This is a genomic window from Niallia circulans, from assembly GCF_007273535.1.
Lineage (GTDB): Bacteria > Bacillota > Bacilli > Bacillales > Cytobacillaceae > Niallia > Niallia circulans_B.
Map to the genome: position 1 here is coordinate 3,736,332 of NZ_RIBP01000004.1, position 57,671 is coordinate 3,794,002.

At 39.0% G+C, this 57,671-nt stretch carries 54 protein-coding genes and 1 riboswitch (2 of these 55 cut by a window edge); of the genes, 14 read left to right on the forward strand and 40 right to left on the reverse strand.

Going from position 1 to position 57,671, the window contains the following annotated elements; genetic code table 11:
- The 3 genes from CEQ21_RS26595 to CEQ21_RS26605 all read right to left on the reverse strand — a co-directional run.
- Positions 1-658 carry the beginning of a BglG family transcription antiterminator gene (locus CEQ21_RS26595; RefSeq protein WP_185767129.1) on the reverse strand. It extends 1,274 nt beyond the left edge of the window, so 658 of the gene's 1,932 nt are visible here — the first part of the coding sequence; it begins with the start codon at positions 656-658; the stop codon falls past the left edge of the window.
- Between the two features lie 214 nt (positions 659-872).
- Entirely contained in the window at positions 873-1,589 is a 717-nt protein-coding gene (locus CEQ21_RS26600) for a gamma-glutamyl-gamma-aminobutyrate hydrolase family protein (RefSeq protein WP_185767130.1), read from the reverse strand.
- Between the two features lie 174 nt (positions 1,590-1,763).
- Positions 1,764-3,323 carry a bifunctional metallophosphatase/5'-nucleotidase gene (locus CEQ21_RS26605; RefSeq protein ID WP_185767131.1) on the reverse strand — a complete coding sequence of 520 codons (1,560 nt, stop codon included), beginning with the start codon at positions 3,321-3,323 and terminating at the stop codon, positions 1,764-1,766.
- Between the two features lie 334 nt (positions 3,324-3,657).
- Between CEQ21_RS26605 and CEQ21_RS26610 the strand changes: the two genes are divergently transcribed.
- The 5 genes from CEQ21_RS26610 (at position 3,658) to CEQ21_RS26630 (ending at position 8,285) form a co-directional block, all read left to right on the forward strand.
- Positions 3,658-4,587 (forward strand): phosphate/phosphite/phosphonate ABC transporter substrate-binding protein, encoded by a 930-nt coding sequence (locus tag CEQ21_RS26610; RefSeq protein WP_185767132.1) that lies wholly within the window; start codon positions 3,658-3,660, stop codon positions 4,585-4,587.
- A gap of 239 nt (positions 4,588-4,826) precedes the next feature.
- A complete protein-coding gene (phnC, locus tag CEQ21_RS26615) occupies positions 4,827-5,597 on the forward strand; it encodes a phosphonate ABC transporter ATP-binding protein (RefSeq protein WP_185767133.1) in 771 nt (256 codons plus the stop codon).
- Positions 5,598-5,599: 2 nt separating this feature from the next.
- Positions 5,600-6,412, forward strand: coding sequence for a phosphonate ABC transporter, permease protein PhnE (gene phnE / locus CEQ21_RS26620; RefSeq protein WP_419181629.1), 813 nt, complete (start codon positions 5,600-5,602; stop codon positions 6,410-6,412).
- Positions 6,409-7,212, forward strand: coding sequence for a phosphonate ABC transporter, permease protein PhnE (gene phnE, locus CEQ21_RS26625; RefSeq protein WP_185767134.1), 804 nt, complete (start codon positions 6,409-6,411; stop codon positions 7,210-7,212). The genes phnE (CEQ21_RS26620) and phnE (CEQ21_RS26625) overlap by 4 nt, the downstream gene beginning before the upstream one ends.
- 113 nt (positions 7,213-7,325) lie before the next feature.
- A complete protein-coding gene (locus CEQ21_RS26630; protein WP_185767135.1) occupies positions 7,326-8,285 on the forward strand; it encodes a D-2-hydroxyacid dehydrogenase in 960 nt (319 codons plus the stop codon).
- Positions 8,286-8,326: 41 nt separating this feature from the next.
- Here CEQ21_RS26630 and CEQ21_RS26635 read toward each other — a convergent pair whose 3' ends face one another.
- The 4 genes from CEQ21_RS26635 to CEQ21_RS26650 form a co-directional block, all read right to left on the reverse strand.
- Positions 8,327-9,178, reverse strand: a complete 852-nt coding sequence (locus tag CEQ21_RS26635; RefSeq protein WP_185767136.1) for a metal ABC transporter permease — start codon at positions 9,176-9,178, stop codon at positions 8,327-8,329.
- Complete coding sequence (locus CEQ21_RS26640) at positions 9,124-9,831, reverse strand: metal ABC transporter ATP-binding protein (protein ID WP_127735176.1); 708 nt, start codon at positions 9,829-9,831, stop codon at positions 9,124-9,126. The genes CEQ21_RS26635 and CEQ21_RS26640 overlap by 55 nt, the downstream gene beginning before the upstream one ends.
- Positions 9,832-9,947: 116 nt before the next feature.
- Positions 9,948-10,898: a metal ABC transporter substrate-binding protein gene (locus CEQ21_RS26645; RefSeq protein WP_185767137.1), complete on the reverse strand. Its 951-nt coding sequence runs from the start codon at positions 10,896-10,898 to the stop codon at positions 9,948-9,950.
- Between the two features lie 352 nt (positions 10,899-11,250).
- On the reverse strand, positions 11,251-12,567 hold the full coding sequence (locus CEQ21_RS26650; RefSeq protein ID WP_185767138.1) for a coiled-coil domain-containing protein: 1,317 nt from the start codon (positions 12,565-12,567) through the stop codon (positions 11,251-11,253).
- A gap of 441 nt (positions 12,568-13,008) precedes the next feature.
- Here CEQ21_RS26650 and CEQ21_RS26655 point away from each other — a divergent pair, with 441 nt between their 5' ends.
- Entirely contained in the window at positions 13,009-14,130 is a 1,122-nt protein-coding gene (locus tag CEQ21_RS26655; RefSeq protein ID WP_185767139.1) for an NAD(P)/FAD-dependent oxidoreductase, read from the forward strand.
- A gap of 33 nt (positions 14,131-14,163) precedes the next feature.
- On the opposite strand, the gene CEQ21_RS26660 is transcribed toward CEQ21_RS26655, so the two are convergent.
- The 3 genes from CEQ21_RS26660 to CEQ21_RS26670 form a co-directional block, all read right to left on the reverse strand.
- Complete coding sequence (locus CEQ21_RS26660) at positions 14,164-17,151, reverse strand: SH3 domain-containing protein (RefSeq protein WP_185767140.1); 2,988 nt, start codon at positions 17,149-17,151, stop codon at positions 14,164-14,166.
- A 318-nt stretch (positions 17,152-17,469) separates the two neighbouring features.
- Positions 17,470-18,357: a YitT family protein gene (locus CEQ21_RS26665; protein WP_185767141.1), complete on the reverse strand. Its 888-nt coding sequence runs from the start codon at positions 18,355-18,357 to the stop codon at positions 17,470-17,472.
- Positions 18,327-19,325, reverse strand: coding sequence for an asparaginase (locus CEQ21_RS26670; RefSeq protein ID WP_185767142.1), 999 nt, complete (start codon positions 19,323-19,325; stop codon positions 18,327-18,329). The genes CEQ21_RS26665 and CEQ21_RS26670 overlap by 31 nt, the downstream gene beginning before the upstream one ends.
- Before the next feature lie 180 nt (positions 19,326-19,505).
- On the opposite strand from CEQ21_RS26670, the gene CEQ21_RS26675 reads away from it, so the two are divergent.
- Positions 19,506-19,832, forward strand: a complete 327-nt coding sequence (locus tag CEQ21_RS26675) for a helix-turn-helix domain-containing protein (protein WP_185767143.1) — start codon at positions 19,506-19,508, stop codon at positions 19,830-19,832.
- Positions 19,833-19,889: 57 nt separating this feature from the next.
- On the opposite strand, the gene CEQ21_RS26680 is transcribed toward CEQ21_RS26675, so the two are convergent.
- A complete protein-coding gene (locus tag CEQ21_RS26680; RefSeq protein ID WP_144452247.1) occupies positions 19,890-20,375 on the reverse strand; it encodes a nitroreductase family protein in 486 nt (161 codons plus the stop codon).
- 179 nt (positions 20,376-20,554) lie between these two features.
- On the opposite strand from CEQ21_RS26680, the gene CEQ21_RS26685 reads away from it, so the two are divergent.
- Positions 20,555-21,334, forward strand: coding sequence for an acetoin reductase (locus CEQ21_RS26685; protein WP_185767144.1), 780 nt, complete (start codon positions 20,555-20,557; stop codon positions 21,332-21,334).
- A gap of 62 nt (positions 21,335-21,396) precedes the next feature.
- Here the strand turns inward: CEQ21_RS26685 and CEQ21_RS26690 are convergent, their stop codons facing one another.
- From CEQ21_RS26690 to CEQ21_RS26705, 4 genes are all read right to left on the reverse strand, one after another.
- Positions 21,397-23,223 carry an APC family permease gene (locus CEQ21_RS26690; protein WP_185767145.1) on the reverse strand — a complete coding sequence of 609 codons (1,827 nt, stop codon included), beginning with the start codon at positions 23,221-23,223 and terminating at the stop codon, positions 21,397-21,399.
- A 117-nt stretch (positions 23,224-23,340) separates the two neighbouring features.
- Positions 23,341-23,491, reverse strand: a riboswitch (cyclic di-AMP (ydaO/yuaA leader).
- A gap of 238 nt (positions 23,492-23,729) precedes the next feature.
- The gene (locus tag CEQ21_RS26695; protein ID WP_185767146.1) at positions 23,730-24,914 is read right to left on the reverse strand and encodes an NAD(P)/FAD-dependent oxidoreductase; all 1,185 of its coding nucleotides are present in this window, start codon (positions 24,912-24,914) and stop codon (positions 23,730-23,732) included.
- Between the two features lie 39 nt (positions 24,915-24,953).
- Positions 24,954-25,385, reverse strand: coding sequence for a helical membrane plugin domain-containing protein (locus tag CEQ21_RS26700; protein WP_127735207.1), 432 nt, complete (start codon positions 25,383-25,385; stop codon positions 24,954-24,956).
- 490 nt (positions 25,386-25,875) lie between these two features.
- Positions 25,876-26,169, reverse strand: a complete 294-nt coding sequence (locus tag CEQ21_RS26705) for a Dabb family protein (protein WP_185767147.1) — start codon at positions 26,167-26,169, stop codon at positions 25,876-25,878.
- Between the two features lie 246 nt (positions 26,170-26,415).
- Here CEQ21_RS26705 and CEQ21_RS26710 point away from each other — a divergent pair, with 246 nt between their 5' ends.
- Positions 26,416-27,774, forward strand: coding sequence for an amino acid permease (locus tag CEQ21_RS26710; protein ID WP_185767148.1), 1,359 nt, complete (start codon positions 26,416-26,418; stop codon positions 27,772-27,774).
- A gap of 132 nt (positions 27,775-27,906) precedes the next feature.
- Here CEQ21_RS26710 and CEQ21_RS27330 read toward each other — a convergent pair whose 3' ends face one another.
- The 8 genes from CEQ21_RS27330 to CEQ21_RS26745 all read right to left on the reverse strand — a co-directional run bounded on the left by CEQ21_RS27330 (position 27,907) and on the right by CEQ21_RS26745 (position 34,162).
- Positions 27,907-28,041, reverse strand: coding sequence for a hypothetical protein (locus CEQ21_RS27330; RefSeq protein WP_268879004.1), 135 nt, complete (start codon positions 28,039-28,041; stop codon positions 27,907-27,909).
- 101 nt (positions 28,042-28,142) lie between these two features.
- Complete coding sequence (locus CEQ21_RS26715; RefSeq protein WP_185767149.1) at positions 28,143-29,027, reverse strand: NAD-dependent epimerase/dehydratase family protein; 885 nt, start codon at positions 29,025-29,027, stop codon at positions 28,143-28,145.
- A 115-nt stretch (positions 29,028-29,142) separates the two neighbouring features.
- The gene (locus CEQ21_RS26720) at positions 29,143-30,171 is read right to left on the reverse strand and encodes an NADH:flavin oxidoreductase/NADH oxidase (protein ID WP_185767150.1); all 1,029 of its coding nucleotides are present in this window, start codon (positions 30,169-30,171) and stop codon (positions 29,143-29,145) included.
- A gap of 150 nt (positions 30,172-30,321) precedes the next feature.
- Entirely contained in the window at positions 30,322-30,723 is a 402-nt protein-coding gene (locus tag CEQ21_RS26725; protein WP_185767151.1) for a hypothetical protein, read from the reverse strand.
- 187 nt (positions 30,724-30,910) lie between these two features.
- Positions 30,911-31,351: a MarR family winged helix-turn-helix transcriptional regulator gene (locus CEQ21_RS26730; RefSeq protein ID WP_185767440.1), complete on the reverse strand. Its 441-nt coding sequence runs from the start codon at positions 31,349-31,351 to the stop codon at positions 30,911-30,913.
- Between the two features lie 109 nt (positions 31,352-31,460).
- Entirely contained in the window at positions 31,461-32,246 is a 786-nt protein-coding gene (gene gdh / locus CEQ21_RS26735) for a glucose 1-dehydrogenase (protein ID WP_185767152.1), read from the reverse strand.
- A gap of 15 nt (positions 32,247-32,261) precedes the next feature.
- Positions 32,262-33,113 carry a GRP family sugar transporter gene (locus tag CEQ21_RS26740; protein ID WP_185767153.1) on the reverse strand — a complete coding sequence of 284 codons (852 nt, stop codon included), beginning with the start codon at positions 33,111-33,113 and terminating at the stop codon, positions 32,262-32,264.
- 152 nt (positions 33,114-33,265) lie between these two features.
- Positions 33,266-34,162 (reverse strand): TetR/AcrR family transcriptional regulator, encoded by an 897-nt coding sequence (locus tag CEQ21_RS26745; protein WP_185767154.1) that lies wholly within the window; start codon positions 34,160-34,162, stop codon positions 33,266-33,268.
- 264 nt (positions 34,163-34,426) lie between these two features.
- Here CEQ21_RS26745 and CEQ21_RS26750 point away from each other — a divergent pair, with 264 nt between their 5' ends.
- Together CEQ21_RS26750 and CEQ21_RS26755 are read left to right on the forward strand one after the other, a co-directional pair.
- Entirely contained in the window at positions 34,427-35,974 is a 1,548-nt protein-coding gene (locus CEQ21_RS26750) for a DHA2 family efflux MFS transporter permease subunit (protein WP_185767155.1), read from the forward strand.
- 322 nt (positions 35,975-36,296) lie between these two features.
- The gene (locus CEQ21_RS26755) at positions 36,297-37,064 is read left to right on the forward strand and encodes a DeoR/GlpR family DNA-binding transcription regulator (RefSeq protein ID WP_185767441.1); all 768 of its coding nucleotides are present in this window, start codon (positions 36,297-36,299) and stop codon (positions 37,062-37,064) included.
- Positions 37,065-37,080: 16 nt separating this feature from the next.
- Here CEQ21_RS26755 and CEQ21_RS26760 read toward each other — a convergent pair whose 3' ends face one another.
- From CEQ21_RS26760 to CEQ21_RS26825, 14 genes are all read right to left on the reverse strand, one after another.
- Positions 37,081-38,361, reverse strand: coding sequence for an MDR family MFS transporter (locus CEQ21_RS26760; protein ID WP_185767442.1), 1,281 nt, complete (start codon positions 38,359-38,361; stop codon positions 37,081-37,083).
- 123 nt (positions 38,362-38,484) lie between these two features.
- Positions 38,485-39,120 (reverse strand): HlyD family secretion protein, encoded by a 636-nt coding sequence (locus CEQ21_RS26765; protein WP_185767156.1) that lies wholly within the window; start codon positions 39,118-39,120, stop codon positions 38,485-38,487.
- Positions 39,121-39,157: 37 nt separating this feature from the next.
- On the reverse strand, positions 39,158-40,759 hold the full coding sequence (locus tag CEQ21_RS26770) for an MFS transporter (protein ID WP_185767157.1): 1,602 nt from the start codon (positions 40,757-40,759) through the stop codon (positions 39,158-39,160).
- A 127-nt stretch (positions 40,760-40,886) separates the two neighbouring features.
- Complete coding sequence (locus CEQ21_RS26775; protein WP_185767158.1) at positions 40,887-41,315, reverse strand: MarR family winged helix-turn-helix transcriptional regulator; 429 nt, start codon at positions 41,313-41,315, stop codon at positions 40,887-40,889.
- A 39-nt stretch (positions 41,316-41,354) separates the two neighbouring features.
- Positions 41,355-41,756 carry a phosphate-starvation-inducible protein PsiE gene (gene psiE / locus CEQ21_RS26780; protein ID WP_268879010.1) on the reverse strand — a complete coding sequence of 134 codons (402 nt, stop codon included), beginning with the start codon at positions 41,754-41,756 and terminating at the stop codon, positions 41,355-41,357.
- Positions 41,757-41,994: 238 nt separating this feature from the next.
- On the reverse strand, positions 41,995-43,221 hold the full coding sequence (locus CEQ21_RS26785) for a sugar efflux transporter (RefSeq protein ID WP_185767159.1): 1,227 nt from the start codon (positions 43,219-43,221) through the stop codon (positions 41,995-41,997).
- Positions 43,222-43,309: 88 nt separating this feature from the next.
- On the reverse strand, positions 43,310-44,308 hold the full coding sequence (mgrA, locus tag CEQ21_RS26790) for an L-glyceraldehyde 3-phosphate reductase (RefSeq protein ID WP_185767160.1): 999 nt from the start codon (positions 44,306-44,308) through the stop codon (positions 43,310-43,312).
- A 12-nt stretch (positions 44,309-44,320) separates the two neighbouring features.
- Complete coding sequence (locus CEQ21_RS26795) at positions 44,321-44,944, reverse strand: SGNH/GDSL hydrolase family protein (protein WP_185767161.1); 624 nt, start codon at positions 44,942-44,944, stop codon at positions 44,321-44,323.
- Between the two features lie 232 nt (positions 44,945-45,176).
- Positions 45,177-46,133, reverse strand: a complete 957-nt coding sequence (locus CEQ21_RS26800) for a metal ABC transporter substrate-binding protein (protein ID WP_185767162.1) — start codon at positions 46,131-46,133, stop codon at positions 45,177-45,179.
- Positions 46,134-46,207: 74 nt separating this feature from the next.
- On the reverse strand, positions 46,208-47,386 hold the full coding sequence (locus tag CEQ21_RS26805) for a GTP-binding protein (protein ID WP_185767163.1): 1,179 nt from the start codon (positions 47,384-47,386) through the stop codon (positions 46,208-46,210).
- A 167-nt stretch (positions 47,387-47,553) separates the two neighbouring features.
- The gene (locus CEQ21_RS26810) at positions 47,554-48,609 is read right to left on the reverse strand and encodes a Gfo/Idh/MocA family protein (protein ID WP_185767164.1); all 1,056 of its coding nucleotides are present in this window, start codon (positions 48,607-48,609) and stop codon (positions 47,554-47,556) included.
- 18 nt (positions 48,610-48,627) lie between these two features.
- Positions 48,628-49,596 (reverse strand): sugar phosphate isomerase/epimerase family protein, encoded by a 969-nt coding sequence (locus tag CEQ21_RS26815; protein WP_185767165.1) that lies wholly within the window; start codon positions 49,594-49,596, stop codon positions 48,628-48,630.
- Between the two features lie 30 nt (positions 49,597-49,626).
- Positions 49,627-50,658, reverse strand: coding sequence for a Gfo/Idh/MocA family protein (locus CEQ21_RS26820; RefSeq protein ID WP_185767166.1), 1,032 nt, complete (start codon positions 50,656-50,658; stop codon positions 49,627-49,629).
- 23 nt (positions 50,659-50,681) lie between these two features.
- Positions 50,682-51,398, reverse strand: a complete 717-nt coding sequence (locus tag CEQ21_RS26825; RefSeq protein ID WP_419181609.1) for a ThuA domain-containing protein — start codon at positions 51,396-51,398, stop codon at positions 50,682-50,684.
- 170 nt (positions 51,399-51,568) lie between these two features.
- Between CEQ21_RS26825 and CEQ21_RS26830 the strand changes: the two genes are divergently transcribed.
- The 3 genes from CEQ21_RS26830 to CEQ21_RS26840 all read left to right on the forward strand — a co-directional run bounded on the left by CEQ21_RS26830 (position 51,569) and on the right by CEQ21_RS26840 (position 55,576).
- Positions 51,569-52,474 carry a helix-turn-helix domain-containing protein gene (locus tag CEQ21_RS26830; RefSeq protein ID WP_185767168.1) on the forward strand — a complete coding sequence of 302 codons (906 nt, stop codon included), beginning with the start codon at positions 51,569-51,571 and terminating at the stop codon, positions 52,472-52,474.
- Positions 52,475-52,576: 102 nt separating this feature from the next.
- A complete protein-coding gene (locus CEQ21_RS26835; RefSeq protein ID WP_185767169.1) occupies positions 52,577-53,449 on the forward strand; it encodes a hypothetical protein in 873 nt (290 codons plus the stop codon).
- A gap of 117 nt (positions 53,450-53,566) precedes the next feature.
- On the forward strand, positions 53,567-55,576 hold the full coding sequence (locus CEQ21_RS26840; RefSeq protein ID WP_185767170.1) for a metallophosphoesterase family protein: 2,010 nt from the start codon (positions 53,567-53,569) through the stop codon (positions 55,574-55,576).
- Here the strand turns inward: CEQ21_RS26840 and nadE are convergent, their stop codons facing one another.
- The 3 genes in view from nadE to CEQ21_RS26855 are tightly spaced (at most 20 nt apart) and all read right to left on the reverse strand, a layout consistent with a single transcriptional unit that may run on beyond the window.
- Entirely contained in the window at positions 55,577-56,401 is an 825-nt protein-coding gene (gene nadE, locus CEQ21_RS26845; protein ID WP_185767171.1) for an ammonia-dependent NAD(+) synthetase, read from the reverse strand.
- Positions 56,402-56,421: 20 nt separating this feature from the next.
- The gene (gene nadD / locus CEQ21_RS26850; protein WP_185767172.1) at positions 56,422-57,036 is read right to left on the reverse strand and encodes a nicotinate (nicotinamide) nucleotide adenylyltransferase; all 615 of its coding nucleotides are present in this window, start codon (positions 57,034-57,036) and stop codon (positions 56,422-56,424) included.
- A 6-nt stretch (positions 57,037-57,042) separates the two neighbouring features.
- Positions 57,043-57,671, reverse strand: the 3' portion of a protein-coding gene (locus CEQ21_RS26855) for a nicotinate phosphoribosyltransferase (RefSeq protein ID WP_185767173.1). The gene runs 832 nt beyond the window's last position; the window shows 629 of its 1,461 coding nt (coding positions 833-1,461); its start codon lies beyond the right edge, outside the window — the gene reads right to left on this strand; it ends in the stop codon at positions 57,043-57,045.

The window sequence follows — 57,671 nt, forward strand, 5'->3', positions numbered from 1 at the left end:
CAACGAGATTATTCAAGCTTATATCTGACAGCGTAATCGCAGCGATCCTGATTTGTTCAAGGATAATCGTTCGGATTGCCGTCAATTCTTCGTTTAACAGGAGTGCTGCCGGATCATAGGTAAGCTCCGTATGGTCGAGTTTTCTGTTAAATAAATACTCTGACATACAAAAACGGAGGTTTACTTCCTCCCCCTTTAGCCTCATTCCTGAGTTCCCTGTCTTCTCCACCTTTAAGTCATAGCTTTTGAGAAGCTCTTTCACTTCTTTTAAATCATTCTGAATGGTTGACTTGCTTATGAACAATTCATCTGCTAAATCCTCTAGCTTTAAATTTTTATCTGTAAGCAAAAGGCGATTAATGATGTAATGGACTCTTCCACCTTTTAGTGTCGGTATGATCTCGTCTTTTCCTTCATGGAAGCTTTCTTTTAGAAAATTTCGGAAAAGCTGATCGCTTTCGATCATTAATTGATAACCTTGACCTCTGACAGACTTTATTTTCGCTCCGTTAGCAGCAAGCAATGACTCAAGTTCCTTCATATCATTTCGGACAGTTCTTGAAGTAACATGAAGCACTTTTGATAATTGTTCGCTTGTTATAAGGTCTTCGGCAGCCATAAGCTGCTTCAATAAGTTTCCTGTGCGGTTCTCTAACATTTCTTTCACCCCAGTTTATTCTTTTCAATCGCTGTGGGTTTACAATCATTTCAATATATAAAAAAACATCACGTGCTTGCCTGAAACACAAAATAGCAGAAGTTCCTACTACTATACATACTAGCACTTTTTGCATATGTTCACTATAAAAACGAAAAATTTACTTCCTCTTTGTATAAAAAAAAGAGGGCTGGCCTTAACCTGCCCTTACCATTTATTTTGCTGCCGCGACAAACTGAGCAAAAATCTCGTTCATTCTTTCTGAAGTGGCAGCCATAGACTCTGGATGCCACTGAATTCCAAGCAAAAATGCTGGATAGCTTTTATGCTCAACAGCTTCAATAATGCCGTCAGAGCTTTTGGCAACAGCTTTCAGCTCCTCTGCCAGCCCGTCAATTGCCTGATGATGAAGGCTGTTAACTCTTTCCTTCTCTACACCTAATATTTCATAAATGCGGCTGTTTTTATCAATTGTCGCCCAATGGGTATCCCTGCTTCTGTCCACTGTTTGGGTATGCTGAATACTTTCACGAACTTGGCTTGGAATGTCTTGAAACAAGGTACCGCCTAAAGCAACATTTAATATTTGCACACCTCGGCAAATAGCTAAAATTGGTTTTTGCTTCTCCATGGCAACCTTTAGAATAGCTAATTCAACAGTATCCCGAAGCGGAATTGTACTGCCTAATTTTTGATGTGGATCTTGTCCATAAAACTGCGGATCAACATCCTCCCCGCCGCTTAACAGTATCGCATCACAATGGTCCACCATATCTTCTGCCAGCTCCTCGCTCACATAAGGCAAAATAACCGGCAGCCCACCATTTGCATATATAGCCTTTTGGTAATCGTGATGAACATATGTACCATCCATAAATTTATTATGAAATACATATGCACCTGTTATCCCTATTACAGGTCTAGTTGACAATGCTCCTCATCCCTTCTCCACTGAAACAAAATATTTTTTTAATATTAAGACTATATTAGCGAAAAAGGAATGTCAATAAATGTTTATAAGGCATTACCGCATAGTAAAAAGGAGCATTGCATGTAAATGCTCCTTTTATAGTTTAGTAATTTATTTTATGGATAATTCCCAGCTTTACCAGATGACCTTCCAGTTGTGGTCACATGTTGCTGTTACTGTTTTTCTTTCCAGAATATAGTTGGCGATAAGCTCTGACATATCAAACTGGATTTCCCGCAGTACAGGTTTATTTTGATACATGAAGTAATTACCGCCGCCGCCAGCTCGATAATTGTTCATGACAACTTCAAACTGTTCGTCTTCTTTCATGTCACTTCCTTCATATTGAAGTTTTGTGACTCTATTGCCAACTGGTTTAGAAATGTCCAGCACATAGTCGATCCCTTCCCACATGTCATAATTATAATGCTGCGGTTTTGGATATAAATAGGATTTATTTACAGTTGGATTACCGTTTTCATCGACTTCAAAGTATCTCGCACTTTGCTCTAATGCATCCTTAATATCCTTTCCGGATATGGAAAGAACCTTCAATGTATTTGGATAAATATAATTTGACACAATATCTCTCATTGTGACATTCGGCTTGAATCCAGGTGAATCGTTGTTAAACAATGCCGTATTGGCAATTTTCACTCCTGCAGCCTCCATTTGGACTTTATTAATGAATTCTATTAATGGAGTGTCAGACAAGCGTGTTTCCATCGGATCACATACCGTCATATCACCATCAATAAAGCCGATAGGTGTATCTAGCCAGTGTTGTGTGCTCTGTTCATATTCAGACGCAAGATTTAAAATACTTGCATCTGCTGTTACACCTTCTGTTGATAGAAGCTCCGCTTTTTTAGCTGTCAATTCTCCATTATCATTAAATGTTAAGGTTACTTTTCCGACAAGCTGGCCATTATTACTTGCTTGAATGATTTCTACTCCATTTATATTTCCACTCAAGGTTCTATGCTGATGTCCTGTTAAGAGAACGTCTATGTTTTCTATTTGTTCACACATGCTGTACCCTTGGTTTTCTCCAGTAAGTGCTTCCGTCGGCTCACCTGTGTCAATATCTCTTTCAAACCCGCCATGATAGGAAACTACTATACATTCAGGCTGTTCCTCTGCTTTTATCTTTTCAACCCAATGTTTTGTCGCTTCCAGTGCATCACAGAAGGCAAGTCCGCTTATATTGCTTGGATTTTCCCAATTAGGTATGTAATGTGTTGTAATTCCAAGGATTGCTATTTTAATTTCCCCAATTTTTTTGATTATGTATGGCTTACCTAAAAACGGCTCATTTGTATCTTCCTTTACAATGTTTGCACAGAGCCATGGAAAGTCTGATTCATTAACTGCTTTTTGAAGAATATTAAGTCCATAATTAAATTCATGGTTGCCAATTACCGCCCCATCATACTGAAGCGTATTTAATATTTGGATCATCGGATTGTTTTTGTCTGCCAATGATTGCACATAATGATATGTTAATGGTGTACCTTGAATTAAATCGCCATTGTCAATAACAATTGTATGCTCAGATTTTGAACGTTCTTCTGCCAATATGGTCGCCACTTTTCCGAGACCAACATTTGCCGGCTGATTATTGCCATAAAGAAGAGGATAAATATTTCCATGTACATCGCTTGTAAATAATATCGTTACATTTGTATCTGCCAAATTACTCCACTCCTATATCTTCGTCGACTCGCTTGCATGCTTTATTATAGTAGAAGAGCATCGTTTTTTCTTTCTTTTTTTCAAAAAATGAAGATGTTTCAAATCTAGTGAGATATTTCACAATAATTTTTTCTGGAAAATAATAAACATTTGTCCATTCACTAATCTCTCAAAAACACCGACACTACTAGTTTTACACTAATTATCAGAATATTGCAATCTATTATATTTACAAAAAAATAATAATTTTTTTATACAAAATTTTCACTATTTTACAATTTTATATGCTATATTTTTACATGTAATAACACATAACATCTTTCGGAGGTAAAATATGTTCAAAAAACTTGCAACATTCGGTCTATCTTTGTCGTTAGCAGCAGGTGTTCTTGCTGGCTGTGGATCTTCAGCTGATGAAACTGGCTCTGATGCGTCAAAGGGATATGAACCAAAAGAATTAACCGTTCAATTTGTTCCTTCTCAAAGCGCAGCTACACTTGAAGCAAAAGCAAAACCACTTGAAGAGTTATTATCTGATGAATTAGGCATTCCAGTGAAAGTAAGTGTTTCTACAAACTACAACACAATTATTGAAGCGATGGCTTCTAAACAAGTTGATGTTGGCTTCTTGCCTCCAACAGCTTATGTATTAGCTAAAGAAAAAGGTGCTGCAGATGTTATTCTTCAAGCACAGCGTAAAGGTGTTAATGATGATGGTTCTGAGAAAGATGAATTAGTAGATTTCTATAAATCTATTTTCGTAGTGAAGAAGGATTCTGGTATCGATTCAGTTGCTGATCTTAAAGGCAAAAAAATCGCATTCCAAGATGTGACTTCTTCTGCTGGTTACGTATGGCCTGCGGCTACATTAATGGATAATGATCTTGACCCGATTAAAGATGTACAAGGTACTACAGTAAAAGGTCATGACCAAGCAATCATCTCACTATTAAATGGTGATGTTGATGCTGCAGCTGTTTTCCAAGATGCTCGTAATATCGTGAAAGCAGATTACCCAACTGTGTTTGAAGATACAAAAGTCGTTTCCTTCACAGAAGAAATTCCTAACGACACAGTTTCTGTCCGCTCTGACATGACTGACGATTGGAAGAAGAAATTGCAGGATGCATTCATTGCAATCGGCAAAAGCGATGAAGGCCATGAAATTATAAGAGATATTTACACACATGAAGGATATGTTGTTTCAGATGACAGCAACTTTGATGTTGTGCGTGAATATGCAGAAAAAGTGAAGACTGAATAGTATCTTTTTTATGACAAAAGCAGATGGATTTCTGAATGGTAAAAGAATTTTTTACATAACGCAGTTCAGCTCTTTTGATCACTATTAATCTATTCACCCAACCATCTAGTAAAAATACTAGGTGGTTGGACTTATTTTCTCTACTAAGCAACAGAGTTATTGGATTCGGTTGTTTAGTAGAAAAAAGAAGCTTGTTGTTTAGATTCTTTTTCTAAAATTAAGAGAAAGTTGGTAGGCAATTGATACAGTTTAAAAATGTTACGAAAATTTATCCGAATGGCACAAAGGGTTTGAATAACATTAACATCACCATTGAAAAAGGTGAATTCGTTGTAATTGTAGGGCTTTCTGGTGCCGGAAAATCAACATTCCTCCGTTCCATAAATCGTCTCCATGAAATTTCAGAAGGTGAGATTTTAATTGACGGTAATTCGATTACAGCAGCAAAAGGCTCTGGTCTTCGGAAAATCCGCCGTGATATCGGTATGATCTTCCAAAGCTTTAATCTAGTTAAACGCTCTACCGTAATAAAAAATGTATTATCTGGTCGTGTTGGCTATCATAATACGTTTCGGACAATTCTTGGACTCTTCCCTAAGGAAGATGTGGAGCTTTCCTTAACCGCCTTAAACAGGGTGAATATTTTAGAAAAGGCCTATTCTAGGGCGGACGAGCTTTCAGGCGGTCAGCAGCAGCGGGTATCAATCGCTCGTGCATTGGCACAAGAAGCACAAGTCATTTTAGCAGATGAGCCTGTCGCTTCCCTCGATCCATTAACTACAAAGCAGGTTATGGATGACTTAAAGCGTATTAATGAAGAAGATGGCATCACTACGGTCGTCAACCTTCACTTCATTGATCTTGCTCGTGATTATGCTACAAGAATTATTGGGTTGAGAGCAGGTGAAGTAGTCTTTGACGGTCCTGTAGAAGCGGCAACAGACGAAGTGTTTTCAGAAATATACGGCAGACCAATTAAAAAAGACGAGCTATTAGGTGAACCGGTATGAGCATGAATGAACCAAACATCAATGATCCGAAAGTAAACGTAAGGAATGCACCTAAACCGCCTGCTAAGACAAAGATGATTTTCACTATTCTTTTAGTAGTGGCTTTGCTGTGGTGGAGCTCCTTTAAAACAGAATCCTCCATTGCTGACTTAACAATTGGATTCCCGAATATGTTTGATTTACTTGTGCAAATGTGGCCGCCAAACTGGCATTACTTTGAAGTTATTTTGGAACCACTGCTTGAAACGATCCGCATGGCTGTTATTGGCACTACCTTTGGGGCGATAATTGCTGTTCCGCTCGCATTGCTGTGTGCAAGCAATATCATTCGCACACCGTGGCTTGTTTATCCGTTCCGATTTATCCTTAACTTAATTCGGACAATTCCTGATTTGCTTCTAGCAAGTATATTTGTTGCTATATTCGGGCTTGGCTCCCTTCCTGGGATTATTGCACTATCCATCTTTTCCATTGGTTTAGTTGCAAAGCTGCTATACGAAGCAATTGAATCCATTGATCCAGGTCCCCTTGAAGCAATGACAGCAGTTGGTGCGAACAAAGTGCAATGGGTGTTCTTTGGGGTTATCCCCCAAGTTACGGCTCATTTTACATCCTATGTATTATATACATTTGAGGTAAATGTCCGCGCTGCAGCCATTCTTGGATTGGTCGGAGCTGGGGGAATCGGGGAATATTATGATAAAACGCTCGGTTTCCTTGAGTACGATAAGACTGCTTCTATTATCATTCTGACATTGGCTGTTGTATTAGTGATTGATTATATTAGCACGAAATTACGGGAGAAATTATTATGAGCCAATTATCAACGAAAGTAAATAAACCGAAGAAAAAATTTGCGTTTCGAACAATCATTGTTGTTTTGCTGGCACTGCTGTATATTTGGGCTTTTTCCGGTATGCCTATCAATGATATTAAAGAAACTGCAGGACAAATTTCCAAAGCAATATTCTCTGGGATTTTCCATCCTGATTGGGACTATGTTTATTTGCCGGATGGCGAGGATTTATTACGCGGACTTCTGGATACATTGGCAATTGCCATTCTAGGAACATTCATCTCTGGTATTCTCTGTATTCCCTTCGCCTTCTGGGCTGCAAATAATATGAGTAAAGGCAAGACAATTACTTCTACAGGAAAGTTCATGTTAAGCTTTATCCGCACATTTCCTGAGATCGTTATGGCTATCCTGTTTATTAAGGCGGTTGGACCTGGTTCCTTTGCCGGTGTACTTGCATTAGGGCTTCACTCAATTGGAATGCTAGGAAAGCTGTTTTCAGAGGAAATCGAAAGCTTAGATAAGGGGCCAACTGAGGCTTTAACTGCAACTGGCGCCAACCGTCTCCAAGTTTTGTGGTTTGCTGTACTGCCGCAAGTATTGCCAGGATTCCTGTCATATACGCTATATCGTTTTGAGATTAATATCCGTGCTGCTGCCATACTCGGTGTTATTGGAGCAGGTGGAATTGGTACGCCGTTAATTTTCGCCTTAAGCTCAAGGGATTGGGACAGGGTCGGCATTATTCTGTTAGGAATTATTGTGATGGTTACCATTATTGATGCTATTTCTGGCTTTTTACGCAGAAGAATCATTTAAATTATGAACCAGCAGTGCCTCGGGCTGCTGGTTTTTCTTTCAATCTTGAATCATGCTAAATTTTCAGTATATTGTTAGAATAGTTATATTACTAATTAAAGGAGTGTTACTTGATGAATAAACGCAAATTGCTTATCACCCGTCCATTAGAGGATCACTTGTTAAAACAAATTCAAGAAATGGCCCAAGATTGGGATGTAGTTATCACAGATGAAGCAGAACAATGGAAGCATCACGCAAAGGACACAGATGTGATTCTTGGCTGGAGAAAGTTTTTTGACGAAGATTTAGACTCCCTTAACAGCTTGAAGTGGATTCAAACATGGAGTGCTGGTGTTAACACACTACCTTTAAAGGAATTAGCAAATAATAATGTCAGTGTAACAAGTGCAAACGGGGTTCATAGCTACCCCATTTCTGAAACTATTTTCGCACTTATGCTATCACTAACGCGTAATATCCATACATATATTAAAAACCAAACAAAGAAAAAATGGGATGGAGAAGACATCAAACTTGAAATGCACGGTAAAACAGTTGGTATTATCGGCGTCGGTGCAATCGGAAAAGAAACAGCAAAGCTTGCAAAAGCATTTGGAATGAAAGTAATCGGCATCCGTCACTCAGGCAAGAAAGAAGATTATGTAGATGAAATGCACACAACGGATAAGCTTGATGACATTCTTCCTGAATGTGACTATGTTGTTATCACCCTTCCTCTAACAGAGGAAACGAATCAGCTATTTAAGCGCGAGCAATTCCAGAAAATGAAGGAAAGTGCCTTCCTGATTAATATTGGACGAGGCGAAATTATAAAAGAAGCTGACTTAGTAGCTGCCCTTTCTGCAGGAGAAATACTAGGTGCTGGCTTGGATGTATTTGAAAAGGAACCTTTAGACGAATCGAGCCCATTATGGGAAATGGACAATTGTATCATAACTCCACATACTTCTGGATCAACCGAGCATTATGACAAACGAGTAGTGGAGGATATCTTCCTCCCAAATTTCAAAAAGTTTATAGAAGGCCAAAAATTAAATATTAACTTAGTAGATTACCATAAAGGATATTAAGCATAAGAAAAGGAGCTTTCTGTAGAAAGCTCCTTTTTTTATCAGCCAAGGTTTCTTCGATATTCTTTTTGCTTATGGTATCGCATGAAGTGCAGGGTAATCTTCTGAATAAGGAATCCGATTGCCAATAGGATAACAAGCAGCAATGTAATTGTCGCTCCTGGCGGTGTTCCTAATTGGTAGGAAGAAAACAGACCTGTAAAGATGCTGAAGACAGCGAGCAAAATGGCAACAACAAAGACCATCTTGAACCCCTTTGCAAGCTTTATTGCAAATGCTGCTGGAAGTACTAATAATGCTGAAACTAACAATACACCGATTGTAGGAATAATTACTGAAATGGCGATACCTGTTAAAAGGCTGAATGCTATGGATAACAGATTCGTGTTCACGCCACTTGCTGTCGCTGTATCCTGATCAAATGTCATTAAGTACATAGATCTTTTAAAGACAAGGAAGAATAACAATATAATGACAGTAACTACAGCCAAAACAATAACTTGCTGCTGACTAATTGTGATGATGCTTCCGAACAAATATTGATCCATGCTCGTTGACATTCCACCGCTTGAAACACTCATTAAAAAGAGCGCAAACGATAATCCTGCCGCCATTAAAATAGCAATGGAAACCTCTGAATAGGAATGATACGCACGGCGCATATATTCAATTCCCAATGCACCAATCATAACAACAAGCATACTAGAAAATGTTAAGTTAGTATGAAAGAAATAGCCGATAGCGACACCAGCCAAAGAGATATGGGACAGAGTGTCTGCCATTAGGGCTTGTCTGCGCAAAACAAGGAATACACCAATTATCGGTGCAATGATGGCAATTAATCCGCCTGCCCAAAATGCTCTTTGCATGAATTCAAGGTCAAACATCTCCATCCACCCTTCTCTCCCTTCTCTATATGAATAATTTTGTCTAAGTAGCTTTCTACTTCATCTTGGTCATGTGTTACCATGACAACCGTTCTGTTATGGGAATTGACTTGATGCCTCATAAACTCATAAAAACCCTTGCGGCTTTCCGCATCCATGCCTGTTGTCGGCTCATCCATAACCAACAAATCCGGCTCTGATGCAAGCACTCTGGCAATAATGATTTTTTGCTTTTGTCCGCCAGATAAGTCGCCTACTTTTTTCTTACGGTATTCCCACATTCCGACCATTTCTAATGCAACTTGGACAGCTTTATGATCATGCTCCTCTAACCGCTTATACCACTTCTTCTTTTGATATCTGCCAGAACGCACAAGCTCTAATACAGTGCTTGGGAAGCCGACATTAAAGGACGAAATTTGTTGTGGAACATAACCGACTGTCATCTTCCTTCCTTGGCTGTTCTGCTTGCTTAACACTACGTTTCCAGACCAAGGTTTTAACAGACCAAGTATCAGCTTAAGAAGCGTCGATTTGCTTGCACCGTTCGGTCCTGTTATTCCGACAAACTCGCCACTTTCTAAGTCGAAGGAAACATCCTCTAATGACGGAAGATGTTCATATCCGAATGTCAAATTTCTTATAGACGCAAGTATCATTTACCTCTCTCCCCTTTCATTTTTAAGTATCTATTTATATGAACGCTCGCTTACTCCACATAGAAAGCGTATGTGAGCAAATCGATCACATACGCTTTTATGATTATAGCATATCCTCATTCAAAAAAGGATTTTTTAAGCTGTTTCAAATTTTCTTGCATAACCGTAATATAATCTTCACCAGCTTTTTGCTGTTCATCACTTAAGCCTTCTAATGCATTTAATACCTCTGTGTCTGCACCAAGCTCATTTGCCAGTGTTTCAGCCACTTTGCTTGAAGTAAGCTCTTCAAAATAAATTACATTTATCTCATGTTCCTCTGCGAACTTTTTAAGCTCTGCTAATTTAGCGGCGCTTGGCTCTTCATCAGGTGATATACCTGCTATCGGTACTTGCACAAGTCCATATTCCTTCGCTAAATAAGAAAATGCCGTATGCTGTGTAATAAATTCATTGGTCTTTATTCCTTTTAGCTCTGTTTTATATTCTTCATCAAGAGCTTTTAATTTGTCCATATATTTGCTGCTCTCTGTTTCGTAATATGCTTTATTATCTGGGTCTACTTTTACAAGTGCGTCTGTAATTGTTTGCACTTCCTGCTGTGCTAGAACTGGACTTAACCAAACATGAGGATCTGCATGATGGCTGTGCTCATGCTCATGCTCCTCTTCTGACTCTTCCGCTTCTGCTTCTTCGTCTTCTTCTATAAGCTTAATGTCTTTACTTGCCTCAACTACAGTAACATCGCTGCTGTCAATGCTTGCTGTTATATCAGATACCCAAGTTTCCATATCATCACTGTTGTATACAAATAAATCTGCTTTTTGGATATTGCCGATATCCTTAGGTGTTGGCTCCCAATCATGTGGTTCAATAGTTGATGGAATCAAAAGCTCTACATCTGCCTTATCCCCAGCAATATTCTTTGTAAATTCATACATTGGATAAAAAGTGGTCATTATCTTCAGCTTGCCATCATCATTTTTTTCGGTCGTGTCATTACTGCAGCCTGCCGCTAATATTAGGACAATCATCGAGACTAACAGCAAACTATATCGCTTCTTCATTTATATCTGCTCCTTTATGTAAGTCTAGCTTTTATTTATTCTTTTATTTCGTATTGATTACGATTTATAGAAAACAATGAATTTATGATTTTTATCATTATATAATTATTTTCAAATCAGAACGATTACGATTATTGATTCTATACTATTTGAGACAATAAATCAATAGTTTTTCAGTAATCTTCTTGCTATTTTTTATGGAACAAATTTTATTTATCATCATTTCCAAATAAAAAAAATTTAAACAGCATGTATATCTTTTATTATTATGGGTATAAATATAATAAGAATAAAAAGCATTACCCAAGTGACAGCTGTCAGTTGAATAATGCTTTTATCATTCCAAATACTATTACAGACGAACTACTCTTCCGTTAAATACGCCTTTCCAGTAGCCGCTTGTCATTGATACAACAGCAACACCTGTTGAGCTTTGAGAACCGATGAATTTTCCGCCACCAACGTAAATTCCAACATGACCGTCTTTTTTGTAAGTATCAAAGAATACTAAATCTCCAGGTTGAATATTGCTGAAGGAAACTTGTTTACCGTAACCTTTCAATGCATCCGTACTTGCTGGGATGCTGTATCCAGCTTGAGAATAAGCCCAGCTTACGAAACCAGAGCAGTCAAACAATCCGTTTGCTATATCAGACGCAGTTCTACCGCCACCGAATTTATATGTTGAATTCCCAATATATTTATAACCAGCTGTGATTGCAGCAGATTTTCCACCTGTAGCTTTTTGTTCACTTGAGCTGCTTGACTTAACAGCTGAAGTGCTTTTCTTTACAGATGAACTTGAGCTAGAATTTGAGCTTGATTTTTTACTAGAATCATTTGTAGTAGCAGATTCAGAGTTTGAGTTAGAAGTTGCTTGTGTAGTTGTGCTGATCAAGTTGTTTAAATCTTCTTCTTTTTTCTCTTTAATCTGTTTCTTAATTTCTTCTTCTTTAGCAGCTAGTGAGCTGTCTTCTTTTTCAAGCTTTGCTTTTGCTGCTTCATTCTCTTGTTGTTTTTCTTCTAAGTCTGTTTTTGCTTTTTCATTTTCAGCTTGTTTGTCAAGATTTTGCTTTTGCATTTCTTTCAAATCCAATTGCATATCTGTTAGGCTTGAAAGCTTGTCTTCTACTGAAGTCTGCTTAGTCTCTAAGTCTTTTTTATCCGCTTCGTTGCTTTCAATCAAATCTTTGTCCGCTTCCATGATTGTAGCAACAGCTCCCACACGGTCAACAAATTCCTTAAAGCTTGCAGCTCCTAGTAATACATCAATATAATCAACACTTCCACCATTCTCTTGGAATGTGCGTGCACGTTCTTTTAAAATTTCATTGCGTTGTTCAATTCTATCTTGCAAATCTTTAATTTCTTTTTTCAAAGAAGCAACTTCTTCTTTAGTAGTTTTGATGTCTTCTTCTGTTTGTTTAATTTGCTTTTTATTTTCTTCAACCGCTTTATCAACACGGTTGATTTGTGCGTTAAGGTCAGCAAGCTTTTCTTGCGCTTCAATAATTTTATACTCAGCATCTGAAATTTTATCTTGTATATCAGTACGCTGGCTTGAAATAGAAGCAGACGTTTCAGCATTTGCATTGATTGCTGGGATGCTAAAGCTGCCAAGTCCAAGCAAAAGTGTTGTGTTTAAAATAACTAATTTCTTTTTTAACATTTCATTTTCCCCCTGCAATTTTCTAATGTACGTTCTATTTTATATGTCTATTAATTTATGTAGTTAGTTTTGGGGAGTTCCCCAACATTAAACCAGAATACAAGAATTGTTATCAGCCATCGTTTTGGCTTTCGACGAAACTTGTTAACTTTCGTCAACAATTAGTAGTATAGCATCACATTTTGTCATTTAAGTAATAGGAATGTTACAGTTATGTTTCATTTTTATTCTAAACTAGCATTTTTGATGAAATATTGACATATTCTCTACTTTCTTGACATAGACAATTTATCCATGATTGAATTCATTCCTAGCAAAAGCATACAATAAGAGTAAGCTTTTTAATAGACAGTATGCAAGCTATATAGGATTATGTCACATAATTGTAATACACACAGCTGTTAATAGGCATCTCAATTAGTATAAAGGGCAGGGAATATCATGAAAAACATAAGTATTATAGGCGCTGGTATAATGGGTGCGTCTATCGGTTTTGAGCTTGCAAAAAACGGAGCTCGTGTCACGATTGTAGATAGAGAAGATCTTGGTCAGGCTACTAAAGCTGCTGCAGGTATTATATGTCCGTGGATTTCTCAGCGCAGAAACAAGCGCTGGTACAAGCTTGCAATGGAAGGTGCAAAACATTATCCCAGCTTGATTACGGAGCTTATGGACTTAGGAGAAATGAACACAGGCTATGATAAAGTCGGTGCGATAAGTCCTCATGAGAATCATGAGAAGTTAGAAGCTATGGTAAAAAGAACCTTGAAACGAAAGGATGAGGCACCTGAAATTGGGGATGTCACCATTCTTTCAGAGCCTGATTCAAAAGCGTTGTTCCCACCGCTTGCAGATGGATATCAATCTGTCCATGTTAGCGGTGCTGCCAGGGTAGATGGTTGGGCGTTACGGAATTCACTCCTTTCTGCTGCCAAAAAGCATGGTGCAAAAGTACTCCAGGAAGATTGCAGTCTTCTGCTTGAAAACAGCACTGTTACAGGCATTAAAACAAAGCACAAAAAAATCCATGCAGATGAGGTCATTATTACTGCTGGTGTCTGGGCAAACGAATTGCTTAGTCCACTTCAGATAACAGTTGGTCTAAGCTTTCAAAAAGGGCAGATTATTCATCTTCAGATGCCAGGCATAAACAGTGACAAATGGCCGGTTGTCATGCCGCCCCATGATCAATACATTCTTTCTTTAACCGGAAATAGAATCGTAATTGGAGCTACCCATGAAAATGATGAAGAGCTTGACTATAGGCTAACAATGGCTGGCATGAAAGAAATTATGGATAAAGCGCTCAAATTTGCCCCAGGTTTGCATAACAGCACATTTCTTGAAGCAAAAGTCGGCTTTCGACCATTCACTGCAGATTTCCTTCCTATATTCGGAAGATTACCGGGACATTCAAATGTTATTTTCGCAAACGGCCTTGGTGCCTCTGGTTTAACAATGGGTCCATTTCTCGGTCAACAGCTTGCCAAACTCGCATTAGACAATGAACCTGATATACAAATGGCCGATTACGCCCTTGACGAATTTATCTCCAGTAAATAAAAAAATGCTGATCCGCATGGATCAGCATTTTTTTTATTTATATTTAGGAATTTCTAGTTTAAGTATATAAGAGTCTAATAGGCTGTATAGATTATAAATTTGCGTCACCTGTTTAGACGCCCAGCCGATATCTGTCGCATATTGATGTGTTGCTTTACCAGTGCTTTCTGCTGCCCCTGGATTCCATCTCATCTTATAAAGTGTATCTTGCCCAGCATTTACGTAACCTTGTGCGATAAACTTTGCACCGCCAATGATTGCAGCCTCTGGAGTAAACCAGCCTGCATTATAGGCGTATTGCGCGCCACTGGAAACAGCACTGCCATCATACGCCCCAATTCCATACATATTATAGACTGTTTTGCCATTAACAGTAACACCTTTTGCTAACGTTGACGTACCATTGCCTGTTTCAAGTAATGCATGAGAAATTAAATAAACCTCATTAATGCCATACGCATTTGCTGCCGTGATAAAGGATGAAGCTTTACCGGAAAGTATGCCTTTACCTGCTAATATGCGTTCATTCACTTCCGTATCATTAATATCTGCTTTTGCTGACAGCTTCAAAAACTGCATAGACTGTACAGTTGTGTTTAAAAAATTATCTGGATTCAGATAATAAGTGGTGTCTTCCTTGCTTGCATTAACCCAAGATTGTGTGCTGTTTACTTTATACCAGTAGTAGCCGTCAGAACCCTTCACTTTTGAAGTTATCGTCAGAACCTGGCCGTTTTGAACAGCATTAACAACACTGTATTCAGTTCCTGCACCGCCTCTTAATCTCCAGCCACTGCCTATTATCGTTCCTTTTGTTTGGTCGGAAGATTTAAATGCTACTGCATCCTCCCTTATATAAACATCATATGCCTTGTCTGTTTGTGGGTTTGCACCCATTTGAATAGTAGCCATTTCATCTAGTGTCATATCGTAATTGACATACGTTTTAACTGTTTCACCTTTGCTGACACCTGGCGTTTCTGCTTGTTTAGTAGTCAAATAAGCACTGCTCACATAGCCTTCCTGCCCATTAGCAGAAACCTTTGCCCAGCCATTTTCTTCTGAATAAACAGTTACCGCAGTTCCAGCTGCCAATTTTGCAACGATTCCAGCTGAAGAAGAAGCAGATTTGCGCATATTCAAGCTTGAACCTTGATCTACATTAACATACTTCAAGATACCTTCCGTGCTGCCAGCGCTGTCTTCACCTGCATTCCCATTTTCATTAGAATCAGTATTTTTGCTGTCATCTAAGCTGCTTGAAGTTAAATAACTGCTGCTCACATAGCCTGTCTTACCGCTTGCCGTAATTTTTGCCCAACCATTGGATTCAGAAATGACTGTAACTGCAGTACCTCTTTCAAGCTTTGTGACGACACTGCCGCTGGTGCTGGCACTTGCTCTCATATTCAATGTTGAGTTTTTGTCAACATTTACATATTTCGTTACAGTCGGTGTTTCTTTTACCGGGTCCTTCGGTGCATCAGTACTGCCGCTTTGTGTGTCTGGGGCAGTAGTGGTTAAATAGCTTGTGCTGACATAACCCGTTTTTCCGCTAACTGTTATTTTTGCCCAGCCTTTGGATTCTGAGGCTACTGTCACCTTTGTTCCTCTTGACAGCTTTGTGACGACACTGCCGCTGGTGCTGGCACTTGCTCTCATATTCAATGTCGAGCTTTTGTCAACATTTACATATTTCGTTACAGTTGTTATTTCTTTTACCGGGTCCTTCGGTGCATCAGTACTGCCGCTTTGTGTGTCCGGGGCAGTACTGGTTAAATAGCTTGTGCTGACATAACCCGTTTTTCCGCTAACTGTTATTTTTGCCCAGCCTTTGGATTCTGAGGCTACTGTTACCTTTGTTCCTCTTGACAGCTTTGTAACCACACTGCCGCTGGTGCTGGCACTTGCTCTCATGTTTAATGTCGAGCTTTTATCAACATTTACATATTTCGTTACGGTTGTTGTTTCTTTTACCGGGTCCTTCGGTGCATCAGTACTGCCGCTTTGTGTGTCCGGGGCAGTACTGGTTAAATAGCTTGTGCTGACATAACCCGTTTTTCCGCTAACTGTTATTTTTGCCCAGCCTTTGGATTCTGAGGCTACTGTCACCTTTGTTCCTCTTGACAGCTTTGTAACCACACTGCCGCTGGTGCTGGCACTTGCTCTCATGTTTAATGTCGAGCTTTTATCAACATTTACATATTTGGTTGTTGTTTTTGCCACAGTGCCTGAACTGCTATTCTTGTTTGTAGAAGTAGTAGTAGTTGATTTTGTTTTTGACAAGTATTTTGTCGCTACATAGCCTTCTTTTCCATATACCTTTACCTTCGTCCAGCCATTTGAATCACTGTATGCAGTTACCTCAACACCTTTTGCTAGCTTTACGATAACAGAGCCGCTGTTCGAGGGTTTATTACGCATATTAAGGCTTGAACCTTGATCAACATTGACATACATTGTCTCTGTTTTTGTTTCTTCCGTGCTTACCTTTGTAGCAGTGTCTGCCTTTGGGGTACTTTCCTTCACTGTTGACACACTATCAGATAAATATTTAGAAGCAACATATCCTTGCTTTCCGTTTACCTTTATTTTAGACCAGCCATTTGAGTCAGATAACACCTCTACTTTTGTGTTGGCAGTTATCTTTGTCACAACTGTAGAAGATGTATTTGGAGATGTTCTTACATTTAGAGTTGAATTACTATCAATGGAAACATATTTAACGTATGTATTTGTTTTTTCTGTTAGATAGTCTGAGCTGACATAACCGGTTTTTCCATCGGCTGTTATCTTTGCCCAGCCGTTGCTTTCAGACAAGACAGTTACTTCTTTTCCCTTTTTTAAAGTCGTGACAATCGCAGCTTTTGAAGATGCGCTTTTTCTCACATTAAGAGAGGAGTTATTTTCAACATTGACATATTTCACAACAGCAGCATTTGAAGCTGCCTGAGCTTCTTGAATAAGGACAGGTGCTGATAACGCTGCGAAAAATACTCCTGGAACAATGACTTTTTTCATCCATATGACCTCCTTTTTACTAGAATCATATCGAAAATATAATTCTATATACCTATTAAATGTTATAGTATGTAATTAGTTCTCATTTTCTCACTGTATAGTACCTATATTATGCGTTATACAACTATTCGTATATAATACTATAGTCACGTTTTATAATAATATATTAATGCTTTATAGACTAGACAATCAAGAGTATATTCCGTCGACCGAGATAACATAAACTGTTATTCGACTATAATGATAAGCGAATAATCCGTTATAAAAATAAAAAACACAAAAAAACAGGGTATAAATACTTACCCTGTTTTTCTTGGTTTAAACTACATTATTAAAATTACTACCCACCACTTCATTCATATTATGTACGGTGATGAATGCATTTTTATCAATTTTATAGATAAACTTTTTTAATTTTATATAATCTTGTCTTTTTAAGACAATCGTTATAACTTCTTTTTCATCATTAGAAAATGCACCTATCGCAGAATGCAGTGTTGCACTTTTATGGAGGTGTTCAATAATATAATGCTTAATGTGTTCGCATTTCTCACTTATTATGACAACCTCTTTTGTCATTTGCAGTTGATCGCGGAAGTAATCCACGACGACTCCTCTAAGAAAAACACCAAAGCATGCATACAGGCCCTTTTCTATACCGAAAGCAAATATGGCAGCAAGAGATATGAGACAATCTGCCATCAATACTGCCTTTCCTATTTCGATCGCAAAATACTTATTAATAATCATTGCAATCAAATCCATACCACCAGTTGAAGCATTTTGCTTCAAAACAAGCACGAGTCCTAATCCTGCAATTAACGTACCAACTACTAGCTGGATAAAGAGGTCATGACTTAAAGGAACATCAACAGGAGCAATCTTCCCGAGCATCCACACAAAAAACGTCAGTAAAAAGCTGGCATAAATTGTTTTAAGACCAAACTGAAATCCTAAAAAGGCAAATCCTAAGAGGAAAAATACGATATTAAGCAAACCCATAAGCCCACCTAAAGGGATTGTTGGAAAAAAGGATTGCAGAACAATGCTGAGTCCACCAAGTCCTCCAGAAGCAAATTCGTTTGGCGCCATAAAGTAATGAATATTAACGGCCATCAGCAATACTCCGATATGAAGCCAAATATAGCTTAACGTCTTTTCAACGCTGATTGTTTTTATTTTTCCCAGTCCACTGAAAGATCCCATGCGATTGGCTTCTCCATCCATTGTTTTGCTGCTTCCACATTATCTGCTTTACCTAATACCCACATCAACTTTGCTATGATTGCTTCTGTGTTCATATCTGCCGATAAGATAACATTATATTGCGCAACTTTTCTTCCTACTTCGTATAAATACAGGTCTTGGCCTTCTTCCAAACACTGGGTTGAGATAACGACCGCAACACCTGCTTCTACCATTTCCGCTAATTTCGGAAGCAGGTTTCTATCTTCAAATGGCAAGCCGCCATTACCGAAGCTTTCAATTACAATACCTTTATAATTATTCTTTAAATAGTCAAAGATCTCAGGCTTTGTACCGGGATGCAATTTCAGCAGAAACACATCAGAACATAAGCTAGTATCCTTTTTGAAAGCCTCTGAAGATTTTTTAGGTTTCCAGTAATACTGGATTTTTTTATTTTGCATAGACGCTACATATGGGTGATTAATACTCTCAAATGCATCATAGCTTTTTGTCCTCATTTTCACTGCTCGTGTACCAATGATAACCCTGCCATCAAACACAACAAAAACCCCGCCTATATCTTCTGTAGCAAAATGAATGCTGTCTGCAACATTTTTCTTTGCGTCAGTTTGCTTAAAGCTGATTGGAACTTGAGATCCAGTTATTACAACAGGCTTTTCAAGTCCTTGAAGCATGTATGATAATGCAGCAGAAGTATACCCCATCGTATCCGTTCCATGTGTAATTACAAATCCATCATATAAGTCATAATTGTTGCTGATGGCTTCTGCAATCACTTTCCAATGCTCTGGCTGCATATTCGTACTGTCTCTGTTCATTAGAATTTCACATGTTACATCAACTGATTGGGAATCTCCCTCAAAATGCACTAATAACTCCTCTGCAGTCATTCCAGGAACTAACCCTTCATTTCCCTCTATAGAAGCAATGGTACCGCCTGTGGCTAGCAGCAATATTTTTTTCATGATAGCTCCTCCTAGTTACAAATCCTTTTTTACGTATGCGATACGCGTATTCATTTATTTGTATTATAGTACCACCATTACCAATAAAGCAATATTTGTATTCAATTCGCGTATTTTTTCTTTTAAAACGAATTTAGACATGCTATACTTCCAAATATAGAGTAAAAGGGGGAACATTCGTTGCTGCAAATATTAAGCGAGCTTAGAAAAAACAAAAATTGGTCTCAAGCTGAAACAGCGGAGCTTTTAGGGATAGCCAAAAGTACATACGCTGGTTATGAATCAGGATATCGTGAACCTTCTTTAAGAGCCCTCATCCAAATAGCTGATTTATTTGACGTCTCTATTGATGTAATTCTTGCTCGCAAAAATCAGACTACTATATTAGAGCTGGCTACCATTTCTAAAATGGATAATATCGTTCTGACTGTTGATGGCAAGCCACTGACAGAGGAAGAGATCACAAACCTCATAGCATTTACTACAGTTAGGCGAAAGCTTGGCTAGAACGATGCATAAAAAAAACCTGATTTATAAAATCAAGTTTTTTTCCTGCTTCGTATATTAATTTAAATGCTTAACTTTTAATTCAATTGATTGCCTTTCCTTTGCATCCTTTGTTTCATCAGGATACCCAACTGCAATCACACCAACTACATCATAGTCGTCTGAAACACCTAAAATGTTTCTTCCATTTTCAGAAGCGCCAACAGAACTCCAGAATGTTCCTAAGCCTTTTTCACATGATAGTAAAAGGAAATTTTGGATGAAACAAGAAACAGCAGCTGCGTTTTCTTCCCTTTCTAAGGTGTTTCTTCCTTTATGTGAAAGAACAGCAAATAAGATTGGTGCATCTCCGAAATTAATTTTATGATTAAACTTCGCTCTTGTTTCTTCCCCAATAAACAGAATTTCCCAAGGCTCTGTCATCTTATGGTTCGGAGCAAATGCGGATACTTGGAGAAGTTCTTTAATTGTATCTGTACTAACAGCTGTCGTTTTAAACTTTTTAATCGTTCTTCTACCTTTAATTATTGTTTCCAAGCTCATTCTATCTATCCCCTTTTCACATTTTTTCTCTTTCATTATACATGAAAACAGCATTTTTTTCCTATCGACAAATTTCCCAGGAAATCTATGAACCAACAAATTATCGCAAAATTCGTTTCATTCGTTTTAGATTCTCTCATTAAGGGAACTAGAATTGTAATTTACAATAGAAAAGGAGAATGAACATGGATAAAAAAGTTGCAGTCATAACTGGTTCTGGACAGGGTATCGGGAAAGCCATCGCAGAAAGGCTTGGCAAAGATGGATTTACCATTGTTATTAGTGATGTTAATGAAGAAAGTGCAAACAGAACAAGCATTGAATTAATGGATAAAGGCATTGAAAGTATGGCCGTCCAGGCAAATGTCAGCTCCAAGAAAGAGATAGAAAATCTCGTCGAACAAACTGTGCAGCAGTATGGACAGCTTGATGTTTTCATTAATAATGCTGGAATTGATCAAGTTGATTCAATCTTAAATATTTCAGAAGAAGATGTCCAAAAAATCTTTGAAGTGAATGTATTTGGAACATTATACGGCATCCAAGCCGCTGCTGAACAAATGAAAAAACAAGGTACAGGCGGAAAAATCATAAATGCCTGCAGCATCGCTGGCCATCGGGCTTATTCCTTGTTAGGTGCTTATTCTGCGACAAAGTTTGCTGTTAAAGCATGGACACAGGCCGCTGCTGAGGAGCTTGCTTCAGCCAAAATAACCGTTAATTCTTATTGTCCAGGTATTGTTGGCACAAGTATGTGGGACAGAATCGATGCAGGCATGGTCGAATATATGAATCTCGAAAAAGGACAGGCATTTGAACAATTCTCTAAAAGCATTGCATTAGGACGCACCCAAGAACCAGAGGATGTTGCTAATTTCGTTTCCTTCCTTGCTTCAAAGGATTCAGATTATATGACAGGGCAATCGGTTCTTATTGACGGCGGTATACTTTACGGTTAAAAAAGAAAGAAGGCTTCCTTGACGGAAGCCTTCTTTCTTAAGTTGTTCATTCTAACTGGCTATTACTTTTCAAAACGGAAAGGTACTGTTGTAACAATCACGTTTCTTCTATAAAGCAGATGTGCTTTCAGCAGCAAGCTTGATTGATTGTGCAGGATATTATGCCAGCTTTTCTTCGTGATGAATTGGGGAATAATAACGGTCACACTGTTATGGTTTTCCGCTCCCTTTTCTTCAATCACGTCTATGAATCTTCTTAACGGTCTAACTAAACTGCGATACTGTGAATGAATGGTTACTAGACGAATATCTGGTCGATATGCTTGCCATTTTTCCTCCATCCGCTTTTCACTTTCTCTGTCAAAAGCAACGTAAACAGCGATAATCGTTTGCCCGATACTTTCAGCATAGGCCAAGGAATTATCCACAACTTTCGTAATTCCTGCCACAGGTAGAATAACGATATTACCCTCCGGTTTTTCTGCCTTATGATTTTCATCCATACGCAGCTGTTTGGCAACATCCTCGTAATGTCCTTTAATACGATGGAAGATAAACACAATAATTGGCAGGAAGATTAACACAGACCAAACTTGCGAAAACTTAGTTGTAAATAAGATAAGCAGTACAGTCAATGTGATGATCGCTCCGGCAAGATTGATGCTCATTTTCCATTTCCAGTTTTTCGGTCTTTCCGTAAACCATTTTTTAATCATTCCACTTTGCGATAAAGTAAATGGAATGAATACACCAACTGCATATAGCGGAATCAGCATTTCCGTATTTCCCTTAAACAGGAAGATTAACAGGATTGATGCTGCACCGAGTGTAACAATACCATTTGAGTAGCCCAATCTATCACCGCGAATGGTGAATATTCTTGGCATATACTTATCAACGGCAAGGTTAACAGCCAATAACGGAAACGCAGCAAAACCAGTGTTTGCAGCTAATATCAAAATAAGCGCTGTTGTTACTTGGATAAAATAATATACTCCAGTTCGTCCGAAAACTTCTGAAGCAATTTGAGATACGACTGTTTCATCTGCTTTAGGAGATATTCCATACCAATAAGCCAATAAGGTAATCCCCGTGAACAGCACACCAAGAATAAGCCCCATCATCGTTAATGTTCGGACAGCATTTTTTGCTGATGGCTCTTTAAAGTTCGGAACAGCATTGGAGATAGCCTCAACCCCTGTTAGCGCAGAGCACCCAGATGAAAATGCCTTTAATAACAAAAAGATGCTAAGTCCCGGGACAGCAGTCCCTATCGGCGTATGTTCAACGCTTCCGACATCTCCTGTGGCAATCTTCCACAGCCCAGTGCCTATAAGCACTGCCAACGCTATAACAAATAGGTACACCGGATAAGCAAGAATAGAGGCAGATTCAGTAACACCTCTTAAATTCAATATTGTAATTAAAACAACAAACAAACAAGCAATGATTACATTATGTTCATGCAAAACAGGAAAGGCCGATGTTATAGCATCCGTTCCTGCTGAAACACTTACTGCTACAGTCAAAATATAATCGACAAGCAAGGACCCCCCTGCAATCAAACCGGCATTTTCTCCCAGGTTTTTCTTTGAAACAATATATGCCCCGCCACCACGCGGATACGCATAAATGATTTGTCTATACGACAGGATTAGTGCAACAAGGAGCACAAGTACGCCAATTGCAATCGGAATAGAATACCAGTATGCAAGAATACCAATACCTGCTAATACGAGCAAAATTTGTTCTGTTCCGTATGCAACAGATGAAAGTGCATCAGAAGAAAGAATCGCCAATGCTTTAAGCTTGTTTAATTTTTGATCCCCAAGTGCACTTGTTTTTAGTGGCTTCCCAATTAAAATTCGTTTTAAAATTGAACCGCTCATGTCATCCTCCAGCTTTCCGCTAAAATGTCTTTCCAAGTTAGGTGATTATCCAATTTTTGCACACAAAAAAACCACGAGGATACCCCGTGGCCGATTGTTAAAAATCGAACATCAGATTATTCCTCTCTCTAAACGCTTACGGAGTTAGCTGTCGGGTTGGGACATCTGAGAGTTGCCCCTCCTGCAATAGGATTCACCCCAAGTGCCTAGCATATGGCACAAAAAATTGGGTCCCCCGCTCCAAAAATGGATTAAGCGATTTACGAAATATTATTTACTTGAAGATATTACTCCCATTCAGATAAAAAGTAAATGAAGGAAAAAGACCATAAACGAACAAAAAAACGCAAATGAACGCATGCAAGACAAATTACTCGTCCTCACCTAATCAACTCTCTGTTTTTTGCGGTTTTTCTCGTTATTTCATGTTTTCTAAAAAACAAAAAATAAAAAAGGAAGGAATGCCGAGAACGGCATTCCTTCCAATAGTTCATTTATTAGTTTTATTAGTATGCTAAGCTGAACAAGCCTTTAATATGTGAAAGATAACGAATGTTAGATGCTTCTTTCATCATTGATGCAGGCATGCCTTTAAGCGGAGTTGAGCTTCCGCCAACAATTGCAACACCGTCTTTGCGGCCAAGGCTTGCAAGTGTACCAGAGTTGATTGGGCTGAATCCTTCTAATGCTTTACCTTCAAGGTATGCAAAAAGGTTGTACCCGATTAACTCACCCATTTGCCATGCGATTTGAGCAGTTGGAGGTGCTGGACGTCCATCTCCATCAGCTGGGAAGTAAACTGCGCTGTCACCAGCAACAAATACTTCAGGATGTGAAGTGGATTGTAAGAAGTCGTTCACTGTTGCACGTCCACGGTTTACTTCTAAACCAGAAACGCCAACTAGTGGGTTACCTTGAACTCCACCTGTCCATACAAATGTGTTAGCAACGATTTTTTGACCATCTTTCAAGTCAATTACATTGCCTGCTACATTTGTTACAGCAAGTCCAGTCAAGAACTTAACGCCGCGAGCTTCCAAGCTTTTAGTTGCTCTCTCAATCAAATTATCTGGAAGAACAGGAAGAATTTTTGGTCCTGCTTCAACTAAAGATAAGTTGATTTCTTTGTAGTCTACGCCGTATTTCTTTGTCATTGCAGGAAGAATGTCAGCTAGTTCACCAACTAGTTCAACGCCAGTTAGACCGCCGCCACCGATAAGGATTGTAGCATCTTCCGGTTTTTTCGTTTTAGCATATTCACTGATGCGTGCTTCAACATGTTTGTAGATGTTGTTTGCATCTTCAGCTGATTTAAGAACCATGCTGTTTTCTTCTAATCCTGGAATTCCGAAGTAAGCTGTTACGCTACCTAATGCAACAACAAGTGCATCGTAGCTCAACTTAGATCCATCACCAAGGATAACTTCTTTGTTGTCTACATTGAAAGTTTCAACTGTAGCAATCTTAATGTCTACATCAAGACCTTTAAGAAGTTTATCTAGAGGCATTGCTACAGCTTTTTCATGAACGTTTCCTGCTGCAAGGCGATGTAATTCTGTAATAATTTGATGTGTTGGATATTTGTTAATAACCGTCACATTTGCTTGTGATTTAGTGTAATATTTACGAACATTTTGAGCAGCTAAAAGCCCGCCGTATCCTGCACCTAAAATAACTATGTTTTTTGACATGGTATATCCTCCGTCCTTCGTTCTATTCAATTGTTGAACTTATTTTTGTTGGTCACGCTCGTTCAAGATTTGAAGATAGCTTTGTGTAAAACGCAGCATTTTTTGAGCTTGAGGATCTTTTAGTAATTTAAGCAAACCGAATACACCGATTGTTTCATTGCTTTGCTCTGCACGATCCTTCGCTTCGATTACAGCTGAAGCCATGCCTTTTGCTGAATGAACGACTGGTTCAAGCATTTCAGTTGTTGCATTAACCATATCACTCATGAAGACCTCATCTTTTGATAGGCCTTGAACAAGATCATATGAGCTTGTTAATGTATTAACGACTTCTGTTAATTTTGGCAGCTGTTCGATTAAAGTAGTCAATGACTCTTGTACCTCAGGCTTTAAAAGCTGATCCAATAAGTCTTGGCTATTAGTAGATGTAGCTGTCAGTTCAGCACTTGTTTGTGTAGTTGTTTCTGACATAACTGATTCTCCTTTGCTATTGGCATTTTCCTAATGTGTTTTGGAATAATACTTCCAAAAACTATTGTGCAAAATTGCACAATGGTTTGTAGACTAATAATTAGTGCATTTTTTTTGGATACATTGATAATAAGGTATGTGGTTATACAAAACTAGTAAATAAACAACAACCCTTCATTAACTCCTTTAATATAATACCACTTTTTTATTAAAAATAAATGTGAACAGCACAAAATTTTAAAGATTTTTTTGTCCAGAGTGATATTTGTCACACTTAGTTTGACTATTTTTATTATTGAAATGAATGAAAAAAATCTAATTAGTTTATCGTTTTGTATAATGCCCCCATAAATAATCAAGCATATACTACAAATTATTTGTGAATTAATACTATTGTTAGCTTGTAATCATGACACTATGCATTCTTTCTGCTTAAATTTATTTAAGTCAAACACATGAAAAAAACAGGTCATTACGACCTGTCGCGTTTTTATATTTCAATATCTACTACTATACTGTCCACTCTGCCGACTTCACGAATATATGCTGCAACGGCTTGATGTTCAGGGTTTGGGCCATACAATGAAAGTGCCTCTCTGTCTTCAAAACGCACCTTCAAGACAACCTGATAGTCTGTATTGCTTTGGGCAAAGTTCAACCCTGCCTGCAGGTCAACTACTCCCATTATTTTATTTCTTAACGCGCGAAACCTTTTAATTACTTCCTGCAATTGTTCATCTGTAGTAGTTTCACTAAATTTAACAAGGACGATATGATCTATCATGCACGAACCTCTTTCTGACTTACTATTTTTCGTTCTCATTTTAGCTGAATTTTAGTAAAGCAGCAAATTTTTCTGATATTTTCTTTAAAGTTATGTAAATGGACTTATTTTTCCTAAGTCCTTTGTAGGAATAAACTTACTGGTATCTGTATTTTAATGGAAGCCTGCTCTTTAAATATTTCCTTAAAACTTACGCATACTAATTTTAAACAAACGAATTCATTTTTCATTAAAAAAGGAGTTACTATGAGCAGCCAAGATAAAACCAAACAGAAAAGTTCACAAAAACAAGGGAACATGAAGTGGTGGGAATTATCACTAGTCGGTGTTGGTTGTACAATCGGCACTGGATACTTTGTAGGTTCCAGCCTCGGGGTCATTGAAACAGGGCCAGCCATCGTAATATCTTTTATGATTGCTGCAATTGGTACATATATTGTTTTTAATTTATTGGCAAAGATGACAGCGGAGGATCCACAGGAAGGGTCGTTTTGCTATTATGCCAATAAAGCTTTTGGCTCATGGGCAGGCTTTAGCTGCGGGTGGAATTATTGGGGTTCCAACATTCTCATTATGGGCAGTCAGCTTACTGCCCTGTCTCTCCTTTCCCAGTTTTGGTTCCCGAACATACCACTTTGGGTCTTTGCTTGTATCTATGCTGTATTATCCATCTTTGTCGTGTTTTTAGGGACTGACGGTTTTGATAAGGTTGAAAATTATTTAGCTGTCATTAAAACCGCAGCGATAATTATGTTTATCATTTTAGGAGCAGCAGCATTATTCGGCTGGATACATGGCGGAGATCACCCGATGCAAACTCCTAAATCATTTGATGCATTTTTCCCGAAAGGACTTCAAGGGTTTTGGACTTCCCTCATTTATGCATTTTACGCATATGGAGGAATCGAAGTTATCGGGTTAATGGCCATGCAGCTAAAAGATAAAAAAGATGCACCAAAAGCAGGTACGAATATGCTGATCATATTGCTGATTATATATTGTCTTTCTTTAGCTCTCGCTGTTTTACTTGTTCCATTGGATAAATTTAATGAAAAGGAGAGCCCTTTTGTAACAGCGCTTGCTGGATATCCACTCAGCTTTTTTCCACATGTATTTAATGGAGCCATCATTATTGCAGGATTTTCAACGATGACTGCATCCTTATTTGGAGTGACTAACTTGCTTGTCACATTAGCAAAGAGTGGCGATGCGCCTGCTATTTTTGAGAAGAAGCTGAAGAAGTTTCATAAGCTTCCACTTCCATCATTAATATTGGGAGCAGTTGGGCTGTTTGCTTCTGTTTTAGCAGCATTGCTTTTGCCAGGAAAAATATTCGAGTATATAACGACAGCGGCTGGAATTCTGCTGTTGTACAACTGGGCATTTATCCTTTTCTCCTCATTTAAAGTACTGAAGCCGTCTGGCTGGGATAAAACAAAAGCAGTTTTCGGTATTGTGCTTATCGTTGCTGCTGTCAGCGGGACAGCAATGGAAAAGGGAATCAGAATAGGTTTTTTTGTCAGCCTTGCTTGTGTCGCTCTTATTGGAGTCGCTACATTTATTATGCACTTAAGGCAAAAAAAATCCGAACCTGAAAGTGCTTAGCCTTATGTTTTCTAGGACTGTTTTGACATACCTTATGCTGATGAATAGATTCTCCTTATAAAATTAGCCGAGCTATTATGGGAAAATACGCATAATGGCTTGGCTTATGAGTTGAAAAATCTATTTTTTTTCTTATTCTGATTTACCTTTCTTATTTTGCAGCCCTGCCTTAATTTGTTTTTCTTCCGCCTCATTAATAATTCCGAGTGTTTTGCAAATATAAGAATACGCAACTATTTTCTTGTCAACTCGTCTGCCTCGATTCACATAAACCACTCCCTTTTTATCATTAATATGCGTTAAGTTAAAAATGTTTCCTCTATGCAAAAAAACTAGTCATTTACCTAAATGACTAGCTGCTGTAGATATTATTCAGCTGGATTTTTTAATAAATCTTTAATGAGCCTTGGCAGCCATTCATAGAGATTGGAAAAATGAAACCCTAAGCTTTTTGCTTTGTCATTGCTCATTGCCCAAAAAGACTCGATTCCATAAGGTGACGCATTTTCTTCGTTCTTCTCTATTGCCAATTGTGCTGTTTTCCCTGCACTTTTTTCAATAAGCTCCAGCAGTTCAGCTATTGTAATGATGCCGTCAGCACATGCGTTAACGGGACCTTCTACTCCTTCAACACCTGTCCAAGCAATAAAATGTCCTGCTTCTTTTTCGTCAACAAACCCCATGGCTGCATTAAGATTTGGAAAATAAATTTCACGTCCACTTGCGACTTTGTCTGTATGGAACTTAAGCCTTTGCGTATAGTCATTAACTCCAACGACAATCGGTATTCTTACTGCTGCTGTTTTAAAGGGTGCCTTTTGAAAGAAAACAGCTTCTGCTTGTCTTTTTCCTTCTTTATATGTAACATCCTTCGTTGGTTTTACCTCAATAGGATATATGTATGGATTAAAATCCTCTTCTTTCAAAAGCTCCGATGATGAATCATATACAGACAAGGTGGATGTTAAGATATATTTGTCTGTTTTGCCGTTGAATACCTCGATTGCATCCACCGCATCATGAGCTGAATAACAGATTTGATCATAAATGACATCCCATTTAGTGTCTTGGAACGCTGCTTTAAAGTTAGCTAAATCTGAGCGGTCAAAGGCAATGCGCTTAACTCTATCGCCAAAGGAATCTGCCGTTTTACCTCTTGTTGCGACCGTGACTTCCATACCACGTTCTAATAATGACTCAACAAGATGTACTCCAAAAAACCTCGTACCACCAATAACAAGTGCATTTTTCAATAGCTTTTCCTCCCCTGTTTTTCATGTGTGTATTTTATATACATTCTCTATCTGTTTGGGGTTTCCTTTTCTTTCAATAAAAAAAGTGCATATTGCTATGCACCTTTTGCTTTCATTACTTAGGAAATCCTGTAACGTATTGTTGTGGGACTGTTGTTTCTTTTTTTAGTTGGGCTGCTGCTTCTAATGCCCAGTATGGGTTTCTTAGCATACCTCTTCCTACGGCAACAAGATCTGCGTCTTCGTTGCCGATAACGGAATTGGCAAGTGCTGCATCGTCGAGTCTGCCGACTGCAATGACTGGAATATTAAATGCTTGTTTATACGCTCTTGCAAACGGCACTTGATATGCATTATGTGTTCCAGGTCTTCCTGCAGCAGCAATTGGGCCTTCTCCGCCTGCGCTAATATGGAAAATATCCACACCTGCATCTACATATGCTTTGGAGAACTCAATGCTTTCTTCTACTTCATATCCGCCTTCTACATACTCTTTCGCAGAAATACGCAAAATTAGCGGCATCTCTTCAGGCATTACGCTTTTTGCTGCTTTAATAACTTCTACGCCAAACTTCTTCCGATCCTGACCATATTTGTCTTCCCGTTTATTTGTCAGCTTTGATTGGAATTGATGAATTAAGTATCCATGAGCACCATGAAGCTCAATCGTATCAACGCCTGCTTTAACAGCTCGTTCAACTGCTGCCCGGAATTTCTCAACCATTGTACTAACTTCCACTGTTGATAAAGCTCTTGGTGTTTTAGAGTTTTCGTCAAACGGAATAGCTGATGGAGCAACTGGCACTTCCGCGTCTTCTGCTTTGCGGCCAGCATGGGCGATTTGAATACCAACTTTTGCTCCATGCTGATGACATGCATCAACAATCCGTGCAAGTGGCGCAATTTGCTCATCTGACCACAAGCCTAAATCATTGTCTGTTATTCTGCCATCTGGTTCTACATCTGTCATTTCAATAATGATTAAACTCGCACCACCAATAGCACGGCTTACATAATGAACATAATGCCAATCTGTGGCAACCCCATCCTTTTTCGTAACAGAATATTGACACATTGGGGGCATAACAACCCTGTTTTTTAACTCGAGGCTCTTGTGAGAATATGGTGAAAATAAATGGTCCATTGTAAAATTCCTTCTTTCTTTTTAAAATGCATGCTCATGCATATAAATTATCATTCCTACTATGTATGGTCAAATAATTCACCTTAGTAAAATTAAAAAATAATAATTTTAGACAGATTACCGCTTTACTTTACCCGTATTTTACCGACATTATTCTACTACAATGGCAAAAGCGTAATAAGCATCCCCACTTGATATAGTCTCGTCTTTTTCATCCTTCCACCTGCAACTGTATGCATGATAATAAACGCCTTTGTCTGCAGGTGCCTTTATTTTATTATTTGTAATAGGAACTTCTATTCCCTTATTATCCTGCTCCACTTGAGCTAATCTTACTTCGGAGGGCTTTATCTCATAATTCAGCTTGAATTGGATAGTCTCATTAGGCCTGACACTAATTGGTGGTTCATCTTCAAGGAGGTCCTGCACTCCCAATACATCTGAGCATACCCCATTTCCATTACCTGACCAGCAATAGCTTCCCAGCTTTGTTTCATATTCACTTCCATCAATAACAACATAAAGTGGTGGTGGTTTATCCCCTTCAAGCAAATCTGAACAGCCAGTCAGCAATAACAATAAGGAAAGAAGCAGTAATCAGTAATCTACTGTGCCTAAACATCCTAAATCCCTCCATTTATATAATTGTCTACACCTATATGGCGAAGTTTCCTTTAATAAAGTTACATAATTTTGGAAATGAAAAAAGAATAAAAGCTGACAAGGAGATCGTCAGCTTTTATTCTTTTTCAAACATCATTTGCAAAATGGTCTGAAGTTCATTATTTGTTTCTTTCTGTTCCAGAAGGTTTGCGAGCGTCGTTGAGAAGGTTTCGTTTGATTGTGTCAGCTTGTCTTCCCCGTACTCTGTCAACGAAGTATAAATACCTCTTCTGTCATCTGTGCAAATATGCCTTTTCAGCACACCACAGTCCTTGGCCTCAAGCCTTGTCACAAGCCTTGATAATGCACTTTGACTCAAACCAACCATTTCCTGCAACTGCTGAAGCCGCAGCTTTTTCTCAGGTGCTTTAGACAAAAATAGTAGCACATAAAACTCTCTTAAAGAAAGCTGATGTCGATTCTGCAGAACATGCTCCAACTCATTGGCAATCCTCGCCTGCAAGCCCGATAAAGACAGCCAGCTCTCGATATACGGATCTGCCGGTTTTTCTTTCATCATATCTCCACCTATATCTTGATAAATCCGATTTCTTCCTATTGAATATTATCCTATTCTACCAACAAGAAGAATTGCGAGTCAATCAGGAGAGATTAAATAGACTGTATTATCCTCTTCCAGCCTGGAAGGAAGGATATTTTGTCATTCCTCCATCTGCAAATAAAGTAATCCCTGTAACATAGCTCGATTCATTTGATGCAAGCCATGCTGCAACTGCAGCTATTTCTTCTGGTTTGCCAATATAACCCAATGGAATCATGCTTTCCACATCTTTACGTTTCTTTGGATCAGCAAACTTTTCGGCATTAATTGGTGTATTAATGGCGCCTGGTCCAATATTGTTGACACGAATACCTTTTGGAGCATATTCAAGGGCAAGTGTTTCTGTCATTAACTTAACCCCGCCTTTACTTGCAGCATAATGAACAAATGTCGGCCATGGAATCATCTCATGCACACTAGACATATTGATAACATTACCTTTGACTTTATTTTCGACGAAATACTTTAATGCTTCCCTGCTGCCAAGAAAGGCGCCAGTCAAATTAGTGCCGATAACTTTCTCCCAGTTTTCTAGCGACATCTCATGGGAAGGAACTGGATTTTCTATCCCTGCATTATTAATCATTATGTCTAATTTACCGAAGTGCTTAACAGCAGTTTCAACGATATTAATCACATCCTGCTCTTTCGTCACATCACCTTGGATAATAATACTTTGTCCGCCTGCTTCTTCTACTTCTTGTTTAGCGGACATGGCATCTTCTTCTCCAGAAAAATAATTGATGACAACATTCGCTCCCTCCTGACCGAATCTTACTGCCATTGCACGCCCTAATCCAGTTGACGCACCTGTTATTGCCACCACTTTCCCTTTCAAATCAGTATACATAATGCTTCCTCCTTGTTATTTTTTGGCGATGCCTAAACAGATTACTCCCGCTATAATGAGGATAATCCCAATTGCAACGAAGATGAGCTGGCGCTTCGTTTTCTTTTCTCCCAACAAGAAGATACCGCCAAGTGTGGAAATTACAACACCTGTTTGCGATAACGAGTAGCTTATTGCGACACCGACCTTCGGTTGAGAGATGAATAAAAACATATTACCTGCTGCCCAAAATAGGCCAGGCAGGATATTTTTTATTGCATATAAATTAAAGGGTTTGTGCTTATATGTAATGATAAGGCCACCAATAACCATGCCAATGGACTGTGGAAACAATGCTGACCAGCCATCAACAGAAAACAGTCTTGCGATAACAACATAGCCAAGATATCCTAAAGTAGATATCAGTAACGTAACCGTTCCTTTTTTCAGCTTTGCTGATTCATCCTCACTTCTCTTCTGATCGTAAGTTGTTAATACAATACCTGCGAGAATACAAAGAATCGCAATAATGCCAAGAATTATTGTCGTAGCGGTTGTCCACTCATGAAACACAAGTACACCAAACAGCGTTGTGGACACAATCTGAAGACCAGTTGAAATCGGCATTGTCTTTGAGACACCAATATATTCAATTGATTTAAACTGATTGCTTTGTCCAACCGCCCAAAAGATACCAGAGCATATGCCGACAATTAAGATAAGCGGTGAGAGCTCAGGTCTTGCAATTAAATACACAACTAGTGAGAACAACAGCGCACCAATTGTTGTTCCTAACGTTTGGCTGTATGCTCCACCACCTATTTTTACATTAAGTAACACAATGCTGCCCCAAAACAGAGCAGGAAGTATAGCTAGAAAAAACTCCACGTAAATCATACCTACTTTCTTGTTATATCGTATAAATTCCCCTAAATGGTCAAATCTAATCAGAATATTTACCGGAATTTTTGCAAACAAGTTATTTGGCAAATAAAAAAGCCCAAAATCACAGTTTGCGGATTCCAGGCCACTCCTAACAGCTATTCCATTTTCTTAAGCTTATCTTCTAATATACAAATCGCTTTCTGGCACTCACTATCACTAATGGAGGCTTTCAGTTCACCAATCGCCATCTGTACTATGTGCTTGCGGCGGTTTTGGGGCTCTACAAGCTCTTCTTCAACAAACTCGACTAATTCTTCGTATTTTTTTTGCTCTTCCACATTTTGCACACTGTTTTTTATCATCAATTTAAGCGACTCAATTACACAAGATATATTTTTGCTGTCTGTATGTCTGTCATTTTCCGCACTGTCTGACAGCCATTTTAACAATAAATCTGGAGACAGGAGGCGCTCTCCATTTTTCGAAACGTCTTCGACCATCCCGATAATTCTGTTCACACTATATTGAACAATCTTATGGACATCTGTATGGCGTTGCTTATCCAATGAATAAAAATAAATCAAATTGTGAAGATTTCCTGTCAGCATGACAGCACAATCAAGCAAATAAGGCTTTTTATCAATACCACATATATCCATTAATCGATTATACAGCCAGTTAATTTCTTGAATACGTCTTCTATTCAAAAATTGCTTGAGCTCAGGATCATTGGTAAACAAAATTTCTTCGAATAAAGAAATAATCTTATACTGATTATTTGTATTTATTAGTAATTCAATCTGCTGGATAAAAATAGCCAATGACGACTTATCCTGACCTATCATTAGGTTCTTGCGCTTTTCGCCGAGCTCACTGTAAATTTCTTTAAAAATAGAAATTAGAAGTTCATTTTTACTTGAAAAATAATTGTAAAAGGTTCCTTTTGAAATCCCGCTGCTATCCAATATTTCTTGAATGGATGTTGCTTGGAACCCTTTTTCAATAAAGAGCTCATGAGCCTTGTTTAACACATGCTTTTTCCGGTTATTCATATTCATCACCTTAGGGAAATTATACTAACAGTTCAAAAAACATACTAACCTATATAGCAATAAAATTCAAGAATCTAACTAAGAAAACGTTATCAAAACAACTTTCGCCTATTTAATATAAAGGTAGAAAAATACTGATAATTTATATTTTTAGTAAACCTAAACATTTTTATTGCAAAATTTATACTGCCAGTATATTATTATTTAAGCCTATAACAATTGTATAAAAAATGAACTCGATGTTCATAAGGAGGAAAACATTTCATGAACAACACAGCAACACAAAACACGAAAAAGCCACCATATGGCATTATCGCCATTCTTATGGCTGGGGCTTTTGTTGCTATCTTAAATTCGACTTTATTGAATATAGCATTGCCTTCTATTAATAAAGATTTCGACATTGAAGCATCTGTAGGTCAATGGCTCGTTACTGGCTATATGCTTGTCAACGGCATTATGATTCCAACAACTGCCTTCTTAATTCAAAGGTATTCTATTAGAAGACTGTTTATCACTGCCATGTCCTTATTTACTATCGGGACACTTGTTGCAGGATTCGCTGACTCTTTCCCAGTCCTTTTGGGTGCACGTATGGTCCAAGCTTCTGGTTCAGCAATTATGATGCCAGTACTTATGAACTTCCTGTTAACAAGCTTCCCAGTTGAAAAACGTGGTAGTGCAATGGGAGTTTTCGGTTTAGTTATGATCTTCGCACCAGCGATTGGTCCGACACTTTCCGGTTATATTGTGGAGCATTTCCACTGGCACGTATTGTTCCGTTTCATTGCTCCAATTGCAATTATCGTATTACTGTTCGCAATCTTTAAATTGAAAGACAAAAAGGATAAAGTAGAAATCTCTATTGATGTCCTATCTGTTATTCTTTCCACTTTAGGCTTTGGCGGTCTGTTGTATGGCTTCAGTACTGCTGGGAGCAAAGGCTGGGACAGTGTTTATGTATATGGAACATTAATTATCGGTTTCTTAAGCTTAGTTCTCTTCATTGTAAGACAGCTTAAAATTCCGAATCCGATGCTTGAATTCAGGATTTTCAAATATCCACTTTTCGCATTGTCCGCAACAATTTCTATCGTAGTAAATATCGCTATGTTTTCTGCGATGCTGTTAATGCCAATGTACATTCAGACAGTTAGAGGAATTTCTCCATTAGATTCTGGTCTACTGCTTTTACCTGGTGCTATCATCATGGGGATCATGTCACCAATTACAGGTAAACTATTTGATAAATATGGAGCAAGAGTTTTAGCTATTACTGGTTTAACACTTACAGCTATTACAACATATATGTTTAGCAAACTAACAATGGATACATCTTACACAACATTGATTATCATCTACTCCATCCGTATGTTTGGTATGTCAATGGTTATGATGCCAGTAATGACAAATGGTTTGAACCAAGTGCCTGCACGATTGAATCCGCATGGTACAGCTATGAACAACACATTACAGCAAGTATCTGGCGCCATCGGTTCTGCTTTAATGATTACCATCATGTCAAACCGCACGACTACACATGCTAAGGAATTAGCAGAAGATGCAATGAAAAACATGTCAAATGCGACAGCACAGCCTGATGCAGCAACATTAGCTGCGGCTAAAGAACAGCTTGCAATGAAGGCGATGATGGAAGGAATTAATGATGCATTCCTTATCTCTGTCGGCGTTGTAGTGATAGCACTTATTCTATCGTTCTTTATGAAACGTGCGAAGCCTGCTGAAGACTTTCTAAGCAAGCAAAACACAGTGAAGCCTAACGGTTCTTCTGCTAAACTAGCAGAAAATTAATTGCTTAAAATAAACAAAAGCCAAGCTGTTAAGGGTCATCCTACAGCTTGGCTTTTTTATATTGATATATCATCCCCTTCTTTTAAATAAAACATATCCCCTATACTTGCCCGTCAATCACCAATAAATTTTCTAATTTCATTGGTGAACTCTTGGTTATTTTTTGGTATAATTTAGCTAAGTTATCGAAAAAACTTTTAACAGGACCCCTATACTTTAACGACAGCAGCAGGATTGACATAGGTTTTTGAAGAAAAGGCAACTGCTTGACAGAACAAATAGAAAATCAGGCATAGCGGAATAACAAAAGGTGGCTAGAATGATGCTGAAAAATAAACGAATTAAAGAAATTCAAGATTATGTATTTGAGCATGAAACGGTTTCTCTCGATGAATTGGTTGAAGTATTTAATGTCTCCAAAAATACGATTCGAAGAGATATACAGGAGCTGGTGGAAGAAGGCGAGCTTAAAAAGGTGTATGGCGGTGTTGCCGTTAATCATGCTACACTCGTTTCTTTTAATGACCGGCAAATCCGCAATAAGGATGAAAAGATGCTGATTGGGAAAAGCGCAGCGGAATTTGTCCAGGATGGTGACATTATCTTTATTGATTCAGGCACTACCACACTGGAAATGCTAGAGTTTCTCAAAACAAAACAGCTTTCCATTATTACAAATAATCTTGATTTTATTATTAAGGCGCTTCCTTATGAAAATCTTCACATCATTACATTTGGGGGTGTGTTAGAACGTAAAACTAAGTCTTTTGCAAGCATTCAAAGCACTGACGTAATTAAATCCTATAATATTAATAAGGCCTTCATGGCTTCAACAGGTATTTCCATCTCAAATGGTGTCACAAATTCGTCTCCATTGGAAAGTGAGATTAAGAAGAATGTTGTGGAAAGAAGTGCCGAGGTGTACTTGCTTGTCGACCATCATAAGTTTGACAAATATGCCCTTATGACATACTGCACACTTCATGACATTGACTGCTTAATTACTGGTGCGGAACCGCCTAAGGAGTATCAGGCTTTTACGAAAGAAAACAATATTAAGCTAATTATTGCGGCGGAAGATAAAGAATAAAAAAACGGCTCCTAAATTACCATTTAGGAGCCGTTTCTAACGCTTTGCGCTTTTCAAACATATGAAACATCCTGTAATAGAGGATGCCGCTTATGCAAGCTAATAAGCTGATGATGATGAAAGTCCATGTATAGCCAAACCAAACACTCATTGGTATGGACACTGGTGCAATCACCTTTGAGAACGTGTAGCGCAGACTAGCAGCAGCAAAGTATTTCCCTCTTTTGTCTGCAGGCGCAAGCTCAGAAATAAAGCCTTGCTGTAGTCCTGCTGTCATGAGTTCTGCCAATGTGAACACAAGCATAGCAAACAGCAGCCCCCATATCCACGAGGTTTGACTGAATAGTAAAACAGAAACAGCGTATGTGAACGAGGAAATAATAAATACGTTTCGTTCCTTGTATTTGCCCATCCACCTTGTCACAACAATTGTAAAGATTGCAACAAGCAAGCCATTTTCTGCGAGCACAAGTCCGAACGCCTGTGTATTTTCAACAACATAGGACCAGTCTCCGATTTTCAACAGTGGCTGGTTTGTCACCACTTCGTTGATATAAACAGGGAACAACAGGTCAAGCTGCATAAAGGTTTGTCCAACAAGAACACCTGCGATGATAAACAGGAGAAAAACCCGGTCATTCATAATTATTCTGTAATCCTTCAGTTGATCACCAAGCACAGAAGACCAGTTTTTGTTTTGGGAGCTCTCCTCTTTCTTTTCAACTGGAGCTGTTTCTTTCACCATGTATTGAAGCACTAAACCAAGAACAAGATTTAAAACACCTGCCATTAACAGCAATGTGAAACGGTAGTCTGCAAAAAAGATGCCTCCAATAATCGGTCCAATTACGACTGCAATATTTGTGGAAGTATAAAAAATCGCAAAAACGTCGCTGCGATCCTTTTCTCCTACGACATCTGCAATCATCGCCTGGCTTGCCGGCCAGTAAACAGCACCAAACATGCTAACAACAGTAAAACAAAGAAACCCAAGCAATGGAGAATCAAACCACTGCGAGCTTGAAACGGCAAAAACAGTGAAAGCTGCACCTTGAACAAAAGCGGACAGCACCATCATTTTCTTGCGGCCATATTTATCTGCATAATATCCCCCAAGCAAGTTTGCGGCACAAGAAAACACTTGTGAAAGTATCAGCAGCATTCCGGCAGTTGTTTTGCCAAAGGCTTCCGTAAAATAAATAGATAAAAACGGAAAAAACATCCAAAATGTAATATTAACAACAGATTCTCCTGCAAGGCGAATCTTTAAATTCTGGTCCCAATCTCTTAGACGCATACTCATATGAAGATAACTCTCTTTCTTTATTCTCCTTTTATCATACCAAGCCATGACAGGGAAGCTCAAGTTAATTAATAAAGTGAAAAGGACAACTCCTGCATCAGGAATTGTCCTTTTTAATCAGATTGATATTTTCACTTCTGCATTCATACCGAGAAGCACTTTTTTCGTTGGGTTTTGAATCGAAATTTTCACTTGAACCTTCTGGGTTACTTTAGTGTAGTTTCCAGTTGCGTTTTGTGATGGTAGTGCAGAAAAGACAGAGTTTGTTGCATAACTGATATCTTCTACCTTCCCATCAAACGTTACATTTGAATCACCGTCGACTGTTATATCAACATTGTCACCAATTTCAATGTCGTTCAATTCGGTTTCCTTTATATTTGCAAGCACATACATATGATCCATGTCTGCCGTTTGTGCGAGCACCTGCCCTGCCTGTACTAGTTCGTTTGCCTTTGCTTCATTTTTAATGATTGTTCCCGCAGCTATACTGTCGATTTCATGTGCTGCTTTTCCATCACTTACATTCCCTACTGCTTGGTTTACTTTTATATCTTTTCCTGCACTGCCCTTCCATTCAGTAAGAATACCTGATGTTGGTGCAGCTATTTCGGTAATATCTGCTGAAACGACGGCATCATCTGTTTTTACATAGTTTTTATGTTGATAGTACATGTATACTCCAGTGACAATAAGACCTAACACGACCACAAGGCCAATGAAGTTTATTATTAATATTTTTCCTTTGCTCATTTATTTCTCTCCTATGCTTCATTTTATAATGTATTATTTATGTTTGTTTTTGTACTGGCTTTGGTTGTTTTTGAACAAGTGAACGCCCTTTACCTGTTGCCGTTTTCCCGACAGAAGCAAGCAGCATGATTACACCTAACACAAGCAAAATGGTAAACAAATTATGGTACGCTCCAAGAATAGCCGCTTTTTTTGTATGAACAATCAGCTCATAGGATGCCAACGATTTAGCATTTGCTGCCGAATTTCCTTGCTCCATTAAATTCCTAGTCCAGACTGCCATTTCCTGTTTGAATTCTGTGCTGTCACTTTGCAGACTCCAGCGGATTTTTTCATAATTGCTGGCATTAACTGTCGTTAAAAACCAAGCAAGAACCGGTGAAATAATCGCACCAACAAAATTCCGAATCGAATGCAGTGTAACAGATCGCATGGAAGCCTGATGAATGTCCCCTGCAAGAGCTGTTCCTAATGCACCACCCACAAGAACCATACTCACACCAGCACCAAGACAAGCTACTTGAAAATAAAGTTCATGTAATGTAACCGCAGAGTCAATTGTTCTCCATTGATAGCTTACGTAAATGACTGCTATTGACCCAATGATGCCTAATATACCAGCGCCAAGCTTATCGTACAGAACCGTTTTCAAAATGGCTGTTACGACAATACCGACGAAGAACCAAAAATAAAAATGAGATAAATACATAAACGGCAAATCAAGATTATTACGTAAGAATCCATTAATTCCAGCAATAGCAAATACTAATGCTAAATGGGAAGCTACTGCCATTATTGTGCCTGATATTGGTTTCGATGCCTTAAGTGTTTTAAATGGCACTAACGGTGTTTCTGCCTTTCTGTCCACAATAATAAATAATAGTAGAAGCACAGAAGCAACAACTAAAAACGGCCATACATATGTGGATGTGAAGCCCTTCTGAACTAAATTACATAATGGAATGGCTAAGACAAGCATCATTACCGTCCACAGAAATATCCCTGTTTTATCTAAGGAAAAACGCTCCTCTTGCTGCTCAAGCTTAGGTAAGCCGATAAAACCAACTATTAAACAAATAACAGCAGCTGTGACATTAAGAATAAACAACCAGCGCCACGCATCTGCTTCTAAGGACAATGCACCAAATAAAGCACCTAAAGCACTAGCTCCAAACAGCCCTGTAATAACCATAAGCAAAAACGTATTCCTGATTTTGTTTGGAAACGATTTAAGGCTTGCTGGCAAAATCGTCAAAAATAAAAAGCCTGCGCTTATTCCTTGAATAATTTTTGCTAGTATCAAAAACTGCAAATCCTCAGAGAATACCGCAATAACGGAACCAACCAGAAAAACACTTATGAAAAGCAAATAGTTTTTGCGCAAACCAAGTTTTCTTGTTAAAACAGGTCCAAGTGGTACACCGAATGCAAAACCGAGATTAGACAAGGTAGACGGCAACAATAAGGAATTGGAGCCAAGCTGCAAGCCATTTTGAATAACCCCTTGATTTAATATATAGGAAAGATTGGAAAAGTACTGTGATCCGATTGCGAAGATTGTCAGGATCGAGATAATCAAATACTGAGGTACTGCAACCTTTTCTGATTCAGATGCAGAAGTATGAATTTGCTGACTCATCTTCCCTCCCCCTTTCCTTGTGAATTTTATATTGTATATAACAAGTTGTATTATACAACATATAAACCAAAACACAATATGTTTTCTTTTTTAAAACTAAAAAAAGAGACTCCTTAAGAATCTCTTTTCACCCTTGTCCCCAACGCTTAAAATCTGCATTAAGGCGGTTCATTAACTTGTCCAATTGTTCAATATCTTCCTGTTTCCAATTCTTTAGTATCTCTCCATATACAGTGTAGCGGGCCTTTTGCACACGTTCGAGCACTTCTAGCCCACTCTTTGTAATTTCTATTAAGCTAATCCGGCCATTGTTTGCATCAGGGTATCTTTTAACATAGGATTTTGTTTCAAGATTACTAACTTGTCTGCTCGCTGTTGAGATATTCAGCAGCAGCTGATGCGCAATTTCATTTATTCCGATCGGTCCCTTACTTTGTAATTCACTTAATATTAAGTATTCTGATCGGTCCAAACTCCCGAGTTTTGGGTTATTTGCTGTAATTAAACGAACAAGTAATGCCACTTCATATTCAATAGCTTGAAGTGAATCATTCATTTGCACTCTCCCCTTTTAAAAGCGTTCAACGTCTAAACACTAATGCTTCCTTGATGCTGCTGCTGAAATTATATAATAGCTGAGCACTAATACAAGAATAGCACAAGTATATAAAAGAGTGTGCAATGGATTATCGTGATAGACAATGATAAGCCTAACCATTGCAGTAATTCCGATATACAAAAAATACCTTAGTGGGAAATGATAGCTCTCTTGAAAATACTTAACAATTAGTGCAATAAATTCAAAATACAAAAAGAACACTAATATTCTTTCAAGCAGTTCATAATTGTTGCTTGCCTGCTGAAGCTCGACTGCATATGCGATAAAATAAATAATCTCCTTACATAACAGCACACTTAATGTGATTGCAAGCAAAATCAGCGATACGTTTAAGATTTGCTGCAGCATGGCCGCAAGCAGTATATGCTGCTTTTTCACCTGCTTCTTTGCTTTTTCTTTTCGTGCTTCCAACTTTTTTTCCTCCTTGCTTGAGGATAACTCTGAATGATTCTTTTATTTTATACATATTTGCTTATTTTTACTATGATTTACATAGTAAAAAACCATTTACGTATGGTAAATGGTTTTAGTTGATTCTTCTGTAGTTTGTAAAAAATACCGTAAATTTAGAAAATGAGTTAAAAATATCATGCCAAAATGAGATATAAAAAAATCGCTAATCCATTCCGAGGGTTGCTGATTTGTTGGTACTGTGTTTTTCTTTTCCGAAGAGAATCAGGCAAACTAGGGCAATGATTGCGAAAATGGCGTAAATAATTATTACATTGCCATAGTTCATTGCTTCTGCTAATACACCGAACATTAAATAGCCCACAGTGTTGCCAATTTGAGTCGAGTTCATATAAAGGGTTGTTGCTGTCCCTTGTGCTTGTGGAATGAAATCTTGGAAATAGGAAATGGCAATTCCTGATGTAATAGAAACCTGTGCTGCACTTAGTATTTGCAGCGGATATATTTGCCAAGGCTCGTTAACAAAAAAGAATAACGAAAAATAAATGGCAGCAATAGCAAAGCCAATTCTTATAAGCAATCCATTATCCAGCTTGGTTGCCAGCATTCCAACTGCAATCATCATCGGTACTTCGAAAATCGGCGGCACACTGAAAATCAACCCAACATCCAGCTCGCTGCCGCCAAGCACCTTTGTAACAAACTGTGGTGCATTCAGCATATGAATGGAGGTTGCGGCAGCTAAAAGCATTGCTGCAGCGAGATTTCCAAATATATGGGGCTTGCGGACATAGGATGCCACGCCTGTTGAGACACCCTTTCTCACAGGAGCTATCTTTGGAATATCCTTTAAGAAGAATAAGATGACGAATAATCCTATTCCATAGCTTGCTGCCACAAATAAAAACAAGCCTTTAAAGCCAATTGCCGCAAGCAACCATGCAGCTACAGCAGGACCAACCGTCCAGGAAAGGGCAAAGAACATCCGAAAAACATTCATAATAAATGGTGCTTGCTCTTTAGGAACATTTGCATGGTGCAGCGCCTCTCTTGCATATGCCCACAGCTGTGGTACAGAGGCAGCAGCAGAGCCTAACAAAACAAAAGCAACAATCGCTAGTAACACGTAATCACGAATAAAGGCAAAGCCAATATAGCCAAGCATCCCTGTTAGACTTGTAAAAATAAGGATTTTCTTTCTGCTTAATTGCATATCTGATTTTTTGGCTATGATTGTGCTAATGACAACACCGCCAATTGCCATAATCGTCATAAACAGTCCAAAGCCGATATTACTCATTCCAACTTCATCTATCCCGAAAAGGGAGGAGAATGGGGCAAAAAACGACATGGACAATCCAAAGATAAAGTTGGCTAAAAATAGGATTGGAAACGATGGGATTTTCCAAACAAATAAAAGCTTCTCTTTCATAATTCCCTCTCCTGTTCTCATTAATTACATCGTATTTATCTTAACAAAACAAACATTGCCATCTTTTGGACAGCAATGTTTTACAGTGTTATATCGAATCCGTCAATATATTATCAATACTGGAAAGCTCTTCATTAGAAAATTCCAGGTTATTCAATGCAGCCACATTTTCTTCCACTTGGCTCACTCTGCTTGCACCAATTAACGCGGAAGTTACTTTTCCATTGCGCAGCACCCAAGCTAGCGACATCTGTGCGAGGCTTTGACCCCGGTTTGCTGCAATTTCGTTAAGCTTTTTAACACGATTAATCACGTCTTGCGTCACCTGTGCTTCATTCAGGAAGCTGGACGGTTTTTTTGCTCTTGAATCTTCTGGAATTCCATGAGCGTATTTGCTTGTCAACAGGCCTTGAGCCAATGGGCAAAACGCAATCGAGCCAACACCATTTTGCTCTAAAACGTCCTGCAGGCCATCCTCTACCCAACGCTCTAATAGGGAATATTTCGGCTGATGGATTAACAGCGGAGTACCAAGTCGATTCAAAATTTCAATCGCTGCTGAGGTCTGTTCCGCACTGTAATTGGAGACTCCGACATATAAAGCCTTCCCTTGCTTAACAACGAGGTCAAGTGCCGCCATTGTCTCTTCTAAAGGAGTAAAAGGATCTGGACGATGTGAATAAAAAACATCCACATAATCAAGTCCCATTCTTTTCAAGCTTTGGTCAAGGCTCGATACAAGATATTTCTTAGAGCCCCAGTCTCCGTATGGTCCTGGCCACATATGATAGCCAGCCTTAGTGGAAATTACCATTTCATCCCGATATGGGGCGAAATCAGCTTGCAGCATTTTCCCAAACATTTCTTCTGCAGATCCTGGCGGTGGTCCATAATTATTGGCCAAATCAAAATGGGTAATCCCTAGATCAAACGCTCTTCTTAGAATCGCCCTTCCGTTTTCATATGTATCCACACCACCGAAATTATGCCAAAGTCCTAAAGAGATAGCCGGAAGCAGCAGCCCTGAATTTCCTGTGCGATTATATTTCATTGATTCATACCGAGTCTCACTTGCTTGATATCCCATTTTCTTTCCCCTTTACTTTTTATTTAAAAAAGCTTGAAGCCAGGTTTGCGCCATCAGCATATTTCCGATGGTGTTCATATGAACACCATCTGTTGTTAGTACTTGGCAGTCTGGCGTATTTAAATAGGCAATAAATGCTTGATGTGTTGGCACCAACAAGGAATTAGACTCTGCAGCCAGTTCCTGTATTGCAGCCACATAAGGCTTTAACAGTTTGTTTCCTTGTGCATTCACATCCTCCTGAATAACTGTCGGCTCCATTAAAATAACTTTGGCACTTGTATGTGTATGAACCTGCTCTATCAAATCTGCGTATATCGCCTTAAAATGGTCGTGTGACATTGCTTCTTGCTGAGGCGAATCAAGCTGTCGCCATACATCATTTATACCGATTGATATCGACACATAATCTGGCTTTAAATCCAAGACATCCTGTTTCCACCGCTCTGCTAAATCAGGAACTCTGTTTCCGCCAATACCCTTATTAATAATTTGCGGGAGGATCTCTGGCTTATTTATCGCAAGAAAATCTCTTACATACCGAACATAACTGTTACCAATCTGCTCTGGGTCTTCATATCTGCCTGCTTCTGTTATGCTGTCACCGATGAACAGCAAAAGATCATTTTTATTCACGAAAGACCTACCTCTTTCCCCTCACATTAGTAGCGATCACTTATGTATATTTCCAGCTGTTCAATATTATTAAACGCTTTCAATCTGTTGTTTGCCCCAATACTAGCATTCTCTCACACTATTTGCAATTGCTTTTTAGCCATTTACAAAAATTGAAAACGAATGGTTTTAGGGATAAAGCTCTTTTGCACAGATAAAGAGGATACCTAAATAATGGCATCCTCTTTTATGTTTATTCAGACTGTGCTTGGACAATTGCATTCAAATTATTTTTCATGATTGAAATGTAATCGAGTCCGTTCTTTTGATCTTCCTCATTAACTAATTCTAGTGTATTTAAAACGGTCGTTTTCGCATCTATTTCATTTGCCAGTGTCTCTGCAACCTTAGGTGATGCCGCCTCTTCAAAATAGATAACGTTAATATCATGCTCACTTGCGAATGTTTTTAATTCAGCAAGCTTCGCTGCCGATGGCTCCTGCTCTGGTGACAGCCCTGCAATGGCAATTTGTTCAAGACCATAGTCGTGTGCCAAATAACCAAATGCTGCGTGCTGTGTAATCATTTCCTTTTTCGAGACTAATGCAAGCTTCTCCTTATACTCACTATCAAGCGCTGAAAGCTCCTTTAAGTACGACTCACTATTGTTTTTATATTCGTCTTCATGCGTTGGATCTGACTCAATCAGACTAGCTGTGATTGTCTCGACTTCTTTCATTGCCAATGCTGGGCTCAGCCAGACATGCGGATCCATTTCATGACTATGATCATGATGATGCTCTTCCTCCTCATCATGATGTTCTTCCTCTTCTTCCAATCCTTCCATAAGTGCAATTCCCTGACTCGCTTCTACAAAGACTGTGCCTTCATCCTCTGCTGCCGCTTCGATTGTTGGGACAAATGTCTCCATATACTCACTGTTGTAAATAAACAAATCTGCATCATGCACTTTTTTTATATCCTTCGGAGTTGGTTCCCAATCATGCGGTTCTGTTGATGACGGAATCAGCAGCTCCACATCAGCTTGATTTCCTGCAATTTGTTTCGTAAATTCATACATTGGATAAAAGCTTGTCATAATTTTCAGCTGCTTATCCCCATCATTATTTGTTTGGACGTCTTGTGCGCCACAGCCTGACAGCAATGTTACTGCTGCTGCAAGTACAATGCCCCATTTAGTTTTTTTCATACTCTCTTCTCTCCCGATATCTACTATTCATTTTATAAATTGTAATGATTACGATTTAAACCTTAAACCAAGTTCTATATATACAATGGCAATGGGTCTTGGAATGTCTGCCAGTCACTCTTCATTTCTTGATCTGTTAACAGACAGCCATCCAGCTCACTCTGAATTGCGTGTTTATCCATATTAAGACCAATAAATACTAATTCTGTTTGCCTGTCACCCCATGTTTCATGCCAACTTTCCTGAACTTCTGGCTCTTCTGCCAGGACTTCATTCCTCTGCTCATCTGGAAGACAGGCAATCCATTTCCCTGCTCCTTGAATGGATACAGATGAACCGGCTTGAGAAAGCAAGCCAATATCATCATTTCTTGTCGCCAGCCAAAAGAAACCCTTTGCTCTGATTATTACAGACGGCCAATTTTCTAGCCACTCCATCAATCGCCCTGGATGAAATGGTTTTGCTTTTTTGTATAAAAAGGAAGAAATGCCATACTCCTCTGTTTCTGGGATATGCTCCTCTTGCAGCTCCTTTATCCAGCCAGCTGCTTGACTTGCTTCATCTAAGTTAAACACATTTTTGTCCCATATATGCTCTAATGAAAGCTTGCTGAACTTTGTTGTATGAATAGCTGCATCTGGATTGAGTTTTTTTAACACCTGCTGCAATTCAGAAACCGATTGCTCTGGAACAAGATCCATCTTATTCAAAATAATGATGTTTGCAAACTCAATTTGGTCAATCAGCAGATCGGCTATTTCGCGATCATCATGGTCATCTCTGCCGATATGTCTGTCTATTAACGTTTCTCCAGACCCATAATCATGCCAGAATCTATTGGCATCCACCACTGTTATCATTGCATTGATTTTGCAAATAGCTGCTAAATCAATTCCTGTCTCTTCATCCATATATGTAAACGTCTGTGCGACAGGAACAGGTTCACTAATGCCTGAGGATTCAATTAAAATATGGTCGATTTCGCCATCCTCTGCAAGCTTCTTTACCTCCAATAGCAAATCCGCTCTTAATGTGCAGCAGATACAGCCATTCTGCATTTCGACAAGCCTTTCATCCGTTCTTGTGAATCCACCTTGCTTAATAAGTTTACCGTCGATATTCACCTCGCTCATATCATTGACGATAACGGCAATCCTTTCACTATGCTTACTTGTTAAAATATGATTTAACAAGGTCGTTTTTCCTGACCCCAGATAACCACTGAGTACAGTCACTCCTATCCGTTCATTCAATTTAATTCCTTCTTTCTTCAAAGCGTAATTATTACGATTTATGTGTTATATCGATAACCTGATCTTTTTCCCTTATTCATATTAATCGTAACTATTACGATTTGTAAAGAGGTTTTTTAATTTAATGGAAAAACCTTTGCGGAAATAGTCCCACAAAGGTTTTAGTATTAAGCCATTTCTTCCTGTGCATTTTCGTGGAAAGTAACTCTTTCTCTTTTCTTGCCAGATTCATAGATAGCACAGATCATTTTCTGTGTTTTTAATGCATCCTCGCCCGTAACATCAGGTGCTGCTCCGGATTTCAATGACTCATAGAAATTATTGATTTGCTTCACATGGCTTACACCCCAGTATCCCTTTGCCCCATTGTCATAATGGAAGGTTTCCTGTGGATTATTGTCTGCGATGAATTCTCTTCCATCCATTAACCTGACAGTCGCACGGTCTGCGACCATCTTTGCAATTCCTTGTTCACAATGCAGTTCAATTTCAACAGGTGCATCATATGTGTAGTAGTTAATTGCATGGAAGGCTGATACTACTCCGTTTTGGAAAGAGATAACGCCTTCTGCCGAGTCCTCTACTTCAATAATTTCATGGGCACGGTTGCTGATTGTAGCATCGACATATTTAATGTCACTGTCAACGAACCATCTCATTAAGTCCAACGTGTGGATAGCCTGATCGATGATCACACCGCCGCCTTCTTTTTCCCATGTGCCTTTCCAATCGCTTTTTAAGTAATATTCATCAGAACGGTCCCATGTTACAGACAGTTTTCCTGATTTAATTGCCCCCAGTTCTCCATTCACTAGCATGTTTTTAATAAGCTGGGAGCCTGGATTATAGCGATTTTGGAAAATGACTCCTAATGTTGTATCATTTTCTTTTGCTGTTTCAACCATTTCCCGAGCATCGTCAAATGCGATTGACATCGGCTTTTCTGTCAAAACATGAATCTTTCTTTTTGCTGCTGCAATCGCAACAGGTGCATGTAAATGATGAGGCAGGCAAATATGGATAACATCAAGCTGCTCGCTGTTAAACATTTCCTCATAATCTGTGTATGATGCACAATTATAAATTGCTGCTTTTGCGTCTGCTCTGTCCTTTTTAACATCACATACAGCGACAAGCTTTGCATCCTCTCTTGTTATTATTGATTGAGCATGCATCGGAAATATATTGCCGCACCCTACGATTCCTACTTTATATGAAGTCATACTTAACATCCTCCTTAATTATGCCCACCACATTTGAGATGGAGCTTCTTCAATAACTACTGACTTAAGTGTTGATACAGCTCTTGCCAGTCCTTCTCGGATAGACATTAGCGGATCCTCGTGTTCAATGCTGACAACATAGTCATAGCCGTATGTTCGTAATGCACTCATCATATCAGACCATTCGGATGCACTGTGCCCGCAGCCTACTGAACGGAAAGTCCATGCTCTTGTTTGAACATTGCCGTATGGCTGCATATCTGTTAAGCCATACATATTGGCATTATCCTGGTCAATATAAGTATCCTTTGCATGAAAATGATGAATGGCATTTGCCTTTGCCAATATTTTAATTGCTCCAACAGGATCAATTCCTTGCCACCATAAATGACTTGGATCAAGATTGGCCCCAATTGCGTCACTTGTTTCTTCCCTTAGCTTCAGCAAGGTATATGGTGTGTGAACCAAAAATCCGCCATGCAGCTCAAGACCGATCTTCACGCCATGCTCGCTCGCATATTGGCCAACTTCCTTCCAATACGGAATAAGCTTTTCCTCCCATTGCCATGTTTTCACATCACTGTATTCTGTTGGCCATGGGGTTACAGGCCAATTCGGGAATTTTGCTCCTTCATGATCACCAGCTGTCCCAGAAAAACAATTTACAACAGGCACATTCATAAGAGAAGCAAGCTTAATTGTTTTCATCAATGTTTCGTGTGATTCTAAAGCAAAGTCCTTTTCAGGTGAAATCGGGTTTCCATGACAGCTGAATGCACTGATCATCAAGCCCCGCTTCTCTACCTGCTGCAAGTAATCCTGTCTCTTTTCTTCGTTCTCCAGCAAGCCGTCCAAATCACAGTGGGCATTGCCTGGATAACCTCCTGTCCCGATTTCAACAGCCTGGAGGCCAGCCTCTTTAACCGCATCAAGCATTTCCTCGAAATTTTTATCCGAAAACAGAACTGTAAAGACTCCTAGTTTCATAGCTATTCTCCCCTTTTATTCATTCATAATCTATTTGTTAATTTTCGCAATTTGCTTCGTTTCATTTGATTTGATTGCACCTAATATAACCTCAAGAGATTTTTTCCCCTCTGCTCCTGTGATTAAAGGCTCTGTGTCAGACACGATGGAAGATACAAAGTGATCAATGACACCTGTTGCGTCTTGGCCGCCAGCATCGTTTGATTGGATTTTGCCAAGTTCATAGTTTACTATTTCACCTGTCGCATATTGTACAATCAATGAATATTGCGGGTGATCCTCTAGTCTAAGAATTGCCTTTTCACCGTAAATAACCGTAGAGTTATCCTCTTTGCTTGTGTAAGCCCAGCTTGCCGCCAATGTCCCAATGATGCCGCTTTCTGTTTTAAGAACACATACAGCGTTATCGTCAACATCCGCAAAGTCCTTCGCATTCGTTTCTACAAATGCGCCTACTTCAACGAACTCTTCTCCAAGCACATAGCGAAGCAGGTCTGTTTTATGAACACCTAAGTCTCCCATTGCCCCGATAAATGCCTTCTCCTTTTGGAAGAACCAGCTTTCCTTGCCGTCCACACTCCATTGTTCAGGTCCGCCATGTCCAAATGCAGACCGGAAGCTGTAAATTTTGCCCACTGCACCAGATTGGATAAGTTCACGAGCTTTTTGATGGGATTTAACGAAGCGTTGGTTATGACCGATCATTAGTTTCTTTCCGTTCTTTTCCGCTGCCTCGATCATCTGTGCTGCTTCTTCTGATGAAGTTGCCATTGGCTTTTCACAAAGAACGTGCTTACCTGCATTAAGTGCATCAATAGAGATGGGTGCATGCAGATAGTTCGGTGTACAAACACTGACTGCATCTATGTCTTTGTCAGCAAGCAGTTCCTTATAATCTGTATAAGCTTTTGCACTGTACTCTTTACCAATCTCAAGTGCACGCTCTTCGTTAATATCACAAACAGCAACAATCTCGACTGCCTTATTCCAGCTATATTCCTGCAAATGTCTATGCTGAGCAATACTGCCGCAGCCAATAACACCGATCTTTAATGTACTCATAACTATTTTCCCCCTATTATTGTTTAGTTTGCTGTTGGATTTTCTAACGCCTGACTATTGCCATACACAGGTCTGTTTCTTGCTACAGGCTTCGCCCACTTCACTGCATTAACGATGACCTGCTGTACGTCTTTATGATGATATGTAGGATATGTTTCATGTCCTGGTCTGAAATAGAATATCTTGCCGTTTCCTCGAGTATACGTGCAGCCGCTTCTAAACACTTCTCCGCCTGTAAACCAGCTTGTAAAAATCAGCTCATCTGGAGCAGGAATATCAAAATGCTCGCCATACATCTCTTCTTTTTCTATTTCGATGTATTCACCAATCCCTTCTGCAATTGGATGGCTTGGTGCTACAACCCACAGTCTTTCTTTGTCGTCCGCTTCTCTCCACTTCAAATCACAGCTTGTTCCCATCAGCAATTTGAATATTTTAGAGAAATGACCGGAGTGAAGAACAATCAATCCCATGCCATCAAGAACACGTTGCTGTACCTTTTGTACAATTTCGTCCTTTACTTCTCCATGAGCAATATGGCCCCACCAAATCAAAACCTCTGTATTATTAAGCACTTCATCTGTAAGCCCATGCTCCGGCTCATCCAGTGTTGCTGTTTTTGTTTCAAAGCCTGCATTTTTTAAAATACTTTCAATACAGCCGTGTATACCTGTCGGATAGATTTCCGCTACAGTAGAATTTATTTTTTCATGGCGATTTTCATTCCAGATAGTTATCAAGTTACCCACACTCCAATATCGATTTATGGTATCATTATAAAAAATGAAAGCGATTTAATAAATGCTCAAAACTGGCTTCTTTTTATTCAAATGTGTCATTTATGAAAAATATAAAAATATATTTTCATATGGACTGATGCCAGTATATTTTGAGTCGGGGGTCTTAACGCATGATTAAAAATACATATGAAGAGCTAGTTAATGAAGTCGTTCACTATGAAAATCCTTTATTATCTTTAAAGGTGTGGGAAATCAATGAAGAACCAGCATACACAGCTGCCATCGAAAAGGAAACATGGCATTTCCATAAAGAAGTTGAGTTTCTGGCTATAATAGAAGGGAATTTGGCGATCCAGCACCAGTATCAATCGACTGTCATTGGCGAGGGCGACACCTATATTATGGGTGCCTCCCAGCCCCACAGGACGTGTAAGCAGTTTGAAGGGAATTTAAGGTATATCGTGTTTCAAGTAGATTTATTGAAGCATTTTGACCAAAGCATACTTCCTTATTTGCACTGCTTTTCAGAGGTTACGACACCACTTCAGCATTTGAATTATATATTTAAGCAGAATGATGCAACAAAGAAGCAAGTCTACAACCTCATTATTGAAATTTATATGGAGGCACAAAAGAAGGAAAAGGGTTACGAAATTGCCATTAATGCAGCCATTAAGAAGCTTCTCCTTCTTTTAATTAGGAATGACGAGGAAAACCTCTTGAAATTTGCGGATGCCGATTCCTTCACTCGCCTTAAGCCAGTTCTCGATTATATTGAGGACCATTTAAAGGATAAGCTTTTTGTTGAGGAGGCATGTGCCATCTTAAACTTAAGCTATCATTATTTCATTAAATATTTCAAAAAGAGCATGGGAGTTTCCTTTATTGACTACGTGAATCTTAAAAGGATAAAAAAGGCGGAGCTGCTGTTGTTAACAAGTGAAAAAAGTATTATGGAGATTAGCTTTGATGTTGGTATAAGCAATATTGCCCAATTTTATAAGCTTTTCAAACGGCATAATCTCTGCTCTCCAAAGGAGTACCGGCTTCGCATGCAGCAAAATGCAGTAGTTTAATAGAACGATGATGTAACTTAAGAAATTCTTAAGGTTTCCCCTCTATTATTAATACGGTTTATCTTTTTCGGAGCCTATTTCTAATAGAAGGGAATTTTTTTTATGTCATTATCAGTTAGTAATTCTACTGCAGTTGCCTACTTACAATGGGCACAAAAGACTGCATCAGAAGCAGCAGCTTCGACGCAAGACAGCTCCCAGCAATCTTTTCAGGACATGCTTATCTCAAGCAGTCAACTGAGTAATGTGCCGTCAGCTTACACAATTGCAGGTGTGAACAACACAACAGACTATGCTTCATTAACAACAGACCAAAAGCTAGCTTTTCTTGAAAATATGCAAGCAAAAGCAGAAAAAGTCGGAAACACAACAGATGCCACTCTTCCTGAAGGTCTGCAAACTGCTTTCAACACAATAAGTGACCTGCTGTCAGACTTTACCTTGAACGAGAGCTCAGAGGAGGATATAACCTCTCTATTTGACCAAATCACTACAGTTTTAGAGGATTCTAAACCACAGGGAACAGCAATGCCTTTTGGCGCAGTGCCACCGCCAAACTTTGCGGAGACATCAGTTATGGACGAAACCTATTCTGTTGAACAGATGAGTCAATTTCTTGCTGACCTTATCAGCAGCTTTAATACGGATGACGAGGATGATGAGAAGAATTCTATCCTTACAGATTCACTATCTGAAAATACAACGAATCAGCTTTCGAGCTTTGATTTAGGTTCAGCATCAGAGGAGCAGATCACTTCTTTATTTGAGAGCATTATCGCAGAGTTAGAGGCGGCAAAGCAAGAGCAAACCAATTCTGCCAGTGCTGCTGGCAATGAAGACTCTGAAACAAGTGCTGAAGCATTTCCAAACAGCATTCAGTTGTCTGGAACGTCGCTTCCGCCAATAAATTGGAAACCGACAACCAATACTGCTGCTAGCACTTATGCTGCCATCAACAGCGCATCTTTTTATTAATATTTACGGATGGAAGGTGACAGGGTCTCCTGCCATCCTTTCAGCCCACCCATGTATCCTCACACTTTTCACACTAGGTGAATAGCCTAGAGTAAAAAGTGCGGGACGGTGATACCGATGAATTTTCCTGACATATTAGCTGGACCGATTTTGCGGAGAACAGAAAAGAAGGAGATATACTGCTGGATTGCATTAAGCAAGTTAATTGATACACGAACAGTGGTATATGATATCCAACAAACAAATGATAACTTCTCCCTCGAATGTGTTAGCAGCAATTGTGAAACAACAATTGCCAAAATGGGAGAAAACCTCTTTATCTATTTAATGAAGGCAACACCTAATGAAGAAGCTTTTCCGACAGAGCAGCTTCTTGGATACAATGTTTTCTTTAGCGACAAATCTAAAGAATGGAGCTTGACAGACTATCAATTACTAGACAACCATCATCCACTCTCAATTGTTTATGGCAATTTGCCTCTTCCGTCCTTTTTCATAACAGAGACTGAATCTGCCAGCTTTCTTTACGGATCCTGTCAAAAGCTGCATGGCATCGGCGAGGATGCCCTCACCAAAGGTGACAGTATGCTTGCAGACTGCTGGTCTGATTTAACGAAAAGACCTTCCTCCCTTTTTCTGTTAGGCGACCAAATCTACGCAGATGATGTTGCAGACCCAATTGCCCCATTTATACAATTACTTGGTGAAAAGCTGATTGGCAAAAAAGAAGCTTATAAGGAATTACCCATTTTACTTGGACCAGACTATAACATATCCTTTTCTCAAGTGCATGGTCGTGCAGAAATGATGAAGGAATTATGCTGCTTTACCTCGACAAAAGCGGCCAACCATCTGATTACATTAGGTGAATATGCAGCAATGTACTTGTTAAGCTGGAGCCCAGCTCTTTGGGAAACAGCAAAGGAAGCAAATTCATTTTTGACATTTGATGAGCTGATAGCTCGGGATAAATATTATATGGATAAGACGTTAAACACTGACAAAGCATTGGAAACAAGACGTAAAGAATATGAAGACCAAGCAAATTCACTGACTAAATTCGCAAATTCTGTCCCCAAAATTCGCAGATTACTGGCAAATCTGCCTGTCTATATGATCTTTGATGATCATGACATAACAGATGATTGGAATATCTCCATTGATTGGAGGCAAAAGGTTAGCAACGCGCCGCTCGGCAGGCATGTTGTCGCTAATGGATTGACTGCATACTGGGCATTTCAAGGTTGGGGCAATGCTCCTGACACCTTTTCTGAACAATTTTTGGCTGCCATTCATGCAAGGATAAAAGGAAGCAGTATCCAAACACAAGACTATGAATATTGGCTCACGTCTATGTGGTTATTCTCCAATTGGCATTATACGATACCATCCACTCCTGTTACGCTAGTTCTTGATACACGAACACAGCGCTTCTACCCTGACACAAAAACAAAATTAATTGGTTCCTATCTCAGCAAGCGGACGAAGGGTCCAAACCTTATAAAAAGGGAAGCATGGCAAAAATTAGAAAAAAGTCTTTATTCATCTAACTGGAAAAAAGGAGAAAAGCTGATACTGCTGTCAGCAACCCCTTTATACGGTGTAGATCTTATCGAATCATTTTTAAAAAGAATCGTCCTTCCAATCTCTAACAAAATCCCAAATCTTCAGGAAACACTGGATTTAGAATGGTGGAAATTCAATGGACGTGGATACCATGAATTTCATAATTGGCTAGCAAAATGGAATCTCTCTGAATGTATCATTCTATCTGGTGATGCACATATGGCATTTGCGCTTCATTCAGAGGTAGAGCATCCGTTTCATGGCAGCAGAACGATTCATCAATACACGAGCAGCCCCATCAAAAATGAATCCTTTCGAGGTCTTGCAAGTGTTGCTTTAAAAGGCTCGCTCTTATTAGGTAATCAGCTTATCAAAAAAAATGTCACACACCGCTATTGTGATCATGATTTTCTTCTATGTGAAGGTGACCCAACATCTGATTATATTTGGAAGGAAAGAATTCAACACGAAACACTGGACAGTGGCTTTATCATTAAAACAAATAATAATCTTGGCCTGCTTGAAGTTTCTCCACCTGGCATTACGAATAAGTTTCTGTAATTATTGCCACTGATCAAACATGGTGACAGGGCTTAAGCGCTTATGCTCTGTCACGATATATCTTGCTTCAATCCGCTCGGCAAATTCAGCATCTACTTCTTTTCCTTCCAAGTAATCGTCAATCACTTCATAACGCAAGCCGAGCGCTGTTTCATCGGGAATTTGCGGCTTATTATCCTCTAAATCAGCTGTCGGTGTTTTTGTATATAAATGTTCCGGACAGCCAAGCAGTTTCAAAATTTGCTTGCCTTGCCGCTTATTTAGCCGATACAGTGGCAAAATATCTGCCGCACCATCACCGAATTTAGTAAAAAAGCCTGTCACTGCCTCTGCAGCATGATCTGTCCCCACAACAAGACCGTCTGATGCACCAGCAATATCATACTGAACCTTCATTCTTTCCCTCGCTTTCACATTTCCCTTAAGAAAGTCTGCTTTCACTCCCCTTTTAATGGGAACAGACGCAAAGCTTGCATCCACACTTGCTTGAATATTAACTGTTATTACCCTTGAAGGCTTAATAAACTCGATAGCATCAAGACAATCCTGTTCATCAAGCTGAACACCGTATGGCAGACGGACTGCAATAAACTCATACGTCTGTTCATGCTGCTCCATGTTCAATTCATTGACAACAGTCTGACACATGAAGCCTGCAAGTGTTGAATCCTGTCCGCCAGACAGGCCCAAAACTAGTGCTTTACATGCCTTATTTCTAGTTAAATACCCCTTTAAAAAATCCACACTTTTTCTAAATTCAATGGCTGGATCTATGTTTGGCTGAACATGAAGCGTTTCAATAATTTCTCCTTGTAGCTGTCTCATCTTTTCCTCTCCCTACTACTCTATTTGTAAAGTTTGTTCTCCTTAATATAACTGTAGCAAGCGTCAGGCAATAAGTACCGCGGCTCTCCCCCCATTGCCAGTTCCTCACGAATATAGGTGGAGCTTATCTCCATTGCCAGTCCTTTATCAAGGAGATGAAAAGTACTGCCATCATCATTATTCCTCAATATAGGAGAGTGACTGATTGCCGTTAGCATATCAATGCCATCTCTTGCCATAACAATGAACTTATTTTCGGCAATAAGTTCTTCCCCCTTCGCCCACTTCCCCTTCCCGATATCCACAAGCAAATCTGCTCCCATAATAAAATAGACATCATCATTAGGATAAACTGCTTTAAAGTGCCGAAGCGTATTATAGGTGTAAATATTCCACGCCTCTTCCTTCATTTCATACTCATCTGCCGTAAACTTCGGGTTGTTTTCAATTGCTAACTCAAGCATTTTCCAGCGATGGCTATCATCAACATGAAGCTGTTTATCCCGTCGTTTGCTTGAGCACGGCAGAAAAATCACTTTATCCAGCTTACAGCGGTGCGCAACAGTGCTTGCCGTCCATAAATGCACATTCGTAACCGGATCAAACGAAGAGCCATATATACCGATTTTCCCCATTTTTGATTACCTCCTTCCCATGCTTTTTTCAACTTCTTCTTGGACTTCTTTAATAAGCTTCATTTTGTTATTCCAGCATTCCTCGCTAAGATCAACTGGATATTCCTCTGGATTGAGCATGCGTTTATATTCGTCCCAAAACAGCTTTAGATTATCTGCTGCATACCTTTGAATCTCTTGGAGGGACGGCAATTCATAACAGCTCTTCCCAGCCTTTATTGCTGTCACATGCAATTCTTTTGCAGTGTAATCTGTGACGAACTTGCTGATATATGTGTGAACAGGATGAAACATTTTCAGGCGCTCCTGGGTAACATCCTCACTAGCTAGCGCGAGATAATCCCCTTCTGCATGACCGTTTCCTTTATTAATGATGCGGTACAGTCTTTTTTGACCAGGCGTCGTTACTTTTTCCGGATTAGCAGAGATTTTTATCGTATCTGCCATTCCGCCATTATCTTCTTCAATACTGACAAGCTTATATACACCACCAAGTGCAGCTTGATCATAGGCGGTGATCAGCTTTGTACCAATACCCCATACATCAATTCTCGCACCCTCTGCTTTCACATTCATGATGGTATATTCATCTAAGTCATTTGACGCAATTATCTCTGTATTTGTAAAGCCAGCCT

Coding starts and splice junctions, on each gene's coding strand:
- CEQ21_RS26610 (WP_185767132.1), top strand. CDS start 3,658: ATGTTCAAAAAACTTGCAACATTCGGTCTATCTTTGTCGTTAGCAGCA.
- phnE (WP_419181629.1), top strand. CDS start 5,600: ATGAATGAACCAAACATCAATGATCCGAAAGTAAACGTAAGGAATGCA.
- phnE (WP_185767134.1), top strand. CDS start 6,409: ATGAGCCAATTATCAACGAAAGTAAATAAACCGAAGAAAAAATTTGCG.
- CEQ21_RS26630 (WP_185767135.1), top strand. CDS start 7,326: ATGAATAAACGCAAATTGCTTATCACCCGTCCATTAGAGGATCACTTG.
- CEQ21_RS26635 (WP_185767136.1), bottom strand. CDS start 9,178: ATGGAGATGTTTGACCTTGAATTCATGCAAAGAGCATTTTGGGCAGGC.
- CEQ21_RS26640 (WP_127735176.1), bottom strand. CDS start 9,831: ATGATACTTGCGTCTATAAGAAATTTGACATTCGGATATGAACATCTT.
- CEQ21_RS26645 (WP_185767137.1), bottom strand. CDS start 10,898: ATGAAGAAGCGATATAGTTTGCTGTTAGTCTCGATGATTGTCCTAATA.
- CEQ21_RS26650 (WP_185767138.1), bottom strand. CDS start 12,567: ATGTTAAAAAAGAAATTAGTTATTTTAAACACAACACTTTTGCTTGGA.
- CEQ21_RS26655 (WP_185767139.1), top strand. CDS start 13,009: ATGAAAAACATAAGTATTATAGGCGCTGGTATAATGGGTGCGTCTATC.
- CEQ21_RS26660 (WP_185767140.1), bottom strand. CDS start 17,151: ATGAAAAAAGTCATTGTTCCAGGAGTATTTTTCGCAGCGTTATCAGCA.
- CEQ21_RS26665 (WP_185767141.1), bottom strand. CDS start 18,357: ATGGGATCTTTCAGTGGACTGGGAAAAATAAAAACAATCAGCGTTGAA.
- CEQ21_RS26670 (WP_185767142.1), bottom strand. CDS start 19,325: ATGAAAAAAATATTGCTGCTAGCCACAGGCGGTACCATTGCTTCTATA.
- CEQ21_RS26680 (WP_144452247.1), bottom strand. CDS start 20,375: ATGAGCTTGGAAACAATAATTAAAGGTAGAAGAACGATTAAAAAGTTT.
- CEQ21_RS26685 (WP_185767144.1), top strand. CDS start 20,555: ATGAACATGGATAAAAAAGTTGCAGTCATAACTGGTTCTGGACAGGGT.
- CEQ21_RS26690 (WP_185767145.1), bottom strand. CDS start 23,223: ATGAGCGGTTCAATTTTAAAACGAATTTTAATTGGGAAGCCACTAAAA.
- CEQ21_RS26695 (WP_185767146.1), bottom strand. CDS start 24,914: ATGTCAAAAAACATAGTTATTTTAGGTGCAGGATACGGCGGGCTTTTA.
- CEQ21_RS26700 (WP_127735207.1), bottom strand. CDS start 25,385: ATGTCAGAAACAACTACACAAACAAGTGCTGAACTGACAGCTACATCT.
- CEQ21_RS26705 (WP_185767147.1), bottom strand. CDS start 26,169: ATGATAGATCATATCGTCCTTGTTAAATTTAGTGAAACTACTACAGAT.
- CEQ21_RS26710 (WP_185767148.1), top strand. CDS start 26,416: ATGAGCAGCCAAGATAAAACCAAACAGAAAAGTTCACAAAAACAAGGG.
- CEQ21_RS26720 (WP_185767150.1), bottom strand. CDS start 30,171: ATGGACCATTTATTTTCACCATATTCTCACAAGAGCCTCGAGTTAAAA.
- CEQ21_RS26730 (WP_185767440.1), bottom strand. CDS start 31,351: ATGAAAGAAAAACCGGCAGATCCGTATATCGAGAGCTGGCTGTCTTTA.
- gdh (WP_185767152.1), bottom strand. CDS start 32,246: ATGTATACTGATTTGAAAGGGAAAGTGGTGGCAATAACAGGTGCGTCA.
- CEQ21_RS26745 (WP_185767154.1), bottom strand. CDS start 34,162: ATGAATAACCGGAAAAAGCATGTGTTAAACAAGGCTCATGAGCTCTTT.
- CEQ21_RS26750 (WP_185767155.1), top strand. CDS start 34,427: ATGAACAACACAGCAACACAAAACACGAAAAAGCCACCATATGGCATT.
- CEQ21_RS26755 (WP_185767441.1), top strand. CDS start 36,297: ATGCTGAAAAATAAACGAATTAAAGAAATTCAAGATTATGTATTTGAG.
- CEQ21_RS26760 (WP_185767442.1), bottom strand. CDS start 38,361: ATGCGTCTAAGAGATTGGGACCAGAATTTAAAGATTCGCCTTGCAGGA.
- CEQ21_RS26765 (WP_185767156.1), bottom strand. CDS start 39,120: ATGAGCAAAGGAAAAATATTAATAATAAACTTCATTGGCCTTGTGGTC.
- CEQ21_RS26770 (WP_185767157.1), bottom strand. CDS start 40,759: ATGAGTCAGCAAATTCATACTTCTGCATCTGAATCAGAAAAGGTTGCA.
- CEQ21_RS26775 (WP_185767158.1), bottom strand. CDS start 41,315: ATGAATGATTCACTTCAAGCTATTGAATATGAAGTGGCATTACTTGTT.
- CEQ21_RS26785 (WP_185767159.1), bottom strand. CDS start 43,221: ATGAAAGAGAAGCTTTTATTTGTTTGGAAAATCCCATCGTTTCCAATC.
- mgrA (WP_185767160.1), bottom strand. CDS start 44,308: ATGGGATATCAAGCAAGTGAGACTCGGTATGAATCAATGAAATATAAT.
- CEQ21_RS26800 (WP_185767162.1), bottom strand. CDS start 46,133: ATGAAAAAAACTAAATGGGGCATTGTACTTGCAGCAGCAGTAACATTG.
- CEQ21_RS26810 (WP_185767164.1), bottom strand. CDS start 48,609: ATGACTTCATATAAAGTAGGAATCGTAGGGTGCGGCAATATATTTCCG.
- CEQ21_RS26815 (WP_185767165.1), bottom strand. CDS start 49,596: ATGAAACTAGGAGTCTTTACAGTTCTGTTTTCGGATAAAAATTTCGAG.
- CEQ21_RS26820 (WP_185767166.1), bottom strand. CDS start 50,658: ATGAGTACATTAAAGATCGGTGTTATTGGCTGCGGCAGTATTGCTCAG.
- CEQ21_RS26830 (WP_185767168.1), top strand. CDS start 51,569: ATGATTAAAAATACATATGAAGAGCTAGTTAATGAAGTCGTTCACTAT.
- CEQ21_RS26835 (WP_185767169.1), top strand. CDS start 52,577: ATGTCATTATCAGTTAGTAATTCTACTGCAGTTGCCTACTTACAATGG.
- CEQ21_RS26840 (WP_185767170.1), top strand. CDS start 53,567: ATGAATTTTCCTGACATATTAGCTGGACCGATTTTGCGGAGAACAGAA.
- nadE (WP_185767171.1), bottom strand. CDS start 56,401: ATGAGACAGCTACAAGGAGAAATTATTGAAACGCTTCATGTTCAGCCA.
- nadD (WP_185767172.1), bottom strand. CDS start 57,036: ATGGGGAAAATCGGTATATATGGCTCTTCGTTTGATCCGGTTACGAAT.